Annotated in this window: 41 protein-coding genes and 1 tRNA gene (2 of these 42 running past the window's edge); 14 read left to right on the top strand and 28 right to left on the bottom strand. The window is 54.1% G+C overall.

The features are described 5' to 3' along the window. The 4 genes from VFA09_13400 to VFA09_13385 form a co-directional block, all read right to left on the bottom strand. Window positions 1–215, bottom strand: the 5' portion of a protein-coding gene (locus tag VFA09_13400) for a CopG family antitoxin (protein HZU68266.1). The gene continues 79 nt to the left of window position 1, outside the view; 215 of the gene's 294 nt are visible here — the first part of the coding sequence; its start codon is at window positions 213–215; its stop codon lies beyond the left edge, outside the window. A gap of 165 nt (window positions 216–380) precedes the next feature. After that, entirely contained in the window at window positions 381–1,829 is a 1,449-nt protein-coding gene (locus VFA09_13395) for a S41 family peptidase (protein HZU68265.1), read from the bottom strand. Between the two features lie 319 nt (window positions 1,830–2,148). Then, window positions 2,149–2,790: a translation initiation factor IF-3 gene (infC, locus tag VFA09_13390; protein HZU68264.1), complete on the bottom strand. Its 642-nt coding sequence runs from the start codon at window positions 2,788–2,790 to the stop codon at window positions 2,149–2,151. A 162-nt stretch (window positions 2,791–2,952) separates the two neighbouring features. Beyond that, window positions 2,953–4,899, bottom strand: a complete 1,947-nt coding sequence (locus tag VFA09_13385; GenBank protein ID HZU68263.1) for a bifunctional homocysteine S-methyltransferase/methylenetetrahydrofolate reductase — start codon at window positions 4,897–4,899, stop codon at window positions 2,953–2,955. 288 nt (window positions 4,900–5,187) lie between these two features. Between VFA09_13385 and VFA09_13380 the strand changes: the two genes are divergently transcribed. Further along, window positions 5,188–6,255 (top strand): phosphoribulokinase, encoded by a 1,068-nt coding sequence (locus VFA09_13380; protein HZU68262.1) that lies wholly within the window; start codon window positions 5,188–5,190, stop codon window positions 6,253–6,255. Here VFA09_13380 and VFA09_13375 read toward each other — a convergent pair. The 3 genes from VFA09_13375 to VFA09_13365 all read right to left on the bottom strand — a co-directional run bounded on the left by VFA09_13375 (window position 6,180) and on the right by VFA09_13365 (window position 10,113). After that, on the bottom strand, window positions 6,180–7,295 hold the full coding sequence (locus VFA09_13375) for a site-2 protease family protein (protein ID HZU68261.1): 1,116 nt from the start codon (window positions 7,293–7,295) through the stop codon (window positions 6,180–6,182). The genes VFA09_13380 and VFA09_13375 overlap by 76 nt on opposite strands. A gap of 132 nt (window positions 7,296–7,427) precedes the next feature. Beyond that, window positions 7,428–8,762, bottom strand: coding sequence for an Nramp family divalent metal transporter (locus VFA09_13370; protein ID HZU68260.1), 1,335 nt, complete (start codon window positions 8,760–8,762; stop codon window positions 7,428–7,430). Window positions 8,763–8,871: 109 nt separating this feature from the next. Further along, the gene (locus VFA09_13365; protein ID HZU68259.1) at window positions 8,872–10,113 is read right to left on the bottom strand and encodes a competence/damage-inducible protein A; all 1,242 of its coding nucleotides are present in this window, start codon (window positions 10,111–10,113) and stop codon (window positions 8,872–8,874) included. Between the two features lie 359 nt (window positions 10,114–10,472). On the opposite strand from VFA09_13365, the gene VFA09_13360 reads away from it, so the two are divergent. Together VFA09_13360 and VFA09_13355 are read left to right on the top strand one after the other, a co-directional pair. Continuing rightward, complete coding sequence (locus VFA09_13360) at window positions 10,473–14,900, top strand: LAGLIDADG family homing endonuclease (GenBank protein HZU68258.1); 4,428 nt, start codon at window positions 10,473–10,475, stop codon at window positions 14,898–14,900. Window positions 14,901–15,299: 399 nt separating this feature from the next. Further along, window positions 15,300–16,937 (top strand): choice-of-anchor Q domain-containing protein, encoded by a 1,638-nt coding sequence (locus VFA09_13355; protein HZU68257.1) that lies wholly within the window; start codon window positions 15,300–15,302, stop codon window positions 16,935–16,937. Between the two features lie 162 nt (window positions 16,938–17,099). Here VFA09_13355 and VFA09_13350 read toward each other — a convergent pair whose 3' ends face one another. The 3 genes from VFA09_13350 to VFA09_13340 form a co-directional block, all read right to left on the bottom strand. Then, window positions 17,100–18,530, bottom strand: a complete 1,431-nt coding sequence (locus tag VFA09_13350; GenBank protein ID HZU68256.1) for a tetratricopeptide repeat protein — start codon at window positions 18,528–18,530, stop codon at window positions 17,100–17,102. 5 nt (window positions 18,531–18,535) lie between these two features. Continuing rightward, window positions 18,536–20,344: a BTAD domain-containing putative transcriptional regulator gene (locus VFA09_13345; GenBank protein ID HZU68255.1), complete on the bottom strand. Its 1,809-nt coding sequence runs from the start codon at window positions 20,342–20,344 to the stop codon at window positions 18,536–18,538. A gap of 485 nt (window positions 20,345–20,829) precedes the next feature. Continuing rightward, window positions 20,830–21,756 carry a LysR family transcriptional regulator gene (locus VFA09_13340; protein ID HZU68254.1) on the bottom strand — a complete coding sequence of 309 codons (927 nt, stop codon included), beginning with the start codon at window positions 21,754–21,756 and terminating at the stop codon, window positions 20,830–20,832. A 129-nt stretch (window positions 21,757–21,885) separates the two neighbouring features. Between VFA09_13340 and VFA09_13335 the strand changes: the two genes are divergently transcribed. From VFA09_13335 to VFA09_13310, 6 genes are all read left to right on the top strand, one after another. Continuing rightward, window positions 21,886–23,259 carry an MmgE/PrpD family protein gene (locus VFA09_13335; GenBank protein HZU68253.1) on the top strand — a complete coding sequence of 458 codons (1,374 nt, stop codon included), beginning with the start codon at window positions 21,886–21,888 and terminating at the stop codon, window positions 23,257–23,259. A 22-nt stretch (window positions 23,260–23,281) separates the two neighbouring features. Then, window positions 23,282–24,103, top strand: a complete 822-nt coding sequence (locus tag VFA09_13330) for a phosphosulfolactate synthase (GenBank protein HZU68252.1) — start codon at window positions 23,282–23,284, stop codon at window positions 24,101–24,103. A 151-nt stretch (window positions 24,104–24,254) separates the two neighbouring features. Then, window positions 24,255–25,544 (top strand): alkaline phosphatase family protein, encoded by a 1,290-nt coding sequence (locus VFA09_13325; GenBank protein HZU68251.1) that lies wholly within the window; start codon window positions 24,255–24,257, stop codon window positions 25,542–25,544. A gap of 18 nt (window positions 25,545–25,562) precedes the next feature. After that, the gene (locus tag VFA09_13320; GenBank protein ID HZU68250.1) at window positions 25,563–25,718 is read left to right on the top strand and encodes a hypothetical protein; all 156 of its coding nucleotides are present in this window, start codon (window positions 25,563–25,565) and stop codon (window positions 25,716–25,718) included. A 105-nt stretch (window positions 25,719–25,823) separates the two neighbouring features. Then, window positions 25,824–26,678 (top strand): alpha/beta hydrolase, encoded by an 855-nt coding sequence (locus VFA09_13315; protein ID HZU68249.1) that lies wholly within the window; start codon window positions 25,824–25,826, stop codon window positions 26,676–26,678. Window positions 26,679–26,983: 305 nt separating this feature from the next. Further along, the gene (locus VFA09_13310; GenBank protein ID HZU68248.1) at window positions 26,984–28,480 is read left to right on the top strand and encodes a hypothetical protein; all 1,497 of its coding nucleotides are present in this window, start codon (window positions 26,984–26,986) and stop codon (window positions 28,478–28,480) included. A 9-nt stretch (window positions 28,481–28,489) separates the two neighbouring features. On the opposite strand, the gene VFA09_13305 is transcribed toward VFA09_13310, so the two are convergent. Together VFA09_13305 and VFA09_13300 are read right to left on the bottom strand one after the other, a co-directional pair. Further along, the gene (locus tag VFA09_13305; protein ID HZU68247.1) at window positions 28,490–29,884 is read right to left on the bottom strand and encodes an MFS transporter; all 1,395 of its coding nucleotides are present in this window, start codon (window positions 29,882–29,884) and stop codon (window positions 28,490–28,492) included. A 301-nt stretch (window positions 29,885–30,185) separates the two neighbouring features. After that, window positions 30,186–31,508: an MFS transporter gene (locus VFA09_13300; protein ID HZU68246.1), complete on the bottom strand. Its 1,323-nt coding sequence runs from the start codon at window positions 31,506–31,508 to the stop codon at window positions 30,186–30,188. Between the two features lie 266 nt (window positions 31,509–31,774). Between VFA09_13300 and VFA09_13295 the strand changes: the two genes are divergently transcribed. Further along, window positions 31,775–35,047 (top strand): PDZ domain-containing protein, encoded by a 3,273-nt coding sequence (locus VFA09_13295; GenBank protein ID HZU68245.1) that lies wholly within the window; start codon window positions 31,775–31,777, stop codon window positions 35,045–35,047. Between the two features lie 8 nt (window positions 35,048–35,055). Here VFA09_13295 and VFA09_13290 read toward each other — a convergent pair whose 3' ends face one another. The 4 genes from VFA09_13290 to VFA09_13275 all read right to left on the bottom strand — a co-directional run bounded on the left by VFA09_13290 (window position 35,056) and on the right by VFA09_13275 (window position 41,307). After that, the gene (locus VFA09_13290) at window positions 35,056–36,357 is read right to left on the bottom strand and encodes a formimidoylglutamate deiminase (protein HZU68244.1); all 1,302 of its coding nucleotides are present in this window, start codon (window positions 36,355–36,357) and stop codon (window positions 35,056–35,058) included. 17 nt (window positions 36,358–36,374) lie between these two features. Further along, complete coding sequence (locus VFA09_13285; protein HZU68243.1) at window positions 36,375–39,326, bottom strand: CHAT domain-containing protein; 2,952 nt, start codon at window positions 39,324–39,326, stop codon at window positions 36,375–36,377. A gap of 157 nt (window positions 39,327–39,483) precedes the next feature. Further along, on the bottom strand, window positions 39,484–40,293 hold the full coding sequence (locus VFA09_13280) for a hypothetical protein (protein ID HZU68242.1): 810 nt from the start codon (window positions 40,291–40,293) through the stop codon (window positions 39,484–39,486). Window positions 40,294–40,542: 249 nt separating this feature from the next. Then, window positions 40,543–41,307: a sigma-70 family RNA polymerase sigma factor gene (locus VFA09_13275; GenBank protein HZU68241.1), complete on the bottom strand. Its 765-nt coding sequence runs from the start codon at window positions 41,305–41,307 to the stop codon at window positions 40,543–40,545. 93 nt (window positions 41,308–41,400) lie between these two features. On the opposite strand from VFA09_13275, the gene VFA09_13270 reads away from it, so the two are divergent. Further along, a complete protein-coding gene (locus tag VFA09_13270) occupies window positions 41,401–41,556 on the top strand; it encodes a hypothetical protein (GenBank protein HZU68240.1) in 156 nt (51 codons plus the stop codon). A 174-nt stretch (window positions 41,557–41,730) separates the two neighbouring features. After that, the gene (locus VFA09_13265; GenBank protein HZU68239.1) at window positions 41,731–42,849 is read left to right on the top strand and encodes an aromatic ring-hydroxylating dioxygenase subunit alpha; all 1,119 of its coding nucleotides are present in this window, start codon (window positions 41,731–41,733) and stop codon (window positions 42,847–42,849) included. A gap of 11 nt (window positions 42,850–42,860) precedes the next feature. Here VFA09_13265 and VFA09_13260 read toward each other — a convergent pair whose 3' ends face one another. The 9 genes from VFA09_13260 to VFA09_13220 form a co-directional block, all read right to left on the bottom strand. Beyond that, window positions 42,861–43,787 carry an alpha/beta fold hydrolase gene (locus tag VFA09_13260; protein ID HZU68238.1) on the bottom strand — a complete coding sequence of 309 codons (927 nt, stop codon included), beginning with the start codon at window positions 43,785–43,787 and terminating at the stop codon, window positions 42,861–42,863. 82 nt (window positions 43,788–43,869) lie between these two features. Then, window positions 43,870–45,444: an APC family permease gene (locus VFA09_13255; protein HZU68237.1), complete on the bottom strand. Its 1,575-nt coding sequence runs from the start codon at window positions 45,442–45,444 to the stop codon at window positions 43,870–43,872. A 343-nt stretch (window positions 45,445–45,787) separates the two neighbouring features. After that, complete coding sequence (locus VFA09_13250) at window positions 45,788–46,225, bottom strand: divergent PAP2 family protein (protein HZU68236.1); 438 nt, start codon at window positions 46,223–46,225, stop codon at window positions 45,788–45,790. Between the two features lie 24 nt (window positions 46,226–46,249). Further along, entirely contained in the window at window positions 46,250–46,474 is a 225-nt protein-coding gene (gene xseB / locus VFA09_13245) for an exodeoxyribonuclease VII small subunit (protein ID HZU68235.1), read from the bottom strand. A gap of 21 nt (window positions 46,475–46,495) precedes the next feature. Further along, a complete protein-coding gene (gene xseA, locus VFA09_13240) occupies window positions 46,496–47,704 on the bottom strand; it encodes an exodeoxyribonuclease VII large subunit (GenBank protein ID HZU68234.1) in 1,209 nt (402 codons plus the stop codon). Between the two features lie 6 nt (window positions 47,705–47,710). Continuing rightward, the gene (locus VFA09_13235; protein ID HZU68233.1) at window positions 47,711–48,259 is read right to left on the bottom strand and encodes a biotin/lipoyl-containing protein; all 549 of its coding nucleotides are present in this window, start codon (window positions 48,257–48,259) and stop codon (window positions 47,711–47,713) included. Window positions 48,260–48,294: 35 nt separating this feature from the next. Continuing rightward, entirely contained in the window at window positions 48,295–48,852 is a 558-nt protein-coding gene (gene efp, locus VFA09_13230) for an elongation factor P (GenBank protein HZU68232.1), read from the bottom strand. Window positions 48,853–48,864: 12 nt separating this feature from the next. Further along, window positions 48,865–49,968 (bottom strand): Xaa-Pro peptidase family protein, encoded by a 1,104-nt coding sequence (locus tag VFA09_13225; GenBank protein ID HZU68231.1) that lies wholly within the window; start codon window positions 49,966–49,968, stop codon window positions 48,865–48,867. A 182-nt stretch (window positions 49,969–50,150) separates the two neighbouring features. Further along, on the bottom strand, window positions 50,151–52,703 hold the full coding sequence (locus VFA09_13220; GenBank protein ID HZU68230.1) for a CHAP domain-containing protein: 2,553 nt from the start codon (window positions 52,701–52,703) through the stop codon (window positions 50,151–50,153). 741 nt (window positions 52,704–53,444) lie between these two features. Here VFA09_13220 and VFA09_13215 point away from each other — a divergent pair. Continuing rightward, window positions 53,445–54,017 (top strand): HD domain-containing protein, encoded by a 573-nt coding sequence (locus tag VFA09_13215; GenBank protein HZU68229.1) that lies wholly within the window; start codon window positions 53,445–53,447, stop codon window positions 54,015–54,017. Between the two features lie 100 nt (window positions 54,018–54,117). After that, window positions 54,118–54,191, top strand: a tRNA-Val gene (locus VFA09_13210). Window positions 54,192–54,236: 45 nt separating this feature from the next. On the opposite strand, the gene ispG is transcribed toward VFA09_13210, so the two are convergent. The 3 genes from ispG to VFA09_13195 all read right to left on the bottom strand — a co-directional run. Continuing rightward, complete coding sequence (ispG, locus tag VFA09_13205; protein ID HZU68228.1) at window positions 54,237–55,472, bottom strand: flavodoxin-dependent (E)-4-hydroxy-3-methylbut-2-enyl-diphosphate synthase; 1,236 nt, start codon at window positions 55,470–55,472, stop codon at window positions 54,237–54,239. Between the two features lie 62 nt (window positions 55,473–55,534). Next, a complete protein-coding gene (locus VFA09_13200; protein HZU68227.1) occupies window positions 55,535–56,758 on the bottom strand; it encodes a M50 family metallopeptidase in 1,224 nt (407 codons plus the stop codon). Window positions 56,759–56,786: 28 nt separating this feature from the next. Beyond that, a protein-coding gene (locus VFA09_13195) for a 1-deoxy-D-xylulose-5-phosphate reductoisomerase (protein HZU68226.1) crosses the window boundary here: on the bottom strand, window positions 56,787–57,671 show its 3' portion. It continues 306 nt past the right edge of the window; 885 of the gene's 1,191 nt are visible here — the last part of the coding sequence; its start codon lies beyond the right edge, outside the window; it ends in the stop codon at window positions 56,787–56,789.

Below are 57,671 nucleotides of genomic sequence, written 5' to 3'. Positions count from 1 at the left end.
CGCGCAATAGCTTCCACTTCATGATCAGTGTCTGGCTCAAAGCGCACCTCTACCTTGACAGAAAGCGGCTTAGCGACTCGCACTTTTGTTGGGGTAAGCTCGTCAAGAAATTCTGTAAAGTCGTGGGTATCCCAAAACTCGGCTTCCTCTTCACGACTTGCAAAGTCAGGAATACGGCTATCTCCGGTTTCGGTTGGTTTACTTTGCTCATTCATGGTTGCTCCTGCGCTTTCTGCTCGCGATAGTACCGTCGTTCCGTCTTGTAAGCTGGCCGGGCAGTAACAATATAGTAGATTCCCTCTCCATGTAGCAATTGTGCTGCAAAACAGGACAAAGTCAAGGGAGAAATTGTTCTGCACCTGGTACAATAAGCCTGGTTCCTAAGGATGCCCCTCCAGGTACTTAATCGCCGACACCAGCTGATTATCTCCGCTACTCAGGATTTGCTGCTCCGTCATATTCTGTTGATTCTCGATGGTAGGCGTCACTTCAGTAGCCTTGGGGTTTAAATTTACGGTGATATTGGGAGTAATGCCATTGCCGCGGATAAAATGACCATCCGGCGTTAACCACTCACTTGTTCCCAGCAGGATAGCCGAGCCATCGGCAAGATCAAACTCTTGCAGAACCGTGCCCGTCCCAAACGTTTTCGTCCCCATGATGATCGCCCGGTGGTTATCCTGCAATGCACCGGAAACAATTTCCGCCGCGCTTGCAGTATTCCCGTTCACCAGCACCACAATTGGATCCGTTGTATCGACGGTCTGACCCGTCACGGTATCGGCTTTTCTATTGCCCGAACTATCCTGCTCGATCAGCACGGTTTTATTGCCGCCCATAAACTCGCTGGCGGTGTCGATGGCCTCCTGCAGGTAGCCTCCAGGGTTATCGCGCAAATCCAGAATGATTTTCTTCGCGCCCAACTTCTTTGCCTGGGTGAGCGCGGCTTTCAACTGGCTCGAGGTCCCATCGGAGAACTGCACGATCTGAATATCCGCTATATGATCCGGCGCAATATAATGCATGATAACACTCGGAACGGTGATTTGCTCCCGTGTGACCTTAATCGTCAGCGTAGAATTTGTCGAGGGACGCTTCACTGTGATGGAAACGCTGGTACCTGCCGGTCCGTCGATCAGCGAATGAATTGCATCCAGGCTCTTGCCGGCTACGTTGGTACCGTTGACGGCGACAATAATATCGCCCGATTTAAAGCCTGCTTTTTCAGCAGGTGAGCCGGGGATGGTACCAGTAATGATGATATTCTGTGTCTTAGGGTCTTGCTCCAGGTAAATGCCGATGCCAACAAAAGAGCCACTTAACTGCTGGTTCTCCGCCTGCACCTCCTGTGGTGTCAGGAAGCGCGTATGACCGGTATCACCCAGCACATTCAGCATCGCCTGAATCGCCTGGTAGGACATTTGCTTATAATTCACGGCTTTGCGGTCAACATAATTCTGATTGACAATGTTCCAGGCCTGGTCGAACAGGCTCAAGTAGCTTTGCGATGGATTATTCGCATTGAAGGTTGGCGTGCTGAATGCCTGGTGGCCAAACCAGCCGGCCAGAAAAGCGATCACCATCAAGGCAAGCGTCACCACAATTTGCCCAAATATGCGGCTTCTATTGCGCTTATTGCCCGATAAAGGATTAGATGCAGGTTGTGAATGCGTCGAATTCTGCTGACCGGGTACATTTGTATCATTCGCATTGAAGCCTATCTGACCCAAAGAGCCAGCATTTTCAGCTGGCGCAGGAAGTTGATTTGCATCGTTCTGGGGAAAATGTTCGGGCTGTTCATACCAGCGTGGATCGTCGTAGCTACTCACCTGTGGCCTCCCATATCTCAATACATGAAGCGTTTATAGTTTTCATACCAATGGGTATCATTAGTTACGCGCAAAACAGAATGAATCAGTGCGATACTTCTATCGTAGTAGCCCATATTCTGAAAAGTCAACCGCTTAGTGATAATAAAAAATAGGGGCGCATGCGTACCCGCTACTCGCACCGAACACTCTTACCGTATTTTTATCTACAAACGGAGAGGTAATTCATGCGTTCGCCAGGCTTCAGCGCCCCATCGAGTTTGTGTCCTCTTCAACTATAGGCTATGTGCATCTGCATATGCCGGTAAGGGAAAGAAGCCTACATATCCTTTGCACCGCCTGCTGCCTCGTTACTCTCGGGAACAAGGGCGGGTTCAGGTGCCGGCGTCGTGGCTCCATTATTTGTTGTTGCCGGATGCGCTTTCTTCTTTTCGGGAGCGCCCGGTTGCTGCTTCTTAGCCGGCTCCCAGCCAGGTGCGCGGGAAACAATCATCGACATCATCCTGCCCTCCATACTGGGAGAGCGCTCGATGATAGCTGTCCCCTTCAACACCTCCGCAATTCCATCCAGCAACTTTCGTCCAATATCCGGGTGGCGCATCTCCGCTCCTCGGAATTGAACGCTGACTCGCACCCTATCGCCTTCGGCCAAAAATTCCTGGATTTTACGAGTCTTCACGTCAATATCATGTTCGTCTGTACGTGGATGTAACCGGATCTCTTTGAGTGTGATGGTCTTCTGATTCTTACGTGCTTCGTTCTCTTTCTTCGCCTGCTCATACTTATACCGGCCGTAGTCCATCAATTTGCACACGGGCGGCACAGCATTGGGCGATACCTCGACCAGATCGAGATTTCGTTCGCGGGCAATATCGAGCGCGCGCGGCGTGGGCATCACGCCGATCATCTCACCGTTTTCATCGATCAGGCGCACCTCACGCGTCCGAATACGCTCATTCACCCGCGTCTCTCGCGGACGGTCGCTCCCCCGAAAATCCCTGTTAATAGGCTGGACCTCCTTATTTCGAATACATCAAAAAATGGTAATCAAACTGCTCCTGGCAAAAAAACATGCTGAGGAGACTTATAAAGTGTAGCATACTCCTTGAAGCAAGTCAAATTTTTATCGTTGCGCCGCCTGCTCGATCAACATCTTCGTTAGCGTTGCTACCACGTCATAGCGCCCATAAGACGGCATCAAATAGACGCCCTGCACCAGCTCACGCGCCTGGGTCAGGAGTTCCTGCGCCATCCTCAGGCCCTCTTCGCGCCCCTGCTCGCCGGCAGCGCGCATGCGCGAGCGCACGTGTTCAGGAATAGTAATGTCGGGTACCTCATTGTGCAGGTATTCTGCATGCCTTGAACTATGCAGCGGAATACAGCCCAGCAACATGGGAATCGGCGGTTTCCCCACTCGATCCAGGAAGCGCAATAATGGGGCCAGCTCGTATATCGGCTGTGTCATAATAAAATGCGCGCCTGCGTCGATCTTGCGCCTGTATTTCTCGATCTCAAGTTCCCGCTGTTCATCGGTCATATTCAAATTGAGCGCCGCTCCAATGTGAAATGAACTTCTCGCCCCTATCGATGATCCCGCCGCGTCGTGTCCCTCATTCATGCCGCGGATGATTCGGATTAACCCTACCGAATCTACATCCCATACCCCCGTTGTATTGGGATAAGCGCCCACCCGTAACGGATCGCCGGAGAGCGCCAGGATATTACGTATACCCAGCGCGTGTGCTCCCAGGAGCTCCGATTGCAGCGCCATCAAATTGCGGTCGCGCGTCGTAAAGTGAATTATTGTTTCGATACCCAGGTGGTCCTGAATCAAACGCGCAAGCGCAAGGCAACTCATACGCACGCGCGCCATAGGACTATCGGCAATATTGATGCAATGCACACCAGCTTCCTGCAAAAATACCGCCCCCTCAAGTATTTTCGCCGGATTCAGGCCCTTGGGGGGATCAAGCTCGGCGCAGACAACGAACTCCCCCGCATCCAGCTTTTCTTGCAGGCGCGTTCTCGATCCCTCCTGCGGTAGAATGACTTCCTCTTCGAGCAATCGCGCAATCACGGCCTTGCCATTAGAGGGTGCGACAGTTTGCAGTTGCGCAACATCGACCGGTGCGCTTGCGGTTACCGGAGTACGCGCGCCATATTGCTCATCCAACGCTTTGCGCATGGCGGCGATATGCCGTGGCGTTGTACCACAACATCCACCAATCAACCTTACCCCTGCCTGCGCAAAACGCAGGGCATAATCCGCGAAGTAGTCGGGCGTCGCTACATAGAAGAAACGGTTGCCGATGCGGGTCGGTAAACCTGCATTGGGCTGCGCGGAGAACAGGCTGGGTTCGCCCGTCGCATCACCCTCTGACTGGCGAACCTGAGCGATCATCTCCTGCAAGGCATCGAGCGTCGCTGCCGGGCCAACGCTACAATTCGCGCCCATCACATCTACCCCCATATCATAGAGAACCGTCGCCACCCGTGCCGCCGACTGGCCTGAAAGCGTGTGCCCATCTTCATAGAAACTCATCTGCGCGACAATGGGTAGTCCTCCCACCTCTTGAGCCGCCAGCACTGCCTGTCGCAACTCCGCCAGGCTCGAAAACGTCTCCAGGATCACAAGATCGGCGCCGCCCTCCTGCAACGCACCAATTTGTTCGCGAAAAATTGCGCGCAATTCACTCAAACGATGCTCATCGGGCGCCTGCAAGGGACGACCTGTCGGGCCGACGGCTCCCGCCACAAAAACCGGCAGACCCGAGATCTCGCGCGCCTCTCGTGCCAGTCGTACCGCGCGGAAATTGATCTCACGTACCTGGTCTCCCAGATTATATGTCTCAAGCTTCGTGCGGTTCGCCCCAAAGGTATTCGTTTCAATAATCTCGGCGCCCGCGCTGATATATTCACGGTGGATGCCCGCGATCAATTCCGGCTGCGTTAAATTCAGAGCATCAAAGCACTGTTCATAGGTGATTCCTCGCGCATATAAAAGCGAACCCATCGCTCCATCGCAGAGCAAAGGTCGCTGTCGCAGTTGTTGCAGTAACACGTGTTCCATAGAAAAAAGTTTCTCCCACCAGCTAATCTTGACAGCTACTCATCGTCCTCTATTGTACCCTCATTTGGCTGCTTTAGGAAATGTGAGAACACACAATTATTTGTGATCGATAAGAGAGGTGACATATGGTTGAAAGCCGCTTCCCTCTGCTATACTTATAAGTACCAAATGTTTTCGCCTGTAGGCATCGCAATGAGCAACTTTTTTTTGAGTCGATTACTCGGAAAGGTAGCGCGTATGATTTTGGCAGAACCCAACAGCAAACGCAATACTGCTGAGTTTTAGCCTATGCAAAGAATGACAACTGCTCTCCAGCCCCTCATAGTAGCAATCTGTGGTGACAGCGGTTCGGGCAAAACAACACTGACAGATGGCATGGTGCGGGTTTTTGGGCAGGACCGCATCACACATATCTGTCTCGACGACTATCACATCCTTGACCGGGCGACCCGCTTGCAGCAGTCCATCACCGCTCTTCGACCTGAAGCCAATAATTTGCCGCTCATGACCGAGCATATTCGTCGGTTAGCCCGCGGCGAATCTGTGGTCAAGCCTGTTTACGACCATAAGACCGGTACGTTTGCCGCTCCTGAACGCGCCTGCCCATCCGAGATCATCATCGTGCATGGCCTGCATCCATTGTTTACGGAAGAACTACGCAGCCTGGCACATGTCCGTATTTATCTCGACCCTGAAACTGCCCTCTTGCAGCAATGGAAAATCATGCGCGACAGCACTTCACGTGGTTACACAGTTGAGCAAGTTCGCCAACAAATGAAGATTCGCCGTCGTGATAGTCGCCTTTTTATTCAGCCGCAAAAACAGTTTGCCGATATCATCATCCGCTTCTCACGCGGCGACCTGTATTACCGCACGCGTGACCTGGCGCACCTCGATGTGCGCCTGATTGAGGCCAAGCACGCCCCCAAAATCGACCTTACCGATGTCCTGGAAATGTCTCACAATGGCTCGCAGCCGGCCCTACGGCTCACCGAAGCCATCTATCAAGGGTCGATGCGCGATGTGCTGGAAATCGATGGCACCATCACGCATCAAAAAGCGCGCGAACTTGAAGACCGCATCTGGTCGCACATGCAGGAAGCCAGCCATCTCCGTCCTGATCGCTTGCAAGACCTGGGCCGCTTCTACACCGGTAACATCCAGCGGCAGAGCGATACACTTGCCCTCACCCAGCTCATCGTCCTCTATCACGTGATAAGCGCGCGCCAGCGTATGGAAAGAAACGAATCAGGCTCTACAGCACAGCAAGAGGTCTTTGATCAGTATCCCGGCCCAAAGATCAGCCCATGCGAAACCGACATCCCCAACACCAGCACAGCGGCCAGGCCAAAGTAGACAAGACTCAGTACAATACGTTCGAACACGGGTACGGCGTAGTACGCGCGCGCCTCGGGCGTATTCGGAACATGGCGGCGCGCCCAGAGCTGAGAACCCGCCATAAAGATGAAGAAGAGCAGCCAGATGGAAAAGTTGCCGTTGAACCACGACCAGATTTCGAAAGCGAGCAGGCCCAGGAAGCCGATGATCCAGATTCTGCGATCTATCGCGGCAAGAACACGCCCGCCGTCGAAAGGCACTATCGGTATCAGATTGAACAGGTTGATGAAAAAGCCGAAGTAGGCCAGTGGCGCCCAGATCGTATGCACACCAGGCGTCAACTGTGCCAGAAACAGGCAGACCGACGAGGCTATCGCGCCCGCAATCGGCCCGGCGATACCCACCTCTGCCTCATCTTTGGCATTTTTCGGCATCTGGCGCATAAAAACCGCGGCACCGAGCAGGGGAATAAAAACCACGCCCCCAATAGGCACACCTTTCATTTTCATGACCAGCGCATGACCCATTTCGTGTATGAATAGCAGTGCGACCAGGCCGATGGCGAAGGGCCAGCCAAAAATCCATGCGTAGGCGGCAATCGAAATGAGAGCGGTAATGCTTGCCAGCCCAAATTTCGCGAAGAAAGCCAGCCACTTGAAGTCGAACAGGAGTAATAACAGCGTCTTGAACTTGAGCAGCAACGCAATAATACTGGCACCGATACCGCCAAGACCCGCGAGACCTTTGCGTTTCTTGCCATCGCCGGCAGTGCCACGTCTGGCGGCCTCGCGCTGCTCCTGGCCGGCATCTATCGTATAGCCCTCCAGATTCGTAGGCCCGCGATATTCGCTCATCGGAGCCGGGTCGTAGCTGTTGACGAGCGTGGGACCTTGCGCGTTGTCATAATCGGGGTAGGATCGCAATGGTTGCAGGGATTGTACCGGCTGGGCAGAACGCGGCGCTCTCTCTGCATCCTGCTCATAATAGGCAGGGGTGGAGTAATCTACTTCGGCTGGCATTTCGCTATATTCGGAAAAATCACCCGGATTCCAGGACATACGTTCTTCGCCTCAATTCTGCTTGACCAGATGTTTCACTGTATTGCATTGTACCACAAAAGATATACGAAATACGAAACGAAGAGGTTACATACCATGGATAATCCGGTAGAGTGCAAGTTGGGATTGAAATTATATCGTCACACCGAAAATCGTATTCAGCAGCAAGAGTATGATCAGAATGCTGATAACGACGACCGTCGTCCAGGAAATGACGTTGAAGACAATCCCATTGACATGCCGTCCCATCAGGCGGCGATTATTGACCAGCAAAATGATGAATACCAGCAGAATGGGCAGCATAGCCGCATTCAGGTCCTGCAAGATGATCAGCACCTGGATGATGGGAAGTCCTGGAATAAGCGTGATGAGCACGCCCAGGATAATCAGGCCGGTGAAAATACTCTGGAAGACTGGAGCTTCACTGAAACTGCGTGAGACCCCACGCTCAAAACCGAAAGCCTCACAGATGGCGTAGGATGTGGAAAGTGGCAGAACGGCAGCGGCAAGCAATGATGCCCCAAACAGGCCAATGCCAAAAAGTAGCGAGGCATACTTACCGGCAAATGCCGCGAGCGCAAATGCCGCGTCGAGCGCGGTTTGCACGCTATGATGCGCCGGAAAGAGGGTAGCGCCAGTGGCAATAACCACAAATCCGGCGATGATCATCGCGAAAATGGTGCCGCTGTAGATATCCAGCTGTTCGTAGACATATTCACCGGCATGAATACCTTTATCGGCCACGGAAGACTGGACAAAAAACTGCATATATGGGCTGATGGTTGTGCCAACCAGCGCAACCGCCGTGAGCAAAAAGCCGCTGCTCGTACTGAGTGGTGGTACAATGATCTGCCGGCCAACTTCGCTCCAGGCAGGGTGAGCGGCAAATGCCGCCGGGATATAGGCGAGAAAGCCCAGCGACATAATGAGAAAGACTTTTTCGACGCGCCGGTACGACCCCTTGATGACAAGCCACCACAGAATGAGGCCCGCGAGTGGCACGACGAGATAGACAAATGGAGTATGTGGATCATTGGCCAGCACCTGCACGCTGGCACCGATGCCAAGAAATTCGGAGACGGTTACTCCCGTATTGGCGATCAGCAGCGCCAGCATCGCGAGAGCAGCCAGGCGTACTCCAAATTGTTCGCGGATGAGGTCGGCCAATCCTTTGCCGGTAATAGCTCCCATGCGAGCGCACATTTCCTGCACAATTGCCAGGCAAAAGCCGGAGATGGCAAGCGCCCACAGCAGGCTATAGCCATAGCTGGCGCCCGCCTGCGAAAAAGTTGCAATGCCCCCCGCGTCATTACCCGCATTGGCCGCAATCAGTCCTGGCCCTAACACGGCAAAGAGCCGAAATAGTGATGATGAACGAGTTAGGCCAAAACGCGACCGCGCTGTCTTCCTGTGGCGAGCGCGGTCTTTGGTTTTGAGTTCCTCTGTCTTCTCGCGTGGAGTATCCACGGGCTACTCACCCAGGAAAGAAGAGATACAGACTATTCTTACCTGTTTTTCCTTTCATCCAACCTTTCAGCAGATGATATCACGCTCTCTCAAGCTCTGACAAGAGGCGTTATTCCCCTTTTTTCACTCCCTCAAGGTGTAGCCTCAAAAGGTTGAGGGCCGCCAGCACGGATAAACGTTTGGTGTCTTCGCGGCTGGCCCGCCAGCCCGGCCCCATTCCCGTTACTACCCCATCCGGCCCTTCTATGGCTATATGAACGGTACCAACCGGCTTACCCTCTTGCGTATCAGGGCCTGCCACTCCGGTAATACCCAGGCCGTAGTCGGTATGCAGCAGTTCGCGAACCGCATGTGCCATAGCCCGTGCCGTTTGTTCGCTGATGACGCCATATTCCTCTATCACCTCACGTGGTACGCCCATCTGTATTTTGAGATCAGGACTATATGATACGATACCGCCAATAAAATGCTTAGAACTGCCGGGACTATCTGTAATCGTACTCGATAGCAGCCCTCCGGTCAGTGATTCCATCACCGCCAGCCATTGGTTACGGGCTACCAGATACTCACCTACTACCCCTTGTAAGGTGGCTTTATCTACGCCGAAAACATAATGCCCCAGAATCTGGCGCGCCTGTACCTCCATATCCGCGACTTTCTGCTCGGCCTCCGCGCGTGTTTCGCCCTTGGCGGTGATACGCACATCGACGGCATCGAGCTTGGCATAGGTCGCAATTGTGGGATTGGTGTTGTGCAGTAAGGGTTGCAGGCGTTCCTCGACAGCAGACTCCCCCAGGCCCCAGACGCGCAAGATACGCGTGAAGATCAGGCCGCCCGTATAGGGGCTAAGCCGGGGAATGACCTCCTCCTCCCACATGCGATACATTTCGCGTGGCACGCCGGGCATCGCCACAATAATATGCCCATCCTTCTGCACCCACCAGCCGGGCGCGGTTCCCCGCGGATTCGGCAGCGCCTGCGCCGAGGGGATCAGCGTGGCCTGTTTGACATTGCGCTCGGGCATCTGGCTATTGCGGGCCGCGAACATTGATCGCAACTCGGCTTCCAACTTAGGGTCTACCCGCATCGTTTCGCCTAACAGAGCACTGATGGATTCGCGGGCGAGATCATCTTCGGTCGGACCTAAGCCGCCGGTCATGACAATGAGGTCGGAACGTTCCCAGGCACGCCGTAGCGTTTCAACGATGCGCCCCTGGTTATCCCCTACCTGCGAGACAAAATAGAGATCGATGCCCAGGGCCGCGAGACTCTGGGCAAGATAGGTGGCATTGGTATCGGTAATATGACCGAGCAGCAATTCGGTACCGCAGGAAATAATTTCCGCGCGCATAATTCCTCCAAAATTGATAGCTAATAAGCAGGCGGTATTAGTAAAGATGTCATACCATAGAACATGACACGTTTATGTTCAGTGGTAGAGTAATGGCAAGCCGTTAGATTTTCCGGCAGACGTGCTTATATCATATCACACAATCATGTCAATCAATATGTTGTGCCAGAAAACATTAGAAAATCAATATGTTGTGCCAAAACCTTGAATTTCGACGTTTTACCAGGTATACTGTGTGGCGTAGGTCAAAACAATATGACCTTATGTATTTGAAACGAACGATGCATATAGGTATGGTAAGCGTGATGCATCGCATCCCTGCATGTAGTACGACCAGTGTAGTGAAGGAGAGCTAGTTCATGTTGGAGCAGAAGGGGCCTGCCAGAAAAGCCCAGCCGGGTACAGACCCGCAGCAAATGACGCAGTTAGAGGGGATTCGCCAGAAGGTGTTCATGGATAGATATTCCCTCAAGGACCCATCGGGTCAGCCGTTGGAATTTTATCCCGAGCAAACGTGGGCCAGAGTAGCGCGTGGCATTGCTGCCGTAGAGCCTACCGAGGAATTGCGCGAGCATTGGGAACAGCGTTTCTACGAGGCGCTCTCCGGTTTCCAGTTCGTACCCGGCGGTCGCATCCTGGCAGGAGCCGGGTCGGGTCACCAGGTGACGTTTTACAATTGTTTGAGCGCTGATACTCTTGTACATACAAAGCAAGGGCTAGTACCGATCGGTACTCTTCAGGGAGAACATGCTGTTTTGAGCGAAGGCGGCGTTTACCGGCCCGCGTTCTTCAAAAGCTACGGCAAACAGCAGCTCTGGAAAGTCACGTTAGCCAATGGCACCCAGATATATGCAACCGTTGACCACCAATGGGTTGTGAACAAAGAAAAAGGTGGTACCGAACGTGTCACAACTCGCGATCTTGAGGGGAGATGCATTCCTATCAATCCCCGTCCTGCTCCAGATTATGACAACGACTTTTCCGAAGGTGTACGGCACGGCATTGTCTACGGCGATGGCTCCGTACAATATGACCAGGCTCACGTCTGCCTGGTTGAGGAAAAAGAACAGCTAGCTGGCTGGTTTGGCTCCTATAGACACAAGGAGAGCGGCGGCTCGGTCGCGACTAAAGAGCATATCCGCGTTCAGGGACTTCCCGCCACATGGAAGAAGCTACCCACGAAAACGGCTTCTGCATCTTACTGGCGCGGCTTCGTAGCAGGCCTGATCGCAACGGATGGTCATGTTGACGAACGTGGCTCGGTCGCAATCTACAATAGAGACAGAGAAGCCCTGGAACGCATAGCTGAAGGAATGGCTATAGCGGGCTTCGTCTCATCCGGTATCACCATGACACGCGAGATTTCTCCTTATAGCGGGGAAGAAAAACCCGTGTACCGGCTGCAACTCTTCAAAGCAACTATCAACCAGCGTGATATCTTGCATCCGAAGCACCAGGAGAATTTCCTTCAATCGCCGGCAGCACGCAATGCTTCGATTCGTGTAGAGTCTGTCGAAGAAACCGACCGTTACGAGGAAGTTTACTGCTGCGTTGAGCCTGAGACGCATACCATCACCATCAGTCACGGCTACCTGACCGGGCAATGCTACGTGATTCCCAGCCCCGAAGACAGTCGCCAGGGCATCCTCGACAATTTGAAGACGATGACCGAGATTATGGCGCGCGGTGGCGGCGTTGGCATCAATCTTTCGACGCTACGCCCGCGCGGCTCCTATATCAAGACGGTGAACGGCACTGCTTCTGGTCCGTGTTCGTGGGCGCAACTCTATTCGGTGGCGACGGGGGATGTGATACAGCAGGGTGGCTCGAGAAGGGGCGCCTTAATGCTCATGCTTGACGATAACCACCCGGATATCGAAGAGTTCATCACGGTCAAGCGCACCGAGGGCAAGATCGAGCATGCCAATCTCTCGGTGGCCATCTCCGACAGGTTCATGCAGGCGGTAAAGGATGACGAGGACTGGGACCTGGTCTGGCAGGGTGAGGTTAAGAAGACCATCCGCGCCCGCGATTTATGGGACCTGATCTGCAAGTCGGCCTGGGAATCCGCCGAACCCGGCGTCGTCTTCATGGACAGGTACAATAAGCTGTCGAATACCTGGTATTACGAGGATATTCGCTGCGTGAATCCATGTGTAACCGGCGATACTCTTGTTTCAACTGAACACGGCTATACATACGCACGTGACTTGCAGGTAGGCATGAAAATTCGCACGCCAGCAGGACTAAAGCCCATTGAAAAGGTATATAACAATGGGCTTAAGCGCATTTATCGTGTGAACTTTTCTGATGGTGGCTATCTGGAAGGCACCGCCGATCACAAGCTGAAAGTTGTGCGTGGCAAAAAGTACCAGTGGGTACCCATAGCAGAGTTGACTGAAAATGATAAAGTCCTGGTTGTACCCAATGAAGCATTTGGACCACGCCAGAACCTTCCAAGAGAAGCGATGGAGTATATTACCAAACGCGAACTCAACGTTGCCAACTTTTATGATCGCAGACTTGGTCTGATCGTTGGCGCCGTACTGGGCGATGGATTATTGCGTGAAGTACAGATCAGGAACAGCCATTCTTATCAGTGCGTTGTGGCGTTCGGCACCCGCGAAGATGGCTGGTATGATACCTTCGCGAATCTGATGACAGATATGAATATCCATACTCATCGCACATTCCTCGAAAAAGATTTTGTTGGCGAAGGCGGCATTGCTATCAAGCATGCATCCATACGTTTAGAATGCTACAAATTGGCAACGTTGCTTGTTCGCATTGGCTTGAAAACCAATGTTAAGGCACCACAAAAGGCTATTCCTGCTGCTTTCATGCGCATGGAAAAAGATTTCCTGGCCGGCGTCCTTGATGGTCTCTTTTCAACGGACGGCAGCGTCCTGATGAAACAGGATAACCCGTTGCTGCGCTTCCATACGGCATCATATGAACTGGCACAGCAGGTACGTTTGATCCTGCTCCAGTTCGGCATTCACGGGCGCATCTATCGCGCAACTGGCGACGAGGATATCATGTACGATGGCCGCTCGATGTATGGTACCGGCGAGAAATATGATGTCGTTATCATGAACGAGGGTATCGCCCGCTTCTATTCAGAAATCGGTCTAAGCCATCCTGAAAAAGCAGTACGTCTGAAAGAGATCGCCGAAGATTGGCATTATATCGGAGGTACGTGGACAGCTTCGGTCGTTTCAATTGAGGATACCGAGCGAGAAGAAGAGGTCTATGACCTGTACGAACCCGATACGCTTACCTGGGTTACGAATGGATACTGCTCACTTGATTGCGGCGAACAAGGTCTGCCGCCTTGGGGCGTCTGTAATTTAGGTGCATTAAATCTTTCAGCATTTGTGAAAGACGGCAAGATGGATTACTCGCGCCTGGCAGAAATGAGCAAGGTAGCAATGCGCTTCCTGGACAATGTCATCGATGCCAACGAGTACTTCATCGAGGAGAATCGCCAGGCGCAACTTGGCACGAGACGTACCGGCCTGGGGACGATGGGGCTGGCAGACGCGCTGATTAAGATGAAAGTGGCCTATGGCAGCGAAGAGTCGATTCCGGTGATCGAGCGCATCTATAGCACCATTCGCGACGCGGCATACGAGGCTTCCGCCGATATTGCCGTCGAAAAAGGCTCGTTCCCCAGTTTCGAGCGCGACAAGTATATGCAGGGCAAGTTCATCCAGAAGTTGCCCAAGGCCATCCAGGAGAAGATCAGAAAGCAGGGCATTCGCAACGCCGTCCTGCTGACGCAGGCTCCGACGGGTACGACGAGCCTGCTTTCAGGCGTAAGTTCGGGCATCGAGCCGGTGTACGACTTCGCGATGGTGCGTCGTGACCGCACGGGCGAGCATATCCTGTATCATCCACTGTTACAGGAGTGGCGCGAGAAGCATCCAGACGAGCCAACGCCGAAATACTTCGTCTCCGCGAACGACCTGACGCCTGAAGAACACGTGCGCGTGCAGGCAACCATCCAGAAGTATACGGACTCCAGTATCAGCAAGACGGTCAACGCACCCAACAGCCATACGGTAGAAGATGTGCAGACGCTCTACCGGCTGGCATACGAACTGGGCTGCAAGGGCATCACCTATATGCGTGACGGCTCGCGTGTGGGCGTGCTTTCGCATATCGAGGAGAAGAAACCGGAACCGCAGGAGCAGCAGGCCGCCGTAATGACGCCGGTGACTTCGATCCAGCAGGGGGTCAAGCCGCGACCGCCGGTCGTGCAGGGATACACGCGCCAGGTGAACGCGCCGGAGGGGAAGATCAACGTCACAATCAACAGCGACGAGCATGGGCCATTGGAAGTGTTTGTCAACGTTGGCAAGGCCGGCAGCGATATAGCAGCCCTGGCGGAGGCGTTGGGTCGTCTGATCTCCTTAAACCTGCGCATCCTCAGCCCGCTCTCGCAGACTGACCGTGTCAAGGAAATCGCCGACCAACTGCGCGGTATTGGTGGCAGTCGTTCGGTGGGCTTCGGCCCGCAGCAGGTACGCTCGCTGCCCGACGCGGTCGCCCGCGCGCTCGAACTGCATGTCGAATCCCTGGAACAGGAGGCCGAGCAGCAGGCGGATTCATCGTCTGCCGCTAATGGGATAAACGGCGCTCAAACGGATGCCTCGAATTCAAGCCCATTGCGCCTCAGCCGTCTGAGCATCACGGGCAACCTCTGCCCTCAATGTGGTTGCAATACGATGGTGTACGAGGAGGGATGCAAGAAGTGCTATAACTGCGGGCATAGTGAGTGCTAAGTTCAGACTAAGTTTTAGAGAAGGCCTGAGAAACAGCCTGGTGGAAGCCTATATATACTTCCACCAGGCTGTTTCTATCTGGTAAATCCTCTGTACTTTTTGACTGAAAGGGAACATAAAGAGGAAAACCGACAACGCCTTACACAGTAATTCATCGACCGATTTTTCCCCATTAATAACTACCCTGGCAGGCACAAACGCTTTATCTACTAACCAGAAGCAATTGCGGAGTCCGAAAATAGAAACTGGCTGTTGTTGCGTTTCTGTTGCGTTTCTGTTGTGCCAATTCCGTATGCTACCTTCACAGAGTTGAAGACCACGAACTGACTACTCCAAAGAGCGCCAGGGTCTTCTAGCAGCAGAGCGGCGCCTGAATAGCGCCAGAAAGGATCATCTCTCTTGAAGTACCGAACGACATTTTCTCTCGCCTCCTGGGTGCGCCTCCTCGCGTTCAGTTGCCTGCTGGGCTTTGGCTTGCTGAGCGGCACGGCGCTGGCCAGAAGCAAAGCCCATGCCGCAACCACCCTCGTCGTCAGTGATTGTAGCGATGATAGCCAGCTGCAAGCCGACGTCAGCCAGGCCAACACTGATAATGCTGGCGATAGCATTACCTTCAGTTGCAGCGGCGACATCAAGCTCAACGATACACTCTACATCACTGGCAGCATGACTATTGATGGCAGCGGGCAGACGATCACCCTGGATGGATACAATCAGGTGCAGGTGATCTCCACCTCCAGTAGCGACCTCATCCTCAACGCCCTCACCATCGCCAATGGCTCCTCTGTGAGCGGCGGCGGCGCCATCTACAACGGGGGCACGCTGAGTATCAGTAACAGTACACTGAGCAACAATTCCATTACCCAGCAGTTTGGTAGCGCCGGCGCCATCTACAACGATGGCACGCTGAGTATCAGCAATAGCACACTGAACAATAACTCCACTCCCGGCGCGCATGCCTCCGCCGGTGGCATCTCCAACTATGGTACGCTGAGCATCAGCAACAGTACACTGAGCGGCAATTCCACTTCCGGCGTCGCCGGCGCCATCTACAACGATGGCACCCTGAGCATCAGCAATAGCACCATCGCCAACAACTCGGCCGCCGACGGCGGCGGCATCTACAACAGTAGTGGCACGCTGAGCAGCGACGGCAGCATCGTGGCCAACAACACCGGCGGTGACTGCTTGAACTTTGCCAGCCTGCAGGACCAGGGCTACAACCTGGACAGCGATGGCAGTTGCTTCACGGCCCCAACGAGCCTGCACACCAACCCGCAGCTGGCCGCGCTGGCCAATAATGGCGGGCCAACTCAGACCATGGCCTTGCAGCAAGGCAGCCCGGCTATCGACATCATCCCTACCAGCAGCAATCTCTGTCCCAGCACCGATCAGCGCGGCGATGTTCGCCCCGACGATGGGGAGAGCGCCTGCGATATGGGCGCCTACGAGTCGAACTATGCCTCACTCAGTCTGAACGGAACCACCGTCAACGCCACCGAAGGCGCGGCTTTCAGTGGAGCAGTGGCCAGTGGCACCTACGCCGGCAGTAGCAAACTCTCGGCGACCATCAACTGGGGGGACGGCGCTCACAGTCGTGGCATCATCAGTGGCACAGGCACCTTTACGGTTAGTGGTCGCCATATCTATGCCGAGGAAGGCAGCTACACCATCAGCATCACCGTCAGCGCCGGTAAAGGCAATAGCGTTAACGTCACCAGTGCGGCAACGGTCAGCGATGCGCAACTCACGCTGACCCATGTGCAGCCCAGGCCATTGAAAAATCTGTTTGCGGCTCTGCAGGCCAGCTTCACTGATGCTGATCCTCACGGACAGGTCGGCGATTATACGGCCACTGTCAATTGGGGGGACGGCAATACCACCCAGGTGAACATCAGCAAAAATCCCCATGGCAAGGGCTTTGTGCTGACCGGGGTGCATCAGTATACCAGGAAAGGCACCTACAGTGTGATACTTACCGTCACGGATAGCGGTGGCAGCCTGGCAACAATCACCGTGATTATGACCGTCAAGTAAGCGATTGCGTACCCTTCGTTCTCAGTGAATTACTCAGAGTCATGCCCAGGCTTGTTTGCCTGGACATGACCCAGAGTAATTGTTGGCAAGGCAGCACCGAAGCGCTGCCAGAAAGGAAACATCAAGCTGGCCTGGCCTCAAGAAAGGGGCCGTTTCGTCCTATCAGATGTCTTGCAGTTCGCCCAGGATTTCCGCTAGCACGGCATCCAGGTTCAGACATTTCCCCGCTTCCCAGGCGGAGGCAAACTGCTCTGGCGAAAGTGCCGCTTCACACTCTGCTCGTGCAAGACGTATGCTTCGCTTGATTTCCGCCATCTTGATGGCAGGGTGCGCCTGATTTTCAACCAGCCCTAACCAGGTCGCTGCCTGCAGCGGTTTGCCCTGTAGTACCCAGAGACGCGCCGCTCTGCATAGAACGTTCAGTTTATCGTTTTCACCCGCAAAGCGGAATGCCGCTTCCAATGCTTCTCGCAATGCCGGACGGACACGGTCATCTCGATGAAGCTGCTGATAAATGATGGCGAGATTGCTTAAGATGTCCGCCAGCAGACTACTGGATGGTTCGGGATCGCGAGTAAGACTCTGCTCGAAATACGCCTGCGCGCTGATCAGATCCCCCTGAGTCATCGTCACCTCACCCAGCCTGTACAAGCATAAGATCTCTCTTTCCAGAATGCCAGCCGTGTGAGCCGCATCAAGACTTTGCTCCAGGTAATTTTTGGCGAGCGCATAGGCATCCTGATAATACGCGGCCAGCCCTAGATTTGTCAGCGCCATAGCTGTGCCAGCGATATCTCCAAGCACACGGAAGAGAGCAAGAGCCTGCTCCAGGTAATCGCCGGCGGTACGATATTGTTCAAGCCGGTTGGCCAGATAGCCCAGGTTGTTGAGGCAAGTTGCGGCCCCTTCCTGATTCCCGATTTCCCGATTGAGTGTGAGGCATTGTTCCAGGTAGAGCTGCGCGGCGTCATTCTTCCGTGTGTAAATGGCAAGTACGCCGAGATTATTCAGGACCTCCGCCATCCCCCGGCGATCACCGATCTTTTCATAGAGAAGAAGGCTTTCTTCATAACATTTTTGGGCTTCCTCATACTGCCTCTGGCTCCTGAGAGCGTTGCCATACGTGTTCAGGCTGAGGGCAAGCAGAGGCTCATCATGGATGAGCCGGGCAATGGGAAGAGCCTGCCCGGCATACTCAACGGCCCTTTCATACTCGGCGACCCGCATATGTGTTTCAGTTAAATCGAGTAACAGCATCAATTCCACGCGTCGATCGCTGAACCGGCGTGCAGCGATGAGACCAGCTTCAAGCCAGCGCAGATAGTCCTGAGGAAGCAGGCGGAGTTTGTAAATATCCGGACAAGCTCCCGCGTAAGCACTACACAATGCGGATGCCTTTTCATCCTGTCCGGCGTGTGCTACGCTCCATGCGTGCCACAGCTGCACCTGTTCACGTTCCAGATCAAACAAGCTCAGCGCCTGAACCGCGCTTTCACCGCCCAACTGATAAGCTCGCTCTGCCGCCTGTAACTGCTCCAGGTAGTACTGCGCGAGACGGTATTGCGCGGCCCGCAGGCGTGGTGCTTGTTCCATCTCGTTCACTCCTCCAGAAGCGAACGGGCGTGCAATGCAAGGAGAGCATGCAGTTGAAACCGCCCGCCGCTGACCGGTTCCAATAGTCCGCGATTGACGAGGGCACGGATGGTGGGGCGCGGGTCGTCTATGCCCCAGGCGACAGCCATGACCTGCAAAGAGAAGGTAGCAGGTTTGGGGGCGAACATTCCCAGGTAGGCGAAGCGCTCGCGCGTCTCGGGATCAAGCGCATCGGTGCTGCGTTTGAGCAAGGCAGCAATGGTGGGCGTCGTATCGCGCCCGGCACCGACTACGTCGCTGGGAGCTTGAGCTGCGAGCAATCCCGCGCCTTCACGCAGTTCGGCGAGTAATTCGCCCACTCCCCAGCCGAGGCGAACTTCATTTTGCAATAATCGCCCGGCCACTTGAATAGCAAGCGGCAGCCCTTCCAGGTCGCGCACCAGGGCGCGTGCTTCGTCCGGGTAATCGACAACTGTTTTGGGTGACAGGATGCCGAGAAGTTCGAGGGCCGGTTCATCGGAAAGGACCGGCAAGCGATACAGGTCAGTCGATGTTGGAGCCAGGGCCTGAGCCACATCATTCAGGCGGCTGGTCATGACCAGGGCGCAGCCATGCCCACCAACCTTGAACGGTGCGGCATGTTCCACTTGCCAGAGATCATCGATGATCAGCAGCATCCGCCGGTCGCGTAAGGCGGCAGTGAGTTGGGCGGTAATTGTCTCCAACTGGGGAACCTGTCCAGGGGTGGTGAGATGCAGGGACCCGGCCCAGACCATCAGTTCTGCCAGCAGATCAGGTGCTTCGCCCAGCGACGTCCAGAGGACGCCATCGGGGAAAGCCTGTGCGATATCAGGATCATGCGCCAGCGCTGCCACGATGGTGCTTTTGCCCACACCAGGCCAGCCTTGCACAACCGTTACGGGCCGCAATTCACCGCCGATGCCGGCCCGTTCTTTGAGATCCTGTAACACTCGCTCGCGCCCAACCACCAGGGAAGGCAGCGGTGGCAAAACTCCGTAAGCCGGGGAAATGGCGCTAGCCTTTGGCAAAGCCGCGACTGTATTGGCTCTGATAGCTTTGTACAGAGCTGTGGTTTCCTCCTCGGGCGGCGTAGCCAGTTCGGCATCGAGGATCGCAACACAATCGCTATACTGGCGCAATGCCTCGGCTCGCTGCCCGTTGGCGGCATACAGTTGCATCATCATGCGTTGCGCAGGCTCGTGCAGAGGATCGAGGGAAAGCCAGCGACGCGCGTACGCTAAGGCCTCCTGGTAGTGGCCCTCCCCGCCATAATATCCTGCCACCTTACGTAACGCTCCCGCATATTCTCGCCGCAGCCACCCCCTTTGAAACATCTGCCAATCATCATACTCGACGCTATCCGGAATCGTGAAGCCGGTCAAGAAATCATCGTGGTATAGAGCAATCGCATGTTCGAGCAGGCTAAGACATTGGGGACATAAGCTGTCTGATGGGTGCTGGTGCGACCGGCCTTGCGCCAGTAATGCCAGGAATTCTGCCGTATCCACCCAGATTAGCTCGTGTTTGAGCGCGATCGTCTGACGATCAACTGTGAGCCAGCTTTCAGGGAAGAGCGAAGTCAACGCGGGGAGCGTACTGCGCAGTGCCGCACGCGCGTGTTCTTGATCGAGATCAGGCCAGAGCAGGGTTGCCAATGCATCACGACTCTGTGGTAAATGCGTTAACGCAAGATAGGCGACCAGTGCGAGAGCCTTGCGACGGACGACCTCAATCGCCCGTCCCTGATAGACTATGCGAGGTAGGCCGAATAAATACAGGTTAATAGCCGCCATACGTACTCCATTTGGCATCATTCAGGGTAAGGATCAGGTACCACAGTAAGCCATGAAACAGGCTCTCTCGCATGTCATGTTGCGCTCAGCATGACACGTCCCGGTCAGGTTTTTCATAGCACAGCATTATCATAACTGCATATCAAACCAAATGAGATTACAGCTTAACCATACCGTAAAATACATCTATTGTCAAGCGAGCGTATTCAGAACAAACGCATGCATTGAATGCATTTTCAACCTGGATTATTTGGTGATTCCCCAGAAGTCGGGCGGCTCAGTTGAGGTGGCTCAGTGCATGGAAAGGGGCGAGGGATGCTTCGTTGCACTCAGCATGACATGTCCGGGCATGTCATGCTGAGTGCAACGAAGCATCCCTCGCCCCAGCTCTGTCATGCTGAGTGTAACGAAGCATCCCTCGCCCACTTATAAGGAATCACCAGGGATTATGGCGTTTTAGGCCGGTAGAAATGAAACAATCAGCTTCAGACCTCACGAAAAGAAGCCGTCGCTTGTCGCACAATCATCTGAATAAACTCCCGCGCCGCCCGCGAAATAGACCCGACGCGCCTGTAGACCAGCGCGAAAATAAACTCCTCTCGCAAATCGCTAACCGGTAACAGCACCAGGTCATTGCCAACCTGAGATGGACGAATCAGAGCGGGAAGGGTCAGCGTCACGCCTATGCCCTGCCTGACCATCTCTTTCAGTCCCTCAACCGATTCTATTTCAATGAGAGGATGAAGTGGCACTCCCCGTTGAAAAAAGATTCTTTTAGTGATCTGACCCATGCGCGAAGTTTCATCCAGTAGTATCATGGGTTCTGTCGTGATCTGCTCCAATGTAACTGCCGCAGTCTTTGCCTGAGCCAACGGATGTTGAGCCGAAATGAGCAGGTGCAGCGGCTGGCGAAATAACTCTTTGACGATCAGCAACTCCGATTGCAATCTCGGATCAAGGATCAGGCCAAGTTCCACTTCGCCCTGCTCTACCGCTGTAACCAACTCATCTGTATGGTTCACGCTCACCTTCAAGCGCACATTGGGAAATTGCCGGTGAAAAGAGGCAAAGAGAGATGGCAGAAACGCGCTGGCCAGCGATTCGATGCAGCCAATGCGAATCGTGCCGCGCTCGCCCGCCCGCAACTCGGCCAGAAATTGCTGGCCCTCCTGTAGCTGCTCCATCGCATTTCTCACGTAGATGGCAAATTCCTGCCCTGCCGGGGTCAACGCCACCCGCTTCTTGTTGCGCGTGAAGAGTTCGACCTCTAATTCGTCCTCCAGCGCCGCGATCTGGCGACTCAACGCGGATTGCGCTACCAGGCACAATTCAGCCGCTTTGCGAAAGTTTTGTGTCTGGGCCGCGGCCAGAAAATAGGTAAGCTGGTAGAACTCCATCGGGGTTCCTTTCATCTATTGATCTCATTTTAAGATCAACATTATATCAAACAGGTGTTGGACGCATCAAGTCTTCTTGCCTATACTATGAATATGATCCTTGTCTTGTGAAGAACTTTCGCATGGAGCAGAAAAGAGAAAAATATGACACAGGTTGAACAACTTGCCGCCTTCGTAGAACGCATGCGGTATGAAGACCTTTCCGAGGAAGCAAGCCAGCAGCTCAAGATTCACATGCTCGACGCCCTCGGCTGCGCTTTTGGTGCGCTTGAGGGGCCACCCATCGCGCTGATAAGGGAGCAGCTTCAGGATTTCGGTGGCAAACCCCTGGCGACGTTGATTGGCGATGGGAAAAACGCGCCCGACCGCGCTGCTTTTTACAACTCGGCGCTGGTGCGCTACCTCGACTTCAATGATAGCTACCTTGCCAAAAAGGAAACCTGCCACCCCAGCGATAATCTTGGGGCGGTGCTGGCCGCGAGCGAGTATGCGCATGGCAACGGCAAGCAACTCCTGACGGCCCTCGCCATCGCCTACCAGGTACAGTGCCGGCTCTCAGATGTAGCTCCGGTGCGCGCGAAGGGCTTCGACCACACAACGCAGGGAGCTTACGCGGTGGCCGCCGGTGTGAGTAAGGCGCTCGGCCTCGATCAGAAGAGAACCGCGAACGCTATTGCAATAAGCGGAACGGCTTACAATGCCCTGCGTGTCACGCGAACTGGAAGCCTCTCTAACTGGAAAGGATTGGCCTATCCTGACACTGCCTTCGGCGCCACCCATGCCGCCTTCCTCGCCATGCGCGGTATTAGCGGCCCCCTGGAAGTCTTCGAGGGAAACAAGGGCTTCATGGACTCCATTGCCGGGCACTTTGAAATGGATTGGAGTAAGGAGAACCTCGAGGCCGTCCGGCGCACGAGCGTCAAGAAGTACAACGCGGAGTTCCACTCGCAGACCGCGCTCGAAGGCGTTCTTGAACTGCGCGCTGCCCATCACCTGCGTGCAGAAGAGATCGAGAGCGTTAACATCGACATTTTTGATGTCGCCTATAACATCATCGGCGGGGGTGAAGAGGGTGATAAGCGACAGATACACACCAAGGAAGAGGCCGATCACAGCCTGCCCTATATAGTGGCAGTTGCCCTGCTGGATGGCGAGGTGACGCCTGAGCAATACGCGCCGGAGCGCATCGTGCGCCAGGATGTGCAAAGCCTGTTGCGCAAGGTAACGATCCGGCCTGACGACGAATTGAGCAAACGTTTCCCGGATGAAATGCCCTGCCGCATCCAAATCACGCTCAAAAATGGGCAAACATTCCATGTAGAGAAGCAGGACTACGAGGGATTTTACACACGTCCAATGTCGTGGGAGCAGGTCATCGCCAAATTCGAGCGGCTGGCCGCACCATACACGGACGCCACACAACGCGCCTCAATCATAGAGACTGTGGCCGGCCTGGAAACGAAAGATGTAGTGGAGTTGACCGCATTATTGGGCACATCTACTGTGCATATCCATTAAACAGAGAAAGAGAGGCTATATCATGAGCGAACGTGCATTTCCATTTATTCGTATGAACGAGCGCGCGGGCAAGCCGCGCACACGAGGTATCACCGAAATTCGGGGACCATACTATACACCCATGGGCAAACGCTACCTGGAAGATATCCTGGAGACGATGGGTGATTACGTCGACTCGTTGAAATTCGCGGGCGGATCATTCACACTGATGCCGGAAAAGCAACTACGAGAAATCATTGATCTTGCGCATCGCTACAATGTGCTGGTCTCCACCGGCGGCTTCATCGAGCATGTGCTTACCCAGGGACCCGAGATAGTAAACCGCTACATTGAAGAGTGCCGTAACGTGGGCTTCGATATTCTCGAAATCTCCAGCGGCTTCATCACCATTCCGGTCGACGACTGGCTGCGGCTGGTCGAGAAGGTGCAGAAAACGGGACTCAAGGCCAAGCCGGAAGTCGGGATTCAGTTTGGCGCGGGCGGCGCCAGTGCTGCCGAGGAGCTTGAGTCCGAGGGCACCAGGGACGTGGAATGGGCCATCGGGCAGGCCAGGAGATTTCTAGAGGCCGGTGCCTATATGATTATGCTCGAGTCCGAGGGGATTACCGAAAACGTCAAAACATGGCGAACCGATGCCGCGGCCAAAATCATTGGCGCTCTGGGCTTAGAGAAGGTGATGTTCGAGGCCGCCGACCCGGAAGTGTTCGCGTGGTATATCAAGAATTACGGGCCTGAAGTCAACCTCTTCGTCGATCATAGCCAGATTGTTCAACTGGAATGCTTGCGAGCAGGGATATGGGGAACCAAGAGCCTGTGGGGGCGCGTCCTGACATATAAAGGATAGAAGTGAGAGGTGAGCTAATCGACTCACCTCTTTTTTTACATTACTCATTGCACTCCAAACGTTATATGTTATAATAGCAGCAGGGGACAAATTTCTTTCCATACTCGCAATTTGATGTGTTTATCCTTTTTACAATTGGGGGAAACTCTCTATGAAAAGGTACCTGCGCATCCTGCTGATCCTCGTTACACTCTTTGTCGCAAGCAATACGCTCATTCAATCCAGGGAATCTATTCCACGTGCCCATGCTGATAGCCTCATTCAGCACATCGTGATCATGGTCAAGGAAAACAGAACGTTCGATAACATGTTCGGCACCTTTCCAGGAGCTAATGGGGCCACGACATATGACTGCAAAGGGCAAATACTTCCCATGAATCACGAACCTGACCACCTGAAGGCAGACCTGGGACACACCTGGCAGAATGCGACCGCCGCCTACGATAACGGGCTGATGGACAAATTTTGCAAGAACGTCGACGCAAAGCAGTACGGCATCGATGTCTCCGATGCGCAGTTCCTGCAATCTGATATCCCCAACTACTGGCAGTATGCCCAGACCTTCGCTCTCAGCGACAATTTCTTCTCCACCATCCTGGGGCCATCCTTTCCCAATCATATCTTCACTATTGCCGGAGAGGATAATAACGTAGATGGGGTGGTACATAACAGTAAACCACGTGGCACTTCAGGCTGGGGCTGTGACTCACCACCGCAAACGCGCGTAGAGGAACGCAACGAGTACAACCAGGTCACAGACGTATTTCCTTGTTTTGACTTCCAGACGCTCGGCGATTTGCTCGATCAGGCAGGTATAACATGGAAATACTACGCGCCACCTCAAGGCGTCAATGGCTATAGCTGGTCTACCTACGATACTATTAATCACATTCGCAATGGCCCGGACTGGACAAAGAATGTTGTGCCCTACACGCAATTTGCCAGTGACGCGGCGAGCGGTCAACTTCCACAGGTAAGCTGGCTGGTGCAGACCGGTAAAATTAGCGATCATCCACCCTATAGCATTTGCAAGGGCGAGAACTGGACGGTCTCGCAAATCAACGCCATCATGGGCAATCCAGACGAATGGGCGAGTACAGCAATCATACTCACCTGGGATGACTGGGGCGGATTCTACGATCACGTTGTTCCGCCGCAAGGCCCCAATCCCGTTATCCAATATGGTTTCAGAGTTCCGACAATCGTAATTTCACCGTATGCCATCCCTGGCTACATCGACCATACCTTCTTCACCTTCAGTTCCATTTTGAAGTTTGTGGAGGATAACTGGGGGTTGCCATCTCTTACAAGTCTGGATGGGGGTTCCAATGACATGATGACTTCTTTTAACTTCAATCAGCAACCCTTGCCACCCCTGGTGCTTCAACAAAGAACATGTCCGGCGGCACCGAATTACCCGGATATGGTCTTTGACGATTGATACAGGAAGATGGAATACTTGCTGGTTGGTAGTCAGGTGAGAGAGATCGTCATCTACCGGCGTGAAAACAACTGGATGCCAGATTACTATCAATCCGGTGACCTGGTGGAACTCAAAAGTATCGGCGTGGGCTTCCCTTTTGACGCTGTTTACCAGCGTATCACTCTGGAGTGACGGCTTGCCGTGTCCTGGTCCAAGTTTCCTAATAATACAGGGTCGTTCCTGACCGCTTTCCATGCTATCATATCGATAGACACATGAAAAGAAAGGGATGATACTATGTCAAACGCAGAACACATCCAGGCGGGATACGCGGAGGTAAACGGCACAACACTGTACTATGAGGTTGCTGGTACAGGACATCCATTCATACTCATCCATGGACACCTTCTGGATAGAAGATCGTGGGATGATCAGTTCGATGTCTTTGCGCAACGATACCGGGTCATCCGCTATGACCAGCGAGGCTTTGGCGACTCAGGGTTAATTACAAAAGGAGAATCGTATTCTGATCGCCAGGACCTCTATGAACTGATGAAATTCCTGGGCATCGAGAGCGCCTATCTGATGGGAGTCTCTGGCGGGGGCGCGCTGGCAATCGACTTTACGCTTGAGCATCCTGAGATGGTCAACGCGCTGATCCCGGTCACAGCAGGCGTCAGCGGATTCCGGCCATCAGAAGACATGATGAAGCAGTATCCAGATGTAGTGCGCATGTATACGAGTCTGGATAAAGCTTTTGAGCAGCACGACATAGCGCGGGCGGTTGAAATCTCGCTCGAACTGTGGACGGATGGGCCGGGACGATTGCCGGGGCAGGCGGCTCCCGATGTGCGCGAGCGGGTACGCGAGATGACGACTCGCAACTGGACGCGGCCAGATGATGAGGCGCAGGCCGAGACACCACCGGTGCGATTAGAGCCACCGGCTATTGGTCGTCTTTCGCAGATTGCCGTCCCTACGCTCGTCATTCTAGGAGAGTGGGACGGGCCAAATCCGTTGGAGCAACTGGTAGCAGAAATCCCAGGAGCGAAAACGGTGGTCATGGCAGGAGCTGCTCATCATCCGTTTATGGAGAAGCCGGCTGAGTTCAACCAGATCGTGCTGGATTTCCTGGCATCGCTCACTTCGTAGCAGACCCGGCGCTTGAGAATAGGCATCCCTGCCTTTGCAGAAGCGATTTGATGATTCCCCAAAGTAGCGCAGATCAGGTATACGAAGCGATAGCGCCGCAGGGATTCTTCGTTATTCGGGAAAGATCATGGAATGCTCGACCCTGGACATAGCATACCTCCTGACTTACAGCATGGTTAAGAAATCTCAACCGGTTTTTCCTTGACGTTGGATATATATTGGGTATAGCCTTTGCTTGTTACAACGTTTTCCTTCGATGCATCGTATTTTTATGCCCGTCTTTCTAGAAAAGGGTAGGTATAGGAATGGACACGCAACGCTTTCAATCCCCTGATTCTGAGCAGGATCATAACGAGAGTGCGCCAAAATTACACCGGCGCACCGTGCTGAAACTGGGTCTGGGAACACTCGGTCTAAGCGCAGCTACCCTCGCCGCCATCGAGTCTTTCAGCTGGGTGCCCGAACGCACAGCCCATGCTGCTCCGGCCACTTTGCCGGATATTCAATACGACATTGAAAAATATTTGCCGCCGGCGCACAACATCAATGGCATCGCCTTCCGTTTCGGGCCGGTTCACAGCCTGTTCCTCACGGCCCAATTGCAGCGCACGCCAACGAAGAACGATGCCAGTACGCTGGCTAACGCGCTGGATACCATCGAATCTGCCTATCCGTTCAGTCCGCAGGGAGTCTTCACGTTTATTTCCTATGGCCTCCCCTATTTCCATCGCCTGCCCAAAAATTTATTTAACACGTACATACCGCGCCTGCTATCAGACCCTCAACGCTTTGCGCTGGAAGAGGCGGTTCCCGGCCCCACCGATGTTTCACCCCAGAATCCCAGCATACACAAGCTCAATTTCAATATACCCGTGGTCATCGAATCAAATGATCTCCTCTTTACTATACGCAGTGATTCGTTGAGCAACCTGCAGAACGTGTCAAGCTGGCTACAGGGTACCACCGACATTTTGAACGGCCAGCATATACCGCCACCCGACTTTTCAACACTATTGACATTCACCTCTTCGCGTCTCATGTTCCTGCAAAAAGGATTGCCGCGCCAATTAGCCGATGCCAATACCTTGCCGTATGCTGAACGAATAAATCCATCCTCGCCAATGTGGATGGGGTTTGCAGATCAACAGGTAGACGGTTCAGGACCCGCCACGATTACGACTTTCCAGGGCAATTCCTCGGCAAGATTTACAAATACAAAGTCGGGGGATTACTTCTATGACGGCTCAATCCAGCACCTTTCCCATGTAATTCAAGACTTAGGGCAGTTCTATGGCGATACCGAGACATTTATCGAGCGCTGCCAGTACATGTTCCGCTCGGACCCCATTCCATCACTTGGCAATAAGGATCAATTCAAGAATGGTGGTGGTCCGGCATACCTGGATAATATCTTCCAGGGTCCAAACGACGCTCAGAAAAACGCGCAAGGCAAGGGCACGTACCAGCACCAGCACCGCATGGGGCATCTCACCGGTTTGCAGCGCTCTTCACGCGCTAAAAATGGCACTCCCATTCATATTCGCATGGACGGGCCCGGCTATGACTCAATGGATATGCCAGACGGCTCCAACCAGCCGAAGCTGCAATTCACGATTTTCGTACCCACCGCTGACTTTTTCGTCAAGTTGCGCGAGAATTCGGCTTCCCTGGACCTGGTGAACAAGTATGGCGTATCAGATAATAATAATGGAATAGAGCGCTTTCTGACCGCCACACGCCGCCAGAACTTTCTCGTACCGCCGCGCGCGCACCGGGCTTTCCCATTGATCGAGTTTACCTGAGGATACGCTTCACGGCACTATTGGGCTATGAGTATACCTTGCAGCCCACAGGCGAAATCCCAGCACCGTCGATGCCAGTAGAATGATAACCGTCTCAACCCCCAGAATATCGGCAATCGCGCCGGCGAAGAGCAGGACGGGGATAGAACCGGCATTATACAACATCGCCTGGAAGGAGAATATGCGCCCGCGTTCCTCCTCCGGCGCGTGCTCCTGCATAATAGTTTGAGCGGGAATATTGACCATATCAAGCGCAATCCCTACGAAAAACATCAGCGCGGCTATAACAAAGAGAAATCCTGCCGGAGCCAGGCCCACGTGTATCCAGACAAAGCGACCAACCGGGATGAGCAGTAGCCCGGCAGCAGTGCTGAGGCTGCCAATGGCAATGACGCGGTTTGTGCCAAAGCGGCGCGTGAGCAAGGGCATCAGTACTCCGCCAAGCACCAGCCCAACACCGGCAGGCGCAAAAATGAGTGGTAAAAAGCCGACGGGCTGGTTCAAGACATTCACGACGAATGGACCTGCCAGCTCACCAACGACGAGCAGCAGGACACTGATGAACGAGACGCGCAATAAGGCGAGCAGCAACTGCCGGTCCTTGCGAATGTATGACCAGCTCTCGAGCAGATCGAGCCGTATCATTTCCCATGTCTCTTTCCCAAAAACCGTAACCAACCCCACCTTCCTGCTCAGTTCCTGATGTAAAGCGCGACGAGGAATTGCCAGGATCAAGAGCGTGCAGATTATGTAGAGGATGGCGACTACGGCGAAAAGGACATCAAATGAGACGACCGGAATGTGTGTAAAGCCGAGCGAAATTTGAAATGTTGGAACCAGTGCTGTGATGAGCCCGCCAAGTACCAGAAAACCCAGTGCCTGCGCCAGAGTGAGCGTGATGTTGAAGAGCGAGATGGCAGACACCAGGTCTCTCCTGCCCACCAGGAGCGGGATGGCGGACGCCTCAGCGGGGGTAAAGAACTGCGTCACCAGTGAGATGAAAAATGCCAGCAAGTAGATCGGCCAGATAGCATGCGAGTTCACCAGCAGGGCAAACACCATCAGCCCGGTAGCCACCGCACGCAAGGCATTGCTTACCCAGAGTACCATGCGCTTGTTCAAGTAATCAACGTACACCCCGGCCAGCAAGCAGAACGGGACGGCAGGAAGCGTGAAGGAAACGATGGCAAGACCGACTAATTCTGTCGAATGGGTGACCGCTGTAACAAGGGCAATGATGCCATAATTGGCCGCATTGAAGCCAACCTGTGAAAGGAGCTGCGCCAGCCAGAGCAATAAAAACGAGCGATTCTTCAGCACGCTGCGAAACGATCCTTCTGGATCATGCTCTGGAAGAAGGACCGGTGTAACCAGCACATCATCGTCTCGTCGTTCCACCTTCATACAGCCCCTTCTAATATTCTAGAGTAACTACTTTCTTTATTTTACCTGAAAAGGAGCAATGCCTTCCAGTGAGCACAAATACGGCTTTCTTTCGCCATGCCTTCGTGTCTATTCAGTATACTATGATATCCCCTTAATATGCGACCCTTTTGTGAGAATAAGGCTACATTTCTGGAATTGCTGTGCGATCCAGACTGACCACTAATGGATCGCTGCTCCGGCGAGTACTGTTGTACTATACAACATTCACGTTACATAGACGTTAAATAAGCAGAGTGAGTGAAGGCGTTGCGCAGTTCCTTCATTGCCGCAGCGTGCGAATTACCGGGCGCCCCAAAAGCAAGTACAGCGAGTAACTACCAACAATCAGAGCGCTGATGATCACCGTCAATGGACCGCCGATCAAGGCGATCAGACCACTGGCCGGAAAATCTCCAAGCGGGCGCACACCCATGATGAGCAGCGTATTGAGACTCATGACACGCCCTCGCATCTGTGGTGGTACACGCAGTTGGGCAAGCGTAATCACTGTCGCTCCAACGCCATTCTGTGAAATGCCGTAGAGCAGCAAGGCCAGCAGCGAGAGCCATAACGTGCGGCTGAGCGCAAACAGGACCAGCGCACCCGTCCAGATGAAAAACGAGACCAGCAGCAGCGCTCCCTTGTACTTAAAATCTCCCAGCGAGGCAATGGTTAATGCTCCGACCAATGTCCCCAGGCCCGACGCGGAGAAGAGCAGGCCCAGTTCAAACGGATTGAGGTGGAGTACCTGCGTCGCGAAAATGGGAAGGATGAGCGTAGCAGATGGGGCAAAGAACAAGAGAGCGGCATAGCCTGAAAGTACCCACGGCAGGGCCTCATCGCGCCGTACTGCCCCAAGCGCTGCACGAATAGCTTTCAGCATCGGCCCACGTTTCTCCATACTTTGCTCAGCCGCCTCTTCAGGCACGTGAATGAGGTAGAGTACAACGAGTACGCCGATGAAACTGATACCGTTCAAGAAAAAGTTGCCCGCGTAGCCAACCAGTTTTCCCGTCAGCCCGATCAGTTGTCCTGCGTATGCCAGCAGGCCGATAGCAATGCCGGCCAACGTCGGGCCAAGTACCGCGGAGCCGTTGAAGACAATCGACTGCAACGAGATGGCATTCATCAGGTCCTGGCGAGGAACGAGCACCGGAATGAAAGAAGAGCGCGTCGGCTGGTCGAAGCTCAGGACAGTACCGGAACAGAAAGCGAGGATGACGACCATCCATACCTGTATTACGCCTGTAAGCGTGAGAATGCCCAGGATAAAAGCCAGCAGCATCGACAGGCTCTGCGTGACAAGCAGGAAGCGCCGCTTATCGACGCGGTCGGCGATACTTCCCCCAATCAGGGCAAACAGGAAGAACGATGAGGCTTGAGCCAACGATACAATACCAAGGGCAAGCGCCGAGCCATGCGAGATCAACAGTACTAGCAGGCTCTGGGCGACAATTTGCATCCACGTACCGACCGAGGAGACAATCAGACTTATCCACAAGAGGCGAAAGTTACGATAGTGCAGGGCGCGAAAGGTCTGTATCCTGAGCTTTGGCTCTGGCGGGGTTTCGGGATTGCCGGTAACTGGTACCACACCTGTCATAAATACTGATAACCTATCTATCTGGTGATAAACACTACGGATTTCTTTGGCGCTTTTATTATACGACGTTTGTACAGGGCTTTTAGAGTAGCTGCTACCTGATCAGGTTGTGAGCGAGCGCAGTCATTTTAGCCTCGACAATCAGTCTGCCGCTGTGGTAGAATAGACTATGCCACTCCAAAAATCAGTTCTTTATTATTTATGGTATGCTTTTGCTCTAAAGCAGCAACCGGTAAACATATGTGCAGAGGCTAAAAGGAGAACCTATGCCATCGAAAGGATATGTACGCTACCCAACCATTTACCAGGATCAGATTGTGTTTGTCGCGGAGGATGATCTGTGGCTTGTGTCGAGCGCGGGCGGGCGGGCTGAGCGCCTGACTGCCGGAGTGAACGAAGCAAGCCATCCACATTTTTCACCAGATGGCAAATGGCTGGCATTTACGGGCCGCGAGGAAGGGCCGGGTGAAGTCTATATCATGCCGTCCGATGGCGGGATAACCCGGCGGCTCACTTTCCAATCCGCTACCTGCCGTGTGGCGGGGTGGTCTCCCGACGGCGCTTCTATCCTCTATGCCAGCAACGCAGGCCAGTTTACACCTCGCGCGAGCGTGATCTATGCCATCGATCCCGCTGGAGGACAACCACGCCAGGTAGAGGTAGGGATGGCGAATGCTATATCGTATGGTCCTCGTGGAGGTATCGTTATCGGCCGCAACATTCGCGAACCCGCGTACTGGAAACGCTATCGCGGGGGCACAGCTGGTCATTTATGGTGTGATGCCGGCGGGAATGGCGTATTCCAGAGACTGCTCAATCTAAAAGGCAACATTGCTACTCCATGCTGGGTCGGAGAGCGTATTTACTTCCTCTCCGACCATGAGGGTGTTGGAAATGTCTATTCCTGCACACCGGCGGGTGAGGATATTCGCCGTCATACCGATCACCAGGAGTTCTATGCGCGCAACCTCTCAAGCGACGGGCAGCGGCTGGTCTATCACGCCGGCGCTGAGCTTTACGTGCTCGATCCCGATACTGATACCGTCCAACACCTGGACGTGGATTTGCCGAGCATACGCACCCAGCGCAACCGCAAATTTGTCTCGGCCTCGGAATACCTCGATACCTACGCGCTACACCCGCAGGGATATGCCTTAGCGCTTACCACGCGTGGTAAAGCTTTCACAATGGGCAACTGGGAGGGGCCGGTATTACAACATGGCGAGCCAGATGGTGTGCGCTATCGCTTCCTTGAATGGCTCAACGACGGCAAACGCCTGATAGCGATTCACGACGCTGCCGGGCGCGAAGGCCTGATTGTCTTCAACCCGGATGGTACCGGCGAGGCAAAAACATTTCCTGATATCGAATTTGGTCGCGCGGTCGATCTGGCCGTTTCACCTACCGACGACAAAGTTGCTATTACCAATCACCGGAATGAACTGCTCGTCGCCGATCTGGAGGAAGGGACAGTTCGCGTGCTTGACCGCAGCGACTACGCGCGTATACGCGGCATGGACTGGTCACCTGATGGACGCTGGTTGGCCTATGGATTTACTTTTACGGAGCAAAAAACGGCCATTAAACTGTGCAACGTGGAAAGCGGCGAAACACACTTCGCGACCGAACCCGTTCTGGAAGATGTTCGTCCTTCCTTCGATCCCGAGGGCAAATATCTCCACTTCCTGGGCTATCGCATCCTCAATCCGGTTTATGATAGCCTGCAATTCGAGCTAGGTTTCCCACGCGGCGTCAAACCTTACGCGATCATGCTGCAACGCGACTTGCGCTCGCCTTTCATTCCAGAGCCGAAGGCCCCGGATGAGAAAAAGAACGAGAAGGACAACGGCAAGTCAGAAAAATCCTCAACCTCGCAAGATAATGGAGAATCTAACGATCAGGACGAAGTTGAGGAGGAAGAAAAAGAGGAGGGTGAAGAAACACCAGAAGCCTTACAAATCGACCTGGATGGAATCACCTCGCGTGTCCTACCTTTCCCGGTAGCAGAAGGACGTTACAGCGCGGTGCTCGGTATCAAGGGCAAGGCTTTATTCCTGTCATTTCCTATTACGGGGACTCTTCACCAGCCTACGGACGACCCGCACCCCAAAGGACATATCGAGTATTACGACTTCGCAGCCCACAAAGTGGAATATCTCACGGGAGAAGTGAGCGGCTTCGATCTTTCACGCGACCGCAAGACGATGATTTACAGGGCGCATCATCGTTTGCGCGTGCTCAAAGCGGGCGACAAACCCCCAAAGGGGGAAAAGAAGGAGCCAGGTCGTGAAAGTGGCTGGATTGATCTGCATCGTGTGAAAGTCTCGGTGCAACCGGCAGCAGAGTGGAATCAGATGTTTGCCGAGGCGTGGCGGCTCCAGCGCGAGCAATTCTGGACGGAGGATATGTCGGGCATCGATTGGGACGCGGTCTATAAACAATATGCCCCACTACTGGAGCGTGTTAGCTCGCGTGCGGAACTTTCCGATCTCTTCTGGGAAATCCAGGGCGAACTGGGAACTTCCCATGCCTATGAATTTGGCGGGGAATACCGGCGCGGCCCCTATTACCGGCAGGGATTCCTGGGTGTTGATTGGAGCTATGATGCAGAAAGCGAGCGCTATCGTATCGCGCACATCGTCAAGGGCGACCCCGCGAATGAAATGGAAACCTCACCGCTGACCGGGCCGGGATTGAATGTCAACGAAGGGGATGCAATCATTGCTATTAACGGCCAGCGCGTCGGGCCGAATCGTAGTCCGCAGGAACTGCTGGTCAATCAGGCCGAGAACGAGGTGCAGCTGACCATCGAGGAAGCAGCCACTGGAGAAATTCGCGTGATTACAGTGAAAGCCCTGGAGAGCGAATGGGATGCGCGCTATCGCGAGTGGGTAGAGCGCAACCGCAGCATCGTACACGAGGCATCGCAGGGACGTGTCGGCTACATCCATATTCCTGATATGGGAGCGAACGGCTACGCCGAATTTCACCGCAGCTACCTGGCGGAATTCGATTATCCCGCGCTGCTCGTCGATGTGCGCTGGAATGGCGGGGGTAATGTTTCGGGGCTGCTGCTTGAGAAATTGACTCGACGACGCGTCGCCTATTCATTCCGGCGCTGGGGGCAGCCAACGGGCTATCCTTACGAGTCACCACGCGGGCCTATGGTAGCGCTCACCAATGAACACGCGGGTTCAGACGGCGATATCTTCAGCCACAGCTTCAAACTGATGGGTCTGGGGCCACTCATCGGCATGCGCACATGGGGCGGCGTTATCGGCATTAGCGCGCGCCATAGATTGGTTGATGGTACGGTGACCACGCAGCCAGAATTCGCCTTCTGGTTTAAGGATGTAGGCTGGCGCGTAGAAAACTACGGTACCGATCCCGACATCGAGGTCGATATCGCGCCACAGGACTATACCAGGGGTCTCGATCCACAATTGGAACGCGCCATCGCGGAGGCGCTGCGGCGCATCGAAGAGGTGCCGGCGCTGGAACCGAAGCCCGAGGAGAAGCCGAGGAAAGCAAGAAGATGAGGATTTTCCTATCCAATTTTCACGCTGTTCCCCTGCACCCACACCTGTTTAATAACATCCGCTGCCGCTCCGAAGAACAGGACATCCAGGAAATCTTCTGGAGTCCAGCCCGATAGCGAAGGATGTTCCAGGTCTATGGCAACAAAATCGGCGCTCATTCCGGGAGCAATTGTCCCTGTCTTTAAGGTAAGGGACTTTGCTCCCATTTGCGTGCCATACGCGAGCAAAAGCGGACCAGGAGAGGCCATTTTCCCGGCAACCAGGACCCGGCGCCGCTGGTAGCGCATGCGAGCCGTATATTCGGCCCAGCGCAACTCCTCGATGGGATCGAGGCGCGTATTGCTATCCGAGCCAATCGCCAGCGGAATCCGCGCGGCGAGCAGTTCTGCATAAGGCGCGATGCCATCACCTAAATCGCCCTCGGTGGTTGGACAGACGCATACCGTACATCCATGCTGCGCGAGCAGTTCGATCTCTGTGGCATTGGCATGGGTAGCATGAACAATCGTCGTCAACGAATCCAGCGCGCCGAAACGCTCCAATAGTTCTATGGGAGTACAGTCATAGGCGGCCCGGCATTGCTCGATCTCGGCCATCTGCTCGTCAGCATGAATATGCATGGGCAGGTGATAGCTACGGCAATAGTCGATAATGGCACGAAACCAGGATTCGGGTACGGCCCGCACAGAATGCGGCGCGATGCCAATAGGAATGCCCGTCACGCGCAAAGCCTCGACGCGCTCAAGAAAAGCTTCAACCGAGGCATCACAGAAGCGGCGCTGGCCTTCCTCTGGCGGCTGGTGAAAGCCGCTCTGGGCATAGGCCGTCATGAGCAAGACGACGCGAATGCCCGCGTCATGCCCCGCCTGTAAGATGGCCTCTGCCATCGCATTTGGGTTCGCGTAGGGCTGCCCGCCTGATTGATGATGAACGTAATGAAATTCACCCACACTGATATAGCCTGCCGCCAGCATTTCACGGTACGCGTTCAGGGCCTGCGCATAGAGTAGATCAGGGTTCAGACGCTGCGCTTCCGCGTACATGGCATACCGCCACGTCCAGAACGTATCTTGTCGCGAAAGAGGACGGTGGGTATGACCTCGCAAGGCGCGCTGGAAAACATGGCTGTGCGCATTCACGAAGCCTGGCAGGAGCGCGACACCTGGAAGCATCTCAATCTTTGAGGAGCCATCGACCTGTTCCTTCGCATTTGTAACATCTGCGATGAACCCCTCGTCAGAGACAGAGATAACCATACCGGCCTGCAAGCCTTGAGGCGTATAGACATACTCCGGCGCCAGGTACTTCATGACGATTCCTCATTCCTTTATAACTTGCCAGGGTCGCCTATCAGATGAAATGCCGCCCAGAAGTACGGATGCACGCGATAGGGGCGAATGGAGGTTCGCGCACGTGCTAGGAAAGCGCGTTGGGCGCCGGCGAGGGCAGCAGCTTTGCTATAATCGCTGAGCAGGGCCTGGTAAAACATTTCCATCAGTTCCGCGCTGCTGGCATCGTCAACCTTCCACAGTGTCGGCAACAGCGAGGCCGCGCCGGAGTACAGGAAACCCCGTCCCAGGCCGATTACCTCGTCAACACCGCCGATCATGGCGCGTCCCGTTTCGCAGGCGCTCAAGGTTACCAGCGAACAGGATGAGAGATCGAGGTTGAACACTTCGATGGTGCTGAGCTGGCGATCCGCGAGCTTGATGTGCGAAAAGTTCGGGGCATCGAGGCGCGACAGGCCGTGAGCCGCGATATGAACGATAGGACTGCGCGCCCCCTTCTGCTGCAAGATGGTAGTAGTTGCTGCTTCATTCAGCAAGCATGGGGCGCCCAGACGCTTCGCCACAGCCTCAGCTTCCTGCACCGCAAAGGCGAGGCGACCGCCATCGCTTATCCCCATCACCAGCGAATCCGGCAGGTGTACGCCTTTTGCCGCGATACGCTGCCCCCGTTGGCGGCAGATATCTAGCAGCGCGGCAGCAGGCAGGTAGGAAACGTCGAGGCGTTCCACTACAAATTGCACGCCATCAAACAAGCAATGGAAGGGCAGGTAATGCAGCATGCCGTAAGGAATGATCGTCAGGTGTTCGCGCCTTTCGAGGGCATGGGAGACCGGCTTGAGCAGGAGATCGTAAAGCCGCTGCAACAATCCCAGGCTGTTCTCTTGCAGGCCTGCGAAGGCCTGGGCGCGATCCTGCGCGCCGCTCGCCTGCGCCGCCAGTTCCAGGTTGACGCGCCAGAGCGAGAGCAGGCGCTCCACTTTGGGAACGGCTCCCGCAACAACCTGTACATCGATACCATCGCGAGTAAGCTGGAAAATATACAGGTCCTGCCCGGTCAGGTAATATTCCAGTATGATCATCGAGCGCTCAAGTTTGGGCCACAGCGAAGTGACGATACTATCCGTCCATTTTGTGCGCGGGCGCGACACCAGGTCTCCGGCCAGGCGCAGCTGCATCTGTTCCAGCAGGCGCTCAATATAGCGTTCGCGCTTCTGCATCTCGCGCCGCGCTTCTCCAGGCTTCATAGCGCGAATACGCATGATGGCTGTATCGCTCAGATTACCTTCCTGTTCCGACTCGTAGACCAGCGAGCTATACCAGGCCTGTTCTTCACGCAGCCGCGCCAGGTCTTCAAGAATCGCCTCGCTCGCCTTATCTCCGGCCCGCAGGCGAATATCTATGTTGTTGCGCAGGTAATCGCCAAGGACGCGAGATTTGGCCTTTTCGACATAGACAAGCGCCCTATCGATATTCCCGCGTCTCAGCGCCAGGATGATCGCGCGCCGGTACACATCGCCTTTATCCTGTAAGAACGTGCTGCGTTCATCCATCACCAGGAGGCTCTGTACATCATCAATGCCCTGGATAGCGCGATCATAATAGCCTGCCGCCGTCTCCAGATCATCATGATATTCGGCAATCTGGCCAAGCAGGTAATAGCAGAGATATTGCATTTCAAGCAGTCCCTGACCCTTTGCGATATCGAGCGCCTGGTCGCAGAGATCACCCGCCGTCGCGGTATCACCAAGCGTCGCGGCAATGCGAGCCTGGAGCAGCGAGGCACGTGCCAGCTGGGGCAAGGCTTCCTGGTCCGCGAAAGCATCGGCCACATGACGGGCCTCACGTAAGCTCGCTTCCAGTTGACCATCGGCAAAGTAGAGTTCGGCCTTTTTCAATCGCACAACCGTCGCCAGAGCCATAAAGCCGATCGATTCGAGAATATTGCTCGCCTCTTGTAGCATCTCATCGGCCCCACCCACATCGCCCATCAACATAGCAGCTTCAGCGCGATACATCAGCGAGTGGGCAAGATTATGGCGATTCTGGTGCTTCGACGTGCGAAAATACTTAATTGTCTCACCGGCAAGCTCGTAGGCTTCTTGAGCGCGATTCAAGCGCAACAGGCAAAGACAGGTCTGCTGGGCGACTTCAGCTGCTTCCGATAGCATATTGTGTTGCAGAAAGTTTGCGCGACTGCGATTGAAGAGCAGTAGGGCCGGACTATAATGGCCCTGGGCGGCATAAATCTGGGCGATGTTTAATTCTTCTCGCGCTACAGAGATTTCTTGGCCCCGGTGCCTGGCAAAAGTGGCACGCGCTTGCTCATGCAATGCTACGGCTTCGCGAAATCTCCCCATCGCCGCGAGTGTAATAGCCTTATTGCCGCGCGCGCGGGCGATATGGAGATCAACGCCTTCCCCCTGGCGTGTGTATGTTTCAATTGCGCGGTCGAAGAGACGCAAAGCCTGGTCGTATTGACCCAGCTCGTAATTGATGAGCGCTGCATTGACATCAATTTGCCCGGCCCGCAGCAGCTTCCCATGACGTACAAAGACTTCGCGGGCGGCAGCTGCGTCGCGCAGCGCCTCGGTCGTGCGATTCAAGCGCAGGCAGGCGCTGACACGCCCAATACGAGTTCGCGCCCAGCCCACCTCATCGCCGATTGCGAGAAATTCCTCTCCGGCAGCATCCAAAAATGGCAGCGCATCGTTGTCTCGATCCATACGTCGCAGCGCATCACCACGGGCCATTAACCCAAGCGCGTGTACATATTTATCACGCAGCAGATCGCCAATACACAGCAGGTAACCGGCCATCACAAACGAGCGCTGCGAATCTTTGACCCACTGGCGGTCCGCCTCGCGCTTCATCAATTCCACCAGCACATCAATCGAGGCGCTATCATACGCGGGGATCTCAGTTCGCAGTACATGCCGCCCCTCTTCCTCATCCATATCAAGTAGCGTGGCAAACAGGTCTTGAGGTGTCATGCAAGCAAGGCTTCCGCTAATTCACCTGGATTGTACATTGTATGTCTATGCATCTCAAATTACGGGGCAGGTCCTGTGAAAGATGATCTCGGGGTTCACAAAACAGCCCCTACAATGGACATTGTAGGGGCTGGCGGCATAATAGTCAACTCTTTCATCAATCCTGCAAAGTGACCGGAAGTTGTTCGATCACAATCGTACTTTCCGGCAACTGCAACTCCAGCGTATAGGTTGCGGGAGAGATCGAGGAAAAGACGAAATTACCGAGTTCATCGATATTTTGCGTGTAGACGGCATCCGATTGCAAGGAAAGAAGGACCGGAATGCCCTGCAATGCTTCCAACGTGGCTCCCTTGCGTGTGACGAATCCTATCAATTGTACATCTTCCTTGCGACCGGCAGCCCGCTCGACCTGGATAGAAATACTGACATCCTCGGCAGTATAGCGACGCGGCCAGACGGAGGGTTGAGCCACATTGCGCTGGTAGGCAAAACGAGGCTGCGGTGGCAGCAGGGTTGCTTTGATACGCCGCACTTGCTCGCGCGAACGCTCCGCCAGGCGATCCAGCACACTTCTGACTTCCTGGGCAGCCGGACGATGATTATTCAGGGAGGAGGGACGAACAGGCACACGCTCAACGAGGATTGGATCATCGGCAAGAAATTCGGTGAGGGTTGCTACTTCGGCGGCACAAAGCACGCACTGGCTCAGATGCAGCCTGACAGCCATGGCATGTTCCTTATCGAGCAGCCCTAACTGGTACTCGCCCAGCGTGAGATTCGATGGGCAATCCCACCGGTAGAGTTTATTGACAAGCGTATGTTCTATTCTGCGGTACTCTGCTAGCTGCGCCGAACAATGCGGACAATGTCCAAGATGCTGCACAACGGCCGGCCGTACTCTCTCCCCCGCCAGATATGCCAGCAGTTCTTCATCGCGAATAGTTCCAGGTTCACTACACTCCATGAGCGTTTCCTTTTACTATAGGATAGTGATCAGATGGTCACAGTCCACTTCGTAAAGAGGCCAGACCATCCCCACCGGCATGGCACGCGCGTGATACAGGCGACCTCTCCCCTTGTCTCCAGTAAACCGCACGTCTCCGGCAGGCTTCTTTTGTCCTTTTCAACAGAATAAACGAACACATTTGCTATTTTAGTATCTGCGCTTGCGCGCATTTGAAAGCACAGCAAATATTGCAAGATCATTTGATCGTTACAGATGTTGATGTTTAAATAACGTTTGTAGACGGCGATTCCGTCTCAATCGCTCTAACACATTGCGTTTGATACGATAGACATCCTCTACCGTCGGGAACAGGCGGTGGTGCTGGCTGCTGATCTCGCTGGGCTTCATGCCGTGAATATAGGCAAGATAGATCAGCACGCGCTCTTCTTCCCCGTTGAGTTCTTCTTGAATGACCTGCCACAATCCCTGCGCCGAGATAGTGGAAACAACATCATCGGCTGGGTCCTCTGACGCCGGTTCATTCTCGATCAATTCCAATGTCTCTTCATACTGCCGCGATTGCCGCGAGCGCACCTCGTCGGCAATGACGCTATGCACGCACATTTTTAAATATTTCAAAATCGCTGCCAGTGAGTCGAAGTTATCCATTTTGGCAGGGGTGAGGGCCTGTGAAAACTTGGCAAAAGCGGCATTCACAAGCGGCCCACTTCCATCCTGGCCCAACAATGGCGCCGCGCTCTGGTGCTGATTGACCCAGGTAAGCACCAGAGGCGCATACTGCTGGTAGATGCAGGCCCAGGCATCGTCATCATGACGAGTGATGGCGCGGCGAAATAGCTCTAAGCAGTAGCGATCATTCGAAGCGCTTTGCTTGAGAAACTTATTCGTTTCTTCGGAGCAGCAACGAGCCAGGTCGTTAATTGAGAGTAGCTCCAGTTGTGGTTTGCTTTCAGCCTTCCCTGCCCGGCTGATTTCAGAACCGAGTGGCTCATAGGAGTTTTGCGGCTCCATCGACAATAGCTCCCTGCTAACAAAAATCAAGGTAAAACTCGACGCCTAAAAAGTATAACATGAGAAACTTCTGCTTACAAGCATTCTTCCAACTTGCCGACTTATCGCAATGGCCTGGTGAATTTTGACGACCGAATCGGGGATTCGCCTCGTCCTGTAGGGACAGCGGTTCGTCCCTGTCCTGCCGCCGCCACATTGCGCACCGTACAGTATCTCAACGTTCCCTATTATCGCATGAATGGAACATGAAGTGATACTTTCACCTATCGAAAAGTACTAATGGGTCTGACCAGTAAGCAATTGATCAACCCCTGGAATACCCTGCGGTTCCTGTCGTATAATGCCTCTAAGATGGACTCCCCACTCCATCGTAACCGCCGAAAACCATATCAATGGACGATAGCCACATGCGAGGTGCATTACATGACTACGACAGTTCGTTCAGAGGCTCCTTTCCTTTCCACGCTTCCGGGGCGCTATTACTATGACCCGGCAATTTACGAACTTGAACAGCAGCGCATCTTTTCAGAGATGTGGGTTTGCGCGGGTCGGGCCGAGGCGCTTCCTGTTCCTGGCGCGTACCGGACCGTTACCATAGGATATGAAAGTATCATCGTGGTGCGCAACCGCAAGGGCGGGCTGCAAGCGTTTCTCAATGTATGCCGTCACAGGGGCGCTCGGTTATGCACGGAAGCCGCCGGACAACTGAAAGGGTCTATCCAGTGCCGCTATCATGCCTGGACATATGGACTCAATGGGCAGCTGATCGGGGCGCCGAACGTCCTGAACGATGAGCAATTTGACCGCAGGCTCTTTGGCCTGTTTCCGGTAGCCCTGGAGACCTGGGAGGGATTTATCTGGTTGAACCTCGCAGACGATCCGGCGCCGGTTGCGGAGCAGGTTACGACGCCGGTTGTAGAGCGTTTCGGCAGCTACGAGCCGTTCTCCCGCTATGGTCTGGAGCGTTTACGGGTCGGTAAGACGATCACCTATGATATACAGGCGAACTGGAAGCTCATCCTTGAGAATTTTATGGAGTGCTATCACTGCGGGCCGATGCACCCCGAACTCTGCCATCTCCTGCCAGGCTTTCGCTCAGGCAAGACCTACATGGATGGAGATGCAGCGATGCTTGCTGAGGATGTCGAGGCGTTCACTATTACAGGCAAGGCCAGCCGCCCCCCTTTGCCGGGACTGCTCCCGGAAGATCGACGCCGCTACTATGGCATCGTTATTCTGCCGAATATGCTGGTGAACCTGCTCGACGATCATGTTGTTATCCATACACTGCTTCCCCAGGAGCCTGGACGCACGCAGGTAATATGTGAATGGCTTTTCGATCCCGGCGCCATGAGCCAGCCCGGCTTTGATCCAATGGACGCGGTCGAGGTCTTCGATATCGTCAATCGCCAGGACTGGGAGGTATGCGAGTGGGCACAACTGAGCATGCGTTCGAAGGCCTACAAATCGGGCGGCATCTACGTTCCGGCTGAGCGGCATATACGCGAGCTGGCGGATTTTATTGTGGCGAAGGTTGGATAAAGACCCTTAGATCATCCGACCGCTTCGACGCCCATCTCTTTCATAATGATTTCCGCCACCTTTCTGGTAGCCTGCGTTTGAGGCATATGCGCGGCGCCAGGCAGGAGTACAAGTTCAGCGTTGGATATCGCGGCGTGGAATTCATGGGCAATAGAGACGGGGAACAGGCCATCTTGCTCGCCCCAGATAATGGTCGTGGGAGTCTTCACCTGCGCGAGTACGTTATCCAGCTCCTCGGACGGATCGTACCCATGAATGAAACCTGCATAGGCCGGTTGCTGGGAATTGCGCACGACGGCATCCAGCACAAAGCCAGGCAGCGGCAGAGAGCGGCCATAAATATATTCTATAGAACGACGAGCCGAGTCACGATCAACTGCGTAGGGTGAGTTGAGTCCTTCGCGGCGCAAACCGGCACTATTCAGCAAATACAGGTGCTGGGCACGCTCTGGATGTTCCACGGCAAAACGCGTGACAATCCAACCCCCCAACGAATTGCCGGCGAGTATCACACGCGGATGGCCAAGCGCATCGAGAAAGCGCTCCAGGTAGAGGACATGGGTAGAGATATTGACTCCTTCGGGCGCTATGGGTGTCTTGCCAAAGCCGGGCATGTCGGGGGCATAGACGAGAAAGTCTTTGCTGAGCAGCCACATCAGGGGCCCCCAGGTTTCAGCTGAGCTGCCAAGGCCATGCACCAGGACGATAGGATCGCCTCGCCTTCCGGCGCTGTAGAAATGCATGCGAAGGCCCGCCACATCTATAGTTTCTTCGCGCATACCACTCAAACGCATGCCGACACGCGCGGCGTCGAGCAACGTTTCATACGGGCGACGATAGAAACGCATGGCAAGGGCGGTCAGACCGGCAGAGACGCCAATGCTTAACAGGATTGGTACAAATGGGAACGATTTTTGCCGTGTTGTAGGGGAAGCCATGAAAAAATCCTTGTGCTATGCTTACCTTTCTTCGCCAATCATTTTGACAAGCATAGCACAAGGAAAAGAAAGCGTCTAGCGATTAATCGCCTGCAACGCCACTTAACCCCTCAAAACCTTGCTCGGCCAGGTTGACCTCGACTACCACATCCTTGTTCCGCTTCTCCAGGTGTCCCCAGATGTAGAAGACGGTCGTGAGCAGGACAATGATAGCCAGCGGTATGAACTGTGTCAATTCATAGGTGAGCCGGGTGACGCCATTGTTCGCAACAGTGGCATCGGTGGGTACAAGGATGAAGTAGCTGGCAAAAGCCGCATAGAGCAGGGGCAGGAGCGTCACAATGACCGCGCCTACCATCCCACCCGGCACTTTATAGGGCCGGTGAACATCGGGATAGCGGAGACGCAGTAAGAAAAACGCCGGGAAAATGAACAGGTAGGAAAGCGTTGTTGTCGAGACAACGAAGCCAAACACCAGTCCAAAGAGCGTCGTAATGTTGCCACTCCCAAATGCCGTGATCAAGATGGCCGCGATCATAGCTATAGATGCCACGATGCCGGACATGGTATTCACGACAATCGGCGTACCGTATCTGCCACTGAATCGACCCAGGAAAGCGGGGCCGGTGCGATCCAGTGACGCAATGGCATAAGTGCGGTCGGCGCCAATGATCCAGGACCCACCGCTAGAGGCCAGGCTCAGCACGATAGCAAGAGCAACGAGCCAGCCAAGGCCCGTGGCGAGAAACGACGGCAAGACTGCCGCGACCGTCTTATATGCAGCCAGGAAACTCCCGACATTGGTAAGCTGCGACTTCGGCAGGGTAAAGAGGATGACCGTGATAGGAATAGCATAGGCGATGACCGCGATAATGCCAGCACGGATAATAGCGCGCGGCACATCGCGCTGGGGATTGACCATTTCTTCGCCCGCGCCGTTCTGCAGCTCAAAGCCGACCCACTGGAAAATCAACACCGGAATCACGGCGCTCAGGATAGCGTACCAGTTTGCGGAGGGTGCTAAATCGGCAAATGTCAGGTGATCGCCGGTGGAGTGACCGCCGGCAAGAAAGACGATGGCAAGTACGGCAAATACCGCGAACAGCGCAAATTTGGCATAGGAACCAAAGACTGAGAGCCACTTGCCAACACGCAGCGACAAAATGGCCGACCAGGTCACGCCCCAGATGAAGATGAGGGCGACAATAATTCTAAAAATGGCGTTGGTTGTAGCGCTCCCACCGATCTGGTAGTTTGCGTTACCAAAGAAGAAGGTCGCAATAGCCGCTATAGCCGTCACCGAGAGGGTTCCACCAACCCACAGCGGATTGGAGATCCAGTAGAGCATGGCGGCCAGGGATGCGAAATAACGCCCGCCTGCCATTTTGCACCACTCGTAAACGCCACCCTCCTGGGTAAAGGTCGTGCCGAGTTCAGCAGTGAGCAGGCCATAAGGAAGAAGGAACGTGATCGCCGAGATAACCAGCCAGGTGAGGGCCTGGCCCCCATTAGAGGAAACCGCACCGAGCGTATCGATGCCGATGATAGCGGCAATCGTGATAAAAATCATATCGAAGACTCTGAACTCCTTGCGGAGTTTCTTCTTCTCTTCGATCGTTGCCTCAGTAGTAACTTCGCGGAAACTTGTTGAAGCCATAGTGGTGTCCCTCCATTGTACCACGTCTAACTGTGGCGTTTGTTCAACACACTAATGAGTTGAATTGCTGCTACGCTGCTCACTTCCGAATGTGTAGAACAGCGCAAAAGCAGGATTGGAGAATAATGCGCATACACCGATTGCTTGCTATTTTGTGTACAACACCTCCTTCCTTAAAATTCTGAATTACAAAAAAGAGTGGAAGATAAATGGAATTTATCTTGTGCGAAAGTATACCATAAAAATTAGCAACGAGGTAGAGATTAAGGCACGAACTTATCGGAGGATAAATGCCATGGATGGAAAAATAAAACCAGAATGGCGCCTTCCGGTCCCCTGCCGGCTATGCAGTGAGGATGAGCGCTACACCAATGCCGAGAAGCCCGCCAACAATCACCTGTAAGGGAGTATGGCCGATCAGTTCGCGCAGGCGCTTTTCAGCAAAAGGTTTGCCCTGGAAAGCCTCGTCAATCATTTGATTGAGGATACGCGCCTGGATGCTGACGGCGCGACGAACACCCGCGGCATCATACATCACGATGCTCGCCAGGACGATGGTGATGGCAAAAGAGGCAGAAGCAACGCCCGTGACACGCCCCGTCGCCGTGGCCAGGCCGGTGACCAGCGCTGAATGCGAACTGGGCATGCCGCCGGATGAGACGAGGCGACTGAGCTTGAGCTGCCGGTATCGCAATAGCTCAAATAGCGCCTTCGATAGCTGCGCAATCGCCCAGGCCGCGAAAGCAGCGATCAGGATTTGATTGTCAAAGATAGTCTTCATGCTGTTGGTTTGATTCTTCAGGCTTCATTCGGCTTCAAACGGAATAACCACCGGTACCCCTTCATCATTAACACGCAATTGCTGCACGCGAAGTTCTGCTTTTTGTAGCAGTTCGTTGCAATAGTGCGCCAGTTTCATACCCTCTTCATAATGACGCAACGCCTGTTCGAGGGGCATCTGCCCGTCTTGTAAAGCCGCTACAGCCGCTTCAAGCTGCGCGAATGCCTCTTCAAAGGTGAGTGTTTCCATTGTTCTATCCTCATTGATTCATCATTGAACCTGCGCATGGATAAGTCCATCGGTTACCTGAATCGTTATTTCGTTACCTGCCTCAACCTGTTGCGTGCTGGTTACAACGGCGCTATCAGCGTCACGGCGCACAATCGCGTAGCCGCGGGCGATGGTCAGCAAAGGACTGAGCGAGTGCAATTGCAATGCCGTACCGCGCAGGCGCTCACTACGTAGTGAAAGCATGTGCTGCAGGCGCGTTTGCAACAGCGCGGTCGTATCGTCAAGCTGCTGGCGCAATCGATCAAGCTGGTACTGCGGACTCTGGCGTTGTAAATCACGTTCGGTACGTGCCAGTTCGTCGGCCAGTTCGATCAATATATCTTGCATGAGTTCCGTCAGGGTTTGCCGGTGTGCCTGCACATCCGCAAGCCAGGCGGAGATATCGGGAACGGCGGCAGTAGCGGCAGCGGTGGGCGTAGATGCGCGGTGGTCGGCAACAAAATCCGCGATGGTGAAATCTGTTTCGTGTCCCACACCGCTGATTACGGGAATACGCGAACGCGCTATAGCGCGCGCCACCACTTCCTCGTTGAAGGCCCAGAGTTCTTCTATCGAGCCGCCGCCACGCGCAACGATAATCACATCGACATCGCCATACTCATTGAGCAAATCAAGTGCATTCGCTATCGCCGCGGGGGCCTCGGCTCCCTGTACCAGCGTGGGCGAGAGGATGACCTGGGCCAGCGGGCAACGCGTGCGCAGCACCCGCAGCATATCTCGCAGCGCAGCCGCCTGCGGGGAAGTGACAATGCCTATGGCCGAAGGAAATTCCGGCAATGGGCGTTTGCGTTCGATATCGAAAAGACCTTCGGCGGCCAGGCGGGCCTTCAACTGTTCGAAACGCAAAAAGAGGACGCCATCCCCTAATGGTTCGATGCTGTCCACGTATAGTTGGAGTTTGCCATCGCGTTCATATAATGAAATGCGACCGTTGGCGGCGATGGCCATTCCATCGCGCAGTTCGGGAGCTGAGGAACGCAGGCGCGCATACTTAAAGAAGACACAATGCAACTGAGCTTCAGCATCCTTGAGCGTGAAGTAACAGTGACCCGAGGGATATACCTTGCAACCGGAAACTTCCCCCTGCACCCATATATCCTGCAACGTGTCGTTCACTTCCAACAGTTCTTTCAGATAGCGAGAGAGCTGCGAAACGCTCAAAACTGATGGCGCATCTAAAAATAACATCGGAGCCTACTCTTCGACTGGACTGGCGATAGTCATGAGCACCTGTCCATATTCTACCGGCTGACCCTCATGCACAAAAATCTCGACGACGCGGCCCGCTGCCGGCGCTTCAACTTCGTTAAAGACATTTAGCGATTCGATGATGCCTAATAACTGGCCTTCTTTGACGCGATCACCTACGGCTACTAATGTCCCGCCCCTGGGTCTGGCCCATACATGGAACGTGCCTACCAGGTGTGCAAGGACCTTATGTTCGATCTCCGAAGGCGCTGGCTCAGCTTCTTCATGTACTGTAGAGACAACACTTTGCGGACTGAGTAGCGCACCATTTTGAGGAACGGCATTCTGATCAGCTTTTGCTTTGCGCAGCACCAGACGTGTTCCCTCTTCGACACGCCTCAATTCGAGTTCGGAAACGCTGCTCTGGTCAAGTAAGCGCACAAGGCGGCGCAATTGCTCGATACTGATGACTTCTGCTGGCTGCTCTTCCTGTGCGGCATAGTGTTCCCCTGACTCCGCATCCTCGATAGGGGGAGTATAGCTGTCTCTGTCCATGATCTTCTCCATTGCGAACAGTTTTGTATAGCATCCTACGCGCGTTCGACGTAGGTGCCCGTTGTCGTGTTCACACGAATCATATCACCGGTCGAGATAAAAAGGGGAACCTGCACCACCAGGCCTGTCTCAGTTGTTGCCGGTTTGGTGCCACCTGTAGCGGTATCACCTTTAAAACCAGGCTCGGTATAGTCGACGCGCAGCACTACTTTTTCAGGTGGTTCGACCGATATTGGCTCTCCGTCCAGCAGGATCAAATCGAGTTCAAGGTTGTCGATGAGGTAATTTTTGGTATCACCAAGTTGATCGCCGGACAACACGATATCGTCATAGGTACTGGTATCCATAAAATGGTACTGATCACCGTCTTGATATTGATAAGTGACGGTGCTGCGATCCAGGTAGACACGTTTGAATTTATCGCCGGCATCACAGGTGCGATCAAAAGTAGCGCCGGTGCGCAAATTGCGCAGCTTCAAACGCACAATGGCGCCGCCGCGTCCCATTTTCACATGCTGCCAATCCAGTACGCTGCACGGCTGGCCCTCAAATTCCATGGTGATGCCCTTTTTCAGGTCACCTGTCGATATCATCTGCTTAACTCCTTAGCGCTCAATTACAAGTTGGGTTGGTGAGTGTGAGAAAGCCTCAAATCCGTCTTCGGTAATCAGACCAAAATCTTCGACGCGTACCCCGCCCCAGCCAGGAATATAGACTCCCGGCTCGACAGTGACCACGGAGCCGGCAGGTAGTATCATTTCTTCGGGAGCTCTCTGTGAAAGCGAGGGTCCTTCATGCACGTGCAAACCAACGCCATGACCTGTACTATGTACATAATATTCGCCCAATCCCTGCATTTCTAATGCGGAACGCGCAAGGGCATCGGCTGCCTGGCTCTTAATACCGGCTTGCAATCCTGCCTCGCACGTCTTCATAGCATTCAGAACCGCATCGTATATCTCAACCATCCGCTTCTCAGCCGGTTCGCCCAGGCATATGGTGCGTGTCATATCGGCACAATAGCCCTTATAGCGAGCGCCCATATCGATAGTGATCAGTTCGCCGCGTTGTATGCGGCGCTCGCTTGCGTGCGCGTGCGGCATCGAACCATTTGGCCCGGAAGCGACGATGGTTTCAAAAGCCGGCCCATCCGCCCCTAGCGATATCATGGAGTTCGCGACCTCTAATTGCACTTCTTTTTCCGTCACGCCGGGTTGAATCCACTGGCAGATATGCGTAAAGGCCTGATCCGTAATAACCCCAGCCTGCCTCAGTAATTCCAACTCATGAGGCTGCTTGACGAGACGCAACGTACTCACAATACTATCATTGAATGGGTGGAGGGTGAAAACCTCTTCACCTGCGGCGCGTATCGTTTCGTACACGCCATAAATAATTGCCATGGCCTCGAAACCGATGCCCGACCAGCCATATTCCTTAGCCAGCCTCGCTATAGCAGGCGCATATTCGCGCGATGACGGGATGACAATTTCCCAGCCGGTTGCCTCGCGTTCGGCGACTTCCTTATAGAGCGGGTTCGTCAGTAATATCTGGTGTTCCTGTCCTACCAGCAGCATGCCGGCGCCCTCTACGTCATCATTAAGCCATCCACTTAAATAAGACCGATTCTGGGGCTGTGTCACGAGAAACGCGTCCAGTCCCTGTTCAGATAACCATGTCCGAAGCCGATTGATACTTTCTTGACTCATGCAATTCCTCTTCACGCTTCAACAGATTTTTTGTAAGGAGTATGATACCATATTTTGAGAACTCTGCCCATCCTACCCGCTCTCCTCATATACTAAAAGGATGCTCCTGTCGGGGCGCGATCATGAGATTGAACAAAATAATCCAGTAATGGACGCGGGGCCGATGAATCGGCCTCCTCCTTTTAGTATATCTCCTCACCGTGGATAGAAGTATCAAGCGTGATTACCAGGCCAAAGGTAGTGGTATCAACCGGCGAAAGGACTCCCTGTGGGGCTACCCCGTCGCGCAAAAAGGATTGCGAACGATTATCGAATACATTGTACTGGTTCCCAAAGGAGAAGATATACTGCTGTAACTCACCCAGGCTGCGATTCAGCAACAGGATGTCGTCACCGGTAGCACAGGTGTGATCGGCAAGGCAACGCGAACGATCAAGAAAAGCGCCTATCAGAATTTGCCAGCTTTGATCCCAACTGTTGACAGTAACCTGGCGTGCAACATCAAGCGACGAATCAAAGGCAATGAAGGTACTCTGGGCCGCCTGTGGATCATAGAGCATCACACTCAACGCCGGCATACCAAAGTGGCCAACATAGAGTACGAGATTGCTGCCAAGTGATGAGAGACTCTTCTGATTCGCCAGGGTAAGTTTGGGGGTAAAGACCAGGAATTGTGCATCGCCACTGCTCGGATCATAAAGCAGTACTTGGGCGCGGCCCGAACCGTTGAAATCACCGGTATGCACTTCCCAGTTTCCTTGCAGGTTGTGCAATTCGTGATAGTTGGTTATTTCCAAATCGCCGGTAAAATCCATGATGCGGGCGTCTCCTGAGTTACGATCATAGAGAAAGACGCCATCTTGCTGAGGATTTACAAAGCGGCCTACATAAACCTCCCAGGAATTATACAGGAGACCATACTTCTGGACATGACTGATACCAAAGTTATTGTTGAAATCGACCACCATCACATCGGCAGTCAGCTGCGACTGCGAAGTAGCCCCCGGAGGACCGCTAAGATAGGTCAAATCACTATAGTCCTGCGTGGAACCATAGTTCACATCCATTATTATGTTACTGCCCTGCGCTGGCCCGGTTGGATCAGGCGACGGAGATTCTGTAGGACTCGCTGTTTGAGACGGCACAGGCCCTCTTGTCGGAACTTTTGTAGGAGTCGCACCAGGCGTCGGAGTCCGGGTTGCCCGTGGTGTTGGCGATGGGGTTGGACTTGGCGTCGGGCTGGGACTGGGACTCGGGGTTGGACTCGGACTCGGAGTCCGAGTTGGCGTTGGACTTGGAACTACCTCACTCGGAACCGGCGTAGGAGTCGGACTTGGGGTTGGACTCGGACTGGGGCTGGGCGATGGGCTCGGGGTCGGACTCGGACTCGGACTTGGCGTCGGAGACGGGCTGGGACTCGGAGTAGGGGACGGACTGGGACTCGGACTTGGTGATGGGCTTGGGCTGGGACCCGGCGTTCCACTCGGGCTGGGATTCGGTGTCGGGCTGGGAAGCGGACTTGGCTGGGGAACAGCGAAGCGATTGTACATGAAGACGCCACTGCGCTTACCATCGAATTGCCCAACATATAGTTCCCAGCCAGGACCCCAACCTGGAAGAATTACATGTTTCTTTATCGTGAGTTCGGGCGTCAAGCTGATCAGTTGTATTTTGCCTGTCACAAGATCGTACAGCAGGATATCGGCATGGCCATCTCCATCAAAATCTCCTATACGAATGTCCAGGTTCGACCCCCAGCCATTGACGGGTGTTGTCTTGTCGCTCAGGCTAACTCGCTGCGGTATGGCGGCCTCCTGCGTATCGTTCGGCACCCTGTCATGCGCCAGGCGAGCATAGTTCGGCAACAGTTTATCTTGCAAGGTAAGTACATCCAGGCGTCCTTGCTGGCGATTATAGAGCAGCAGATCGGTAAGGCCATTGCCGGTAAAGTCGGCGCTGAATTCCTGGTCATATGACCCGGGGGGTAAACCCAGCGCAAGTTCGCTACTTGCCAGCGAACCGCTGCTAGTAACACTGCTCATGAGCATGTTATTCACTGAAGATACCTGGGCAACTCCATTGCCATTCACACCCGGCAGGCGTTCAAATAGCGTGGGATCGATCACTTTGGGAAAATAGATAAAGCGCAGTTCGCCATCCTGATAACTCGGCTGATTGATAACGGAGACGTTATAGCCATTGCCGATGAACATAGGTGTAGGGTCGCCGTAGTTCTGATAGGTCACGTTAAACGTTAAGCTATCGGGGCTTACCCAGGTGACAAAGGCCACATGCCCCGCGGTGCCAAATGCCCATACACCATCGGCGCGTGGGAAGACCGCGATCGAGCCAACGCGCGGGGTTGTGCCAATCGGCAGACCAAAACGCTCCGCATCGACGATCCAATCGGCGGCGTTGCCCCAGTTGAGTGGAAGATTATAGCCAAGTAAATGCCACTGCTCCCATGCCCACCAGACACAATTGCCCCCACCAGGGTAGGGACCTGGGCAGAGAGGAAATGGATTACCATCGGGTGAAAAATATGCCTGGCTGCAACTATAATCGACGCCAGGACTGGTATGGTTGAACGTACCGGCGCTAGCATTCCCCATTGCTAGCCAGATCAGGGCAAAAAAGAACAAGATTGCCAGGATATGCAGCATGCGCCGTCTATCATTCAACTCGGAGGACGGCTTCCTGTAACGCACGATTGGCCGGGACCTCGAAATATGCATTGGATCAATAGCCCCTTCGTGATTAGCTTTTCGACGAAAAATAATCCATAATGCTAGACGTTGCTACTTACGCATTTGTTCCCATTTTCGTTTCATCCATCTAAGTCCGTGAGCCAGCATACGGCAAGCTTTGCGAGTTAAAGAGGCCTTTTTGTTCATGAGAAATGCGCAAATATATTAATAAACCCCTATCCCCCGTCAAAGTATAACACCGGGTTAAAAAAAATTTCAAGGCATCAGAATTGAGATACCAAAATTCTAATCTTACTAGAAAGATCGGCAACTTCGGGATGGATTTTAACGCAAAACGAACATGGTGATCTTTTGGTCATGCATTTTGCACAAATTCGGTATGTACCTATCTCTCTTGACATCAATTGGTTGAGTATTTATACTTACTTATGTCACATCAGTTGCTTGTCTTACCGCTTTTGCCACACAAGCGCGAGATAGGTATATTTTCGCTGACGGAGAATTGGGGGATATCGCTGAGTAAGCAAGATCAGTTTGTCTTTTTCTAAAGGAGTCACATGGTGTCTCTCCTACATACGCACGATTCATCACAGCAAGAAGAGCCTTAAGTGGTTTCCTCTTTAGGGACAGGGACCTCATGTTCTATAACCAGGAAAGGAACCACCCGTTCCAGGATATGATCGCAACATGACTGTCCTGCTACCTGCAACTACAACTACTCGTATTAATAAGCAGAGAAACATTGAAGGAGGATGTGATGGTACAGGCATGGAACTCCCATTTCAACTTGAGACAGACCTGGAACGAAAGATAGCCGCTGACCCCGAATGGCAGGAGGGTGTGGTGTGGGGCTGGACCCGACCGGGACATTCCGAGGGACAAATTATGTATCATATCGCCGATGTGCTGGCCAATATTGACCGCTTCGCCAGCACGCCGGAGGAACGTCGCAAGCTACGCTTGATCACCCTGATTCATGATACCCTCAAGTACCAGGTGAATCAGTCGTTGCCCACCGGCGGCAATCGACATGCTACCATTGCTCGCCGGTTCGCCGAACGCTACATAGATGACCCGGCATTGCTGGATATCATTGAACTGCACGACGAGGCATTTAATAGCTGGCGAGATGGGGCGGCTCGCGGTCATTGGGATAAGGCCGAAGCACGGGTCAAGCGCCTGATTGAGCGGCTGGGACCATCTTTACCACTCTACGTGCGCTTTTATCGCGCGGATAATCAGACATCATCCAAGAAACCGGATTCGCTGCTCTGGTTCGAGCAGTTTTTGCGAAGCCGCGGTTTTGATGTACCGCCCTGGCCTGAGCAGGGTAATCAATAGGTACCAGGCCTGAGAAAGAAGACCGATCTATCCCTACTTTTTCGCCAAAATCTGCTTGACAACAATCAGCAGCAATGCTATTATTGTTCCTGTCCGGTAAGGGCGATTAGCTCAGTTGGTTAGAGCGCCGCCTTGACATGGCGGAGGTCACAGATTCGAGTTCTGTATCGCCCACTAAAAAGGCGGCTTCGTTGAGAAGCCGCCTTTTTCATCCTCTCATCAAGATTTCGCTATAGTTGTCCCGATACCCTCATCGCGGGTGCGATGCACACCGGCCGTCTCTTTGATGCCCCCTTCGGGATAGACCAGTTTTGCCTCGCGTTCGGGCAAGAGACTGGCTACCTCTTTCAGCACCGCGTCCAGGAACTGATCTTCTGGCACCGTTTTGATCACTTCGCCCTTGCGGAAGATCACGCCACGTCCCTTGCCACCGGCAAGACCCACGTCGGCATCGCGCGATTCGCCGGGGCCGTTGACGACGCAACCCATCACCGCTACGTGAATGGGAGTCTGCACCCTGGCGAGCCGTTTTTCGACTTCGTTAGCAACGCCGATCACGTCAATCTCGACGCGCCCGCAGGAAGGGCATGAAACGAAGGTGACGCCGCGGTTGCGCAATTCGAGCGAACGCAGGATTTCATAGGCGACGGGAATCTCCTCCTCTGGCTCGGCACTCAGGCTGACACGGATGGTATCGCCAATGCCCTCGGCCAGCAGCAAGCCAAGGCCGACGGCAGATTTGACCGCCCCCGTGACGGCTGTCCCGGCCTCGGTGATGCCCAGATGCAATGGATAGTCCGAACGCTGCGAAAACCGGCGATAGGCTTCGACTGCTGTCAATGGCGTGGATGACTTCAGGGAGACTTTGATTTCGTGGAAGTCCATCTCTTCACACCAGCCGATGTATTCCAGGGCTTTATTGACCATGCGTTCCGCGAGTTGCTCGCGTTCTTTGCGGCGCTGCTCGGCAGGATCGGTGCGTTCCAGTACGCCATCATCACGCAGCCTGACCTGAATGCGCTGCATCTGGCCGCGCTGATCGAGAGCATCAATCGAGCCGGAATTAACGCCGATGCGCATGGCAATCCCCCGCTCTTTACAGGCAGCCACGATCTGCTCCAGCGATTTGCGTCCATTAATCAGATTGCCGGGATTGATGCGCACGCAGTCGACACCCTGCCGGATGGCCTCGAGCGCCAGGCTGTGCTTGTAGTGTATATCAGCCACCAGGGGAATGTGGATGCGCTTTTTGATCTCGCTGATTGCGAGGGCATCCTCTTCTTCCGGCACGGCCACGCGCACTATCTCACATCCGACATCTTCCAGGCGATGAATCTGCGCGACCGTGCTTTCTACGTCGCGCGTATAGGTGGTCGTCATGGACTGCACAGCAATAGGCGCATCACCTCCGATGGCCACATCTCCAACATGTATTTGGCGGGTTTTCCGTCGCATAAATTCTTTTACTCCATTGAATGACTAGAAAAGGCGGGCGAATCGCCGTCCCTATTGAAGGATTAATAGGACCCCCAATGGATAACATCGCTCACCGTAATAACAACCATCAAAGTCAGCAAAATTGCCATGCCGACAAAATTGATCAGGCCTTCTCGCTCAGGTTTCAGACGCTTACCCCCACGCAGCAACTCTATTAATACTAATACGACGCGGCCGCCATCCAGAGCGGGGAACGGGAGAATATTGACAATTGCCAGGTTCAGGCTCAGGATAGCCGTCAGGCTCAGGATTGGCCACCAGCCGAGATCGGGTACGCTCGAGGCCACCTGTCCCGTAATCTCCACGATACCTACGGGACCGGCCACCTGGGGCTTCACGGCCCCAGAAATCATTTGCGCAATCGAATTGATAAAATCGCCGGTCACACTAAACGTATGCTGGACGCCCTTGAACGGCGCCTCCCAGAATGGAGAACTCACGAAGACAATCTTCTCCGTAACCCCCATTGCTCCCTGACCCTGTGGTGGATGCTCACGAGCATTGACGGTCGTCGTGACAATTTGCGAACTACCGGCATGGCGCAGTTGCAGGGTAATCGGCACAGTAGCGTGCTTACCGTTGTCCGCGGCAATCGCATTTCCGACAACTGCCTGCAGATCCGTGAAGAGCTGGACGGGATGATTGTTCGCTGAAACGATTGTATCGCCAGAACGAAGCCCGGCCACAGCTGCCGGAGAGCCAGGAACGACCTGGCCGATGATAGCAGGATAAGTTGGCTCGCCAAGGGTATAGGCGATGGTGAAGAGGATCATTGCCAGAATAACGTTCATAGTGACACCGGCGACCAGCACGATGATGCGCTTGCCGGCAGGTTTAGCGGCAAAACTCTGTGGATCGTAACGCCCCTCGGCGTCGTTTATATCTCCATTCTCGCCCGGCATGCGCACAAAGCCGCCGATGGGCAGGAAGTTGAGCGAATAGATGGTGTGATGGGAAGCCTGCGCCCCTGGGATACTGACACCTCCACTTGTACCGCTGAAAGGTGTCTGCTTCTGGCTATCATAACTATAGTCATCTTCTTCGTTACGCCTGCCACTGAACCAGATGACCTCCCAGCCGCCCGCGTCACGCTTGCGAAAACCGACAATGCGCGGCGGAAAGCCCAGGCCAAATTCCTCTACCCGAATACCGGCCCATTTCGCCGTAATGAAATGACCAAATTCATGCACAAGCACACATATGCCAAACACGGGAATGGCTGCCAGTAAGAACCAGTTATTCATTCTCGATTCCTCTTCATAAATTTATCTCTCACGTAGATTTAAACGTATAGCTTTTCTTATATATTTCGTGCGCCGTTTTGCGCGCCCAGGAACTGGCCTCCAGAATCGCAGGCACGTCGGGGTTTTCGATAGATTCGTGACGGGCCAGCACAGCTTCTACCAGTTCCGCGATATGCAGAAATCCAATCTTTCCCGCAAGAAAGAGGGCTACCGCTTCCTCGTCGGCCCCTACCAGCACACTGGGATAGGTGCCGCCGCGTTTCGCCGCCTCCATCGCCAGGCGGAAACAGGGGAAACGCTCTATATCTAACGATTCAAATTCGAGGCGCGCTACATCCGGCCAGCGCAGTTCGCGCACCAGCCCGGTTCCTTCCGTGTTCAGGCGCACAGGATAGCTGAGCGCGTGCTGGATGGGCAGGTGCATGCTCGGCAGGCTGGCCTGCATTTTCCAGGAACCATCGACAAACTCGACCATTGAGTGGATGATGCTTTTGGGATGCACGACGACTTCGATACGCTCATAAGGTATATCGTAAAGCCAGTGCGCTTCGATTACTTCCAGGCCCTTATTCATAAGTGTGGCGCAATCGACGGTGATCTTCGGCCCCATCTGCCAGGTCGGATGAGCAAGCGCCTGCTCGACGGTAACCGCGCGCAATTGTTCCAGGCTGGCCTGGCGGAATGGACCACCAGAAGCCGTTAACACCAGGCGATTCACCTGACGCGTATCCTCACCTCGCAGGCATTGCCAGATTGCGCTGTGTTCGCTATCGACCGGGAAGATAGGCACCCCGGCTCGCTTCGCCTCCCCCATCACAAGATGGCCCGCCATGACGAGCGTCTCTTTGTTCGCCAGCGCAATAATTTTTCCAGCATTAATAGCCGCCAGAGTGGGCCTGAGTCCTACGAGGCC

This window comes from Ktedonobacteraceae bacterium, assembly GCA_035653615.1.
GTDB lineage: Bacteria > Chloroflexota > Ktedonobacteria > Ktedonobacterales > Ktedonobacteraceae > DASRBN01.
The sequence above is the reverse complement of the archived record's forward strand: the minus strand, read 5'-3'. Positions and strand labels throughout refer to the sequence as shown.

Coding starts and splice junctions, on each gene's coding strand:
- VFA09_13385 (HZU68263.1), bottom strand. CDS start 4,899: ATGGAACACGTGTTACTGCAACAACTGCGACAGCGACCTTTGCTCTGC.
- VFA09_13380 (HZU68262.1), top strand. CDS start 5,188: ATGCAAAGAATGACAACTGCTCTCCAGCCCCTCATAGTAGCAATCTGT.
- VFA09_13375 (HZU68261.1), bottom strand. CDS start 7,295: ATGTCCTGGAATCCGGGTGATTTTTCCGAATATAGCGAAATGCCAGCC.
- VFA09_13365 (HZU68259.1), bottom strand. CDS start 10,113: ATGCGCGCGGAAATTATTTCCTGCGGTACCGAATTGCTGCTCGGTCAT.
- VFA09_13360 (HZU68258.1), top strand. CDS start 10,473: ATGTTGGAGCAGAAGGGGCCTGCCAGAAAAGCCCAGCCGGGTACAGAC.
- VFA09_13350 (HZU68256.1), bottom strand. CDS start 18,530: ATGGAACAAGCACCACGCCTGCGGGCCGCGCAATACCGTCTCGCGCAG.
- VFA09_13345 (HZU68255.1), bottom strand. CDS start 20,344: ATGGCGGCTATTAACCTGTATTTATTCGGCCTACCTCGCATAGTCTAT.
- VFA09_13340 (HZU68254.1), bottom strand. CDS start 21,756: ATGAAAGGAACCCCGATGGAGTTCTACCAGCTTACCTATTTTCTGGCC.
- VFA09_13335 (HZU68253.1), top strand. CDS start 21,886: ATGACACAGGTTGAACAACTTGCCGCCTTCGTAGAACGCATGCGGTAT.
- VFA09_13330 (HZU68252.1), top strand. CDS start 23,282: ATGAGCGAACGTGCATTTCCATTTATTCGTATGAACGAGCGCGCGGGC.
- VFA09_13325 (HZU68251.1), top strand. CDS start 24,255: ATGAAAAGGTACCTGCGCATCCTGCTGATCCTCGTTACACTCTTTGTC.
- VFA09_13315 (HZU68249.1), top strand. CDS start 25,824: ATGTCAAACGCAGAACACATCCAGGCGGGATACGCGGAGGTAAACGGC.
- VFA09_13310 (HZU68248.1), top strand. CDS start 26,984: ATGGACACGCAACGCTTTCAATCCCCTGATTCTGAGCAGGATCATAAC.
- VFA09_13305 (HZU68247.1), bottom strand. CDS start 29,884: ATGAAGGTGGAACGACGAGACGATGATGTGCTGGTTACACCGGTCCTT.
- VFA09_13300 (HZU68246.1), bottom strand. CDS start 31,508: ATGACAGGTGTGGTACCAGTTACCGGCAATCCCGAAACCCCGCCAGAG.
- VFA09_13295 (HZU68245.1), top strand. CDS start 31,775: ATGCCATCGAAAGGATATGTACGCTACCCAACCATTTACCAGGATCAG.
- VFA09_13290 (HZU68244.1), bottom strand. CDS start 36,357: ATGAAGTACCTGGCGCCGGAGTATGTCTATACGCCTCAAGGCTTGCAG.
- VFA09_13285 (HZU68243.1), bottom strand. CDS start 39,326: ATGACACCTCAAGACCTGTTTGCCACGCTACTTGATATGGATGAGGAA.
- VFA09_13280 (HZU68242.1), bottom strand. CDS start 40,293: ATGGAGTGTAGTGAACCTGGAACTATTCGCGATGAAGAACTGCTGGCA.
- VFA09_13275 (HZU68241.1), bottom strand. CDS start 41,307: ATGGAGCCGCAAAACTCCTATGAGCCACTCGGTTCTGAAATCAGCCGG.
- VFA09_13265 (HZU68239.1), top strand. CDS start 41,731: ATGACTACGACAGTTCGTTCAGAGGCTCCTTTCCTTTCCACGCTTCCG.
- VFA09_13260 (HZU68238.1), bottom strand. CDS start 43,787: ATGGCTTCCCCTACAACACGGCAAAAATCGTTCCCATTTGTACCAATC.
- VFA09_13255 (HZU68237.1), bottom strand. CDS start 45,444: ATGGCTTCAACAAGTTTCCGCGAAGTTACTACTGAGGCAACGATCGAA.
- VFA09_13250 (HZU68236.1), bottom strand. CDS start 46,225: ATGAAGACTATCTTTGACAATCAAATCCTGATCGCTGCTTTCGCGGCC.
- xseB (HZU68235.1), bottom strand. CDS start 46,474: ATGGAAACACTCACCTTTGAAGAGGCATTCGCGCAGCTTGAAGCGGCT.
- xseA (HZU68234.1), bottom strand. CDS start 47,704: ATGTTATTTTTAGATGCGCCATCAGTTTTGAGCGTTTCGCAGCTCTCT.
- VFA09_13235 (HZU68233.1), bottom strand. CDS start 48,259: ATGGACAGAGACAGCTATACTCCCCCTATCGAGGATGCGGAGTCAGGG.
- efp (HZU68232.1), bottom strand. CDS start 48,852: ATGATATCGACAGGTGACCTGAAAAAGGGCATCACCATGGAATTTGAG.
- VFA09_13225 (HZU68231.1), bottom strand. CDS start 49,968: ATGAGTCAAGAAAGTATCAATCGGCTTCGGACATGGTTATCTGAACAG.
- VFA09_13220 (HZU68230.1), bottom strand. CDS start 52,703: ATGCATATTTCGAGGTCCCGGCCAATCGTGCGTTACAGGAAGCCGTCC.
- VFA09_13215 (HZU68229.1), top strand. CDS start 53,445: ATGGAACTCCCATTTCAACTTGAGACAGACCTGGAACGAAAGATAGCC.
- ispG (HZU68228.1), bottom strand. CDS start 55,472: ATGCGACGGAAAACCCGCCAAATACATGTTGGAGATGTGGCCATCGGA.
- VFA09_13200 (HZU68227.1), bottom strand. CDS start 56,758: ATGAATAACTGGTTCTTACTGGCAGCCATTCCCGTGTTTGGCATATGT.